We start from the raw sequence: 57,328 nt of genomic DNA on the forward strand, positions 1-57,328 counted from the left end.
ACCCATCCGCAGGCGTTCATCTATGGCTCGAGCTTTGCCCAGCTGCAGCAGACCATTCGTTATGGTCGCCAGGGGCAGATGCCGGCGCAGGCCGATATCCAGGGCAACGACAAGGTGCACCTGCTGGCGGCTTACGTGTATAGCCTGTCGCAAGATAGCGCTGCTGAAACGGTGACCTCCAAGTAGTACCCCGGGGCCGCTTTGCGGCCCATTCGCAGCACAAGGCTGCTCCTACAGGGATCGCGTAACAACTGTAGGAGCAGCCTTGTGCTGCGAATGGGCTGCAAAGCAGCCCCTCTCCCCGCTCTACCCCCTCCTTGCACCCCCTCCGAACACAACTAAGCTTGTTGCCTCAGTGGGCTTCGCTCCGAAAGGACTGAAGCAGACGCGGCGCATAGCCTGTCGCCGCCCCAAAAAAAGCTTGACCGATCGATCAGAAAAAGGTGAAAAACGGTACACATTACAAATATTTATTTGTGTACAATCGTCCAGACCCGATCACTGCGGGACATCAGTGAACGGGCCCGGACACGGGTCGGCGTACCAAAGTTGCGTTGCAGTAGCCTTGCTGGTTATCAATACTGGCGCCGATTTTTCGACCAACAAGAACATTAAAACCGTGGAACCTTAGAATGAGCACAGCAATCAGTCCGACTGCTTATAACTATAAGGTCGTCCGCCAGTTCGCCATCATGACGGTGGTCTGGGGGATCCTTGGCATGGGCCTCGGCGTCTTCATCGCCTCGCAGCTGGTATGGCCGCAACTGAACCTGGACCTGCCCTGGACCAGCTTCGGCCGCCTGCGCCCGCTGCACACCAACCTGGTGATCTTCGCCTTCGGGGGCTGTGCGCTGTTCGGCACCAGCTACTACGTGGTGCAGCGCACCTGCCAGACCCGGCTGATCTCCGACAGCATGGCCGCCTTCACCTTCTGGGGTTGGCAGGCGGTGATCCTCGGCGCGCTGATCACCCTGCCGATGGGCTACACCACCACCAAGGAATACGCCGAGCTCGAATGGCCGCTGGCGATCCTGCTGGCCATCGTCTGGGTCACCTACGGGCTGGTGTTCTTCGGCACCATCGTCAAGCGCAAGACCAAGCACATTTATGTCGGCAACTGGTTCTACGGCGCCTTCATCGTGGTCACCGCGATGCTGCACATCGTCAACCACATCTCGCTGCCGGTGAGCCTGTTCAAGTCGTACTCGGCCTACGCTGGCGCCACCGACGCGATGATCCAGTGGTGGTATGGCCACAACGCCGTGGGCTTCTTCCTCACCACCGGCTTTCTGGGGATGATGTACTACTTCGTGCCCAAGCAGGCCGAGCGGCCGATCTACTCGTATCGCCTGTCCATCGTGCACTTCTGGGCGCTGATCACCCTGTATATCTGGGCTGGCCCGCACCACCTGCACTACACCGCCCTGCCCGACTGGGCGCAATCGCTGGGCATGGTGATGTCGATCATCCTGCTGGCGCCAAGCTGGGGCGGCATGATCAACGGCATGATGACCCTGTCCGGTGCCTGGCACAAACTGCGCACCGACCCGATCCTGCGCTTCTTGGTCGTTTCGCTGGCGTTCTACGGCATGTCCACCTTCGAAGGCCCGATGATGGCCATCAAGACCGTGAACTCCCTGTCGCACTACACCGACTGGACCATCGGCCACGTCCACGCCGGCGCGCTCGGCTGGGTGGCAATGATCTCGATCGGCGCCGTGTACCACATGATCCCGAAACTCTACGGACGCGAGCAGATGCACAGCATCGGCCTGATCAACGCGCACTTCTGGCTGGCCACCATCGGCACCGTGCTGTACATCGCCTCGATGTGGGTCAACGGCATCACCCAAGGCCTGATGTGGCGCGCCATCAACGATGACGGCACCCTCACCTACTCCTTCGTCGAAGCCCTGCAGGCCAGCCACCCTGGCTATATCGTCCGCGCCCTGGGCGGTGCGTTCTTCGCCAGCGGCATGCTGCTGATGGCCTACAACGTGTTCCGTACCGTACGTGCCGCCAACCCGGCACAGGCTGAGGAAGCCGCCAAGATCGTCGTTGTGGGAGCGCACTGATGAAGCATGAAGCCGTCGAGAAGAACATAGGCCTGCTGGCCTTCTTCATGGTCATCGCCGTCAGCGTCGGTGGCCTGACCCAGATCGTCCCGCTGTTTTTCCAGGACGTCACCAACAAGCCGGTCGAAGGCATGAAGCCGCGCACCGCGTTGGAGGTGGAAGGCCGTGATATCTACATCCGCGAGGGCTGCGTAGGCTGCCATTCGCAGATGATCCGCCCGTTCCGCGCCGAAACCGAGCGCTACGGTCACTACTCGGTGGCCGGTGAGAGCGTGTGGGACCACCCGTTCCTGTGGGGCTCCAAGCGTACGGGGCCGGACCTGGCCCGTGTTGGCGGCCGCTACTCGGACGACTGGCACCGCGCGCACCTCTACAACCCGCGCAACGTGGTGCCGGAATCGAAGATGCCGTCCTACCCGTGGCTGGTCGAGAACAAGCTCGATGGCAAGGACACCGCGAAGAAGCTGGAGGTGCTGCGCACACTCGGTACCCCGTACACCGATGCCGACATTGCCGGCGCGAGTGACGCGGTCAAGGGCAAGACCGAAATGGACGCCATCGTCGCGTACCTGCAAGGTCTTGGCACCATCATCAAGAGCAAACGGTGACGCTGATGGATATCGGGATGATTCGCGGCCTGGGCACCGTCGTGGTGATGGTGGCCTTCGTGGGCCTGGCGCTGTGGGTGTTCAACCCACGGCGTAAAAAGGACTTCGACGAAGCGACCCAACTGCCCTTCGCGGATGACCCCGAGGCCACCCGGCACGTCGAGCAAGCAAAAGCTTCTGGGAGCAAAAAACAATGACAACCTTCTGGAGTCTGTACGTTACCGTCCTGACCCTGGGCACCATCTTCTCGTTGACCTGGCTGTTGCTGTCGACCCGCAAGGGCCAGCGCGAAGAGGTCACCGACGAAACCGTCGGGCATGCCTTCGATGGCATCGAGGAATATGACAACCCGCTGCCAAAATGGTGGTTCTGGCTGTTCGTCGGCACCATCATCTTTGCCCTCGGCTACCTGGTGCTGTACCCGGGCCTGGGCAACTGGAAAGGCATCCTGCCGGGCTACTCGTACCTGGATAACGACAAGCAGACCGAGTTTTCCAACGGCCAGCCGGGCTGGACCGGCGTGCACGAGTGGGAAAAGGAAATGGCCAAGGCCGACGCCCGCTTCGGGCCGATCTTCGCCAAGTTCGCCGCCATGCCCATCGAAGAGGTTGCCAAGGACCCGCAGGCACTGAAAATGGGCGCGCGGCTGTTCGCTTCCAACTGCTCGGTATGCCACGGTTCCGACGCCAAGGGCGCCTTCGGCTTCCCCAACCTGACCGACAACGACTGGCGCTGGGGCGGCGAGCCCGAAACCATCAAGACCACCATCATGGGCGGCCGCCACGGCGTGATGCCAGCCTGGGCCGAAGTAATCGGTGATCAGGGCGTGGCCGACGTGGCTGCCTTCGTAGTCAGCAAGCTCGATGGCCGCACCCTGCCTGAGGGCGCGAAGGCCGACGCCGAGAACGGCCAGAAGATCTTCGCCGCCAACTGCGTGGCCTGCCACGGGCCAGAAGGCAAAGGAACCCCAGCCATGGGTGCACCGAACCTGACCCACCCACAGGCGTTCATCTACGGTTCGAGCTTTGCCCAGCTGCAGCAGACCATTCGCTATGGTCGCCAAGGGCAGATGCCGGCGCAAGAACAGCTGCAGGGTAATGACAAAGTGCACTTGCTGGCGGCTTATGTTTACAGCCTGTCGCAACGGGACCAGGCGCAGGCCAAGGCTGAGTAAGCAGGCCTGGCCTCTTCGCGGGCTTGCCCGCTCCCACAGTTGCTCACCATTCTTGAGGTCGGTGCAGTTCCTGTGGGAGCGGGCAAGCCCGCGAAGAGGCCGGTGCAGCCAGTGCATTTCTGGCAGGCTGATGACCTGGATCAATTGACACCCGCCATAACACGATTCATACCACGAACCCAACGCGACTAAAGGTCGCAGTGCGACCCCATGCTGCCATCAGCGGCGTATCATGGACCGCAGAGCGCTAGCAGATTGCGCGAGACTGCGGCCGGCACGCACTGGCCGCGGCGTTTCTCCACTGCCGTGGGACTTGATGATGAGCAAGCAAATTCCGGTACATGATGTGACCCCGCCTGCCAGCAAAGGGAAGGATTCCGTCGACCTCTACGCCTCCCGGGAAAAAATCTACACCCGCGCCTTCACCGGCCTGTTCCGTCGCCTGCGCATGGTCGGCGGTGCGGTGCTGTTTTTGCTGTACTTCGGCACCGTGTGGCTGAACTGGGGCGGCCACCAGGCCGTATGGTGGAACCTGCCCGAGCGCAAGTTCTACATCTTCGGCGCCACCATCTGGCCGCAGGACTTCATCCTGCTGTCGGGCATCCTGATCGTCGCCGCCTTCGGCCTGTTCTTCGTCACCGTGTACGCAGGCCGCGTATGGTGCGGCTACACCTGCCCGCAAAGCGTGTGGACGTGGATTTTCATGTGGTGCGAAAAGGTCACGGAAGGCGACCGCAACCAGCGCATGAAGCTCGACAAAGCCCCCATGAGCGGCAACAAGTTCCTGCGCAAGTTTGCCAAGCACAGCCTGTGGCTGCTGATCGGCTTTGTCACCGGCATGACCTTTGTCGGCTACTTCTCGCCCATCCGCGAGCTGGTCATCGAATTCTTCACCGGTCAGGCCGATGGCTGGGCCTACTTCTGGGTCGGCTTCTTCACCCTCGCCACCTACGGCAACGCCGGCTGGCTGCGCGAGCAGGTGTGCGTGTACATGTGCCCCTATGCACGCTTCCAGAGCGTGATGTTCGACAAGGACACGCTGATCGTGTCCTACGACCCGCGTCGTGGCGAAACCCGCGGGCCACGTAAAAAAGACACCGACTACAAGGCCCAAGGCCTTGGCGACTGCATCGACTGCACAATGTGCGTTCAAGTCTGCCCCACCGGCATCGACATCCGTGACGGCCTGCAGATCGAGTGCATCGGTTGCGCCGCTTGCATCGATGCCTGCGACAGCATCATGGACAAGATGAACTACCCCAAGGGGCTGATCAGCTACACCACCGAACACAACCTGTCCGGGCAGAAAACCCACATGCTGCGCCCACGCCTGATCGGCTATGCCGCAGTGCTGCTGGTGATGATCATTGGCCTTGCGACTGCCTTCGCCACCCGCTCGCTGGTTGGCTTCGACGTGAGCAAAGACCGCGTGCTGTACCGCGAGAACGCCCAGGGCCGGATCGAAAACGTGTACAGCCTGAAAGTGATGAACAAGGACCAGCGCGACCACGTCTACGTACTGGACGCTGCCGGCCTGCCGGACCTCAAGCTTGAAGGCCAGCGCGAGATCCGCGTGGCTGCCGGTGATATCGTCAGCCTGCCGGTGCAGCTGTCGGTCGCGCCTGAGAAACTGCCATCGACCACCAACGAAATCACCTTCACCCTCAAAAGCGCCGACGACAGCGACGCCCAGGTTGAAGCCAAGAGCCGCTTCATCGGCCCACAGATCCGCTGAGAGAGATAACGCACAATGCCTGCCGCCACCGCTGCCAGCCCTTGGTACAAGCACCTCTGGCCCTGGATCATCATCGGCATCCTCACCACCTCGGTGTGCCTGAGCCTGACAATGGTCAGCATTGCCGTGCGCAACCCGGACAACCTGGTGAACGACAACTACTACGAGGCCGGCAAAGGCATCAACCGCTCGCTGGACCGCGAACTGCTGGCGCAGCAACTGAGCCTGAAGGCCGCCGTGCACCTGGACGAGTTGACCGGCGAAGTGGACCTTCGCCTTACTGGCAGCAGTGGCCCGCAAAACCTGGAGCTGAACCTGATTTCGCCCACCCAGCCGGAGAAGGACCGCAAGGTACTGCTCACCAGGGTCGACGCGGGGCGCTATGTGGGGCAGCTGGAGGACAAGGTCGACGGGCGCCGCTTTGTCGAGCTGCTGGGCAGTGAAGGTGGCCAGGTGTGGCGCTTGTTCGAAGAGGAAAAAGTGGAGCATGGTGTGACCTTGCAGCTGGGTGACGAAGCCCTGCAAGGTGCCGAGCACCAACAGTAGCAACATCGCAAATCCCTGTGGGAGCGGGCATGCCCGCGAATGCGGTAGCTCAGGCAAAGGTGTTTTCAGGCCTGACGCTTTCGCGGGCACGCCCGCTCCCACAGGGTTTCATCTCTGCTTGAGCAGTCGTGCTTACCTTATGACCCAGCCCACCCCCTGCTACCACTGCGCCCTGCCCGTCCCCGCCGGCAGCCGCTTCACCGCCGTGGTTCTCGGCCAGCCGCGGCAGTTCTGCTGCCCCGGCTGCCAGGCGGTGGCAGAGTCGATCGTCGCCGGTGGCCTGGAGCACTACTACCAGCACCGCAGTGACAACAGCGCCAACCCCGAGGCCCTGCCCAGGCAGTTGCAAGACGAACTGGCCCTGTACGACCGCAGCGACGTGCAGCAAACCTTCGTCCGCCACCAGGGCGAGCTGGCCGAAACTACCCTGCTGGTCGAAGGCATCAGCTGCGCCGCCTGCGGCTGGCTGATCGAGAAGCACCTGCGCAACCTGCCCGGCGTCGCCGAGGCGCGCCTTAACCTGTCCAACCACCGCCTGCTGCTGAGCTGGGACGACAAGCAACTGCCGCTGTCACACCTGCTCGCCGAGTTGCGCCAGATCGGTTACGCCGCCCACCCCTACCAGCCCGACAAGGCCGCCGAGCAACTGGCCCAAGAGAACCGTAGCGCTTTGCGCCGCCTCGGCGTGGCCGGGCTGCTGTGGTTCCAGGCAATGATGGCGACCATGGCCACCTGGCCGGAATTCAACATCGACCTGTCACCGGAACTGCACACCATCCTGCGCTGGGTGGCCCTGTTCCTGACCATCCCCATCGTCTTCTACAGCTGCGCGCCGTTCTTCAAAGGCGCAGCACGCGACCTGCGCACACGCCACCTGACCATGGACGTTTCGGTGTCACTGGCCATCGCCCTGGCTTTCGGCGCCGGCATCTGGACCGCGATCACCGGCAGCGGTGAGCTGTATTTCGACACCGTGGGCATGTTCGCCCTGTTCCTGCTCACCGGCCGCTACCTGGAGCGCCGTGCCCGCGAACGCACGGCTGCGGCCACCGCGCAGCTGGTCAACCTGCTGCCGGCCTCGTGCCTGCGCCTGGACGCCCTTGGCCGCAGCGAGCGCATTCTGCTCAGCGAGCTGCACTGCGGTGACACGGTGCAGGTGCTGCCCGGCGCGGTTATCCCCGCCGACGGGCGCATCGTCGAAGGCCGCTCCAGCATCGACGAGTCGCTGCTGACCGGCGAATACCTGCCGCAACCGCGCCGCGTGGGCGAGCGGGTCACCGGCGGTACGCTGAATGTCGAAAGCACCCTGAACGTGGAAGTCGAAGCCCTCGGCCACGATTCCAGGCTCTCGGCCATCGTCCGCCTGCTGGAACGCGCCCAGACCGAAAAACCGCGCCTGGCCGAAATCGCCGACCGGGCCTCGCAGTGGTTTCTGCTGTTCTCGCTGGTGGCTGCCATGGCCATCGGCCTGTGGTGGTGGTACCTGGACCCTGCACGGGCGTTCTGGATCGTGCTGGCCATGCTGGTAGCCACCTGCCCCTGCGCGTTGTCCCTGGCCACGCCTACGGCACTGACTGCCGCCACCGGCACCCTGCACAAGCTAGGCCTGCTGATAACCCGCGGCCATGTCCTCGAAGGCCTTAACCAGATCGACACGGTAATCTTCGACAAAACCGGCACACTGACCGAAGGCCGCCTGACTTTGCGCAGCATCCGCCCGCTCGGCAGCGTACCCGCTGACCGCTGCCTGGCCCTGGCCGCCGCCCTGGAAAACCGCTCCGAACACCCCATCGCCCGCGCATTCGGCCGTAACGCGATACCCGCCGACGATGTACAGACCGTGCCAGGCCTGGGCCTGGAAGGACTGGTCGACGGCCAACGCCTGCGTATCGGCCAGGCCACCTTCGTCTGCGCCCTGAGCGGTGCGGAGATCCCCGGCGTGCCGGAGCCCCGCGGCCAGTGGCTGCTACTGGGTGACCGCCAGGGGCCGCTGGCCTGGTTTGGCCTGGACGACCGCCTGCGCGAGGACGCCCCGGCCCTGCTCGCCGCCTGCAAGGCGCGAGGCTGGCGCACGCTGCTGCTGTCGGGCGACAGTTCGCCGATGGTCGCCGAAGTGGCCGCGCAACTGGGCATCGACCAGGCCATTGGTGGCCTGCGCCCGGACGACAAGCTGGACCGGCTGAAGGCGCTGCAGGCGGCCGGGCGCAAGGTGCTGATGCTCGGCGACGGGGTCAACGACGTGCCAGTGCTGGCCGCCGCCGACATCAGCATCGCCATGGGCAGCGCCACCGACCTTGCCAAGACCAGCGCCGACGCCGTGCTGCTGTCCAACCGCCTGCCAGCCCTGGTGCAGGCCTTCGACCTGGCCCGCCGCACCCGCCGCAACATCCTCGAGAACCTGCTGTGGGCCACCTTGTATAATGGCCTGATGTTGCCGTTTGCCGCGCTCGGCTGGATCACCCCGGTGTGGGCCGCCATCGGCATGTCGGTCAGCTCGCTGATCGTGGTGCTCAATGCCCTGCGCCTTACCCGCATGCCGATGGCATCGAGCCTGCCGAAAACCGAAGCACCCCTGCCCGGGAGGAAGTCGCCATGCCCGCCCTCTATGTCATGATCCCCGCAGCCCTGCTGCTGGTCGGCGTGGCCGTGTATATCTTCTTCTGGGCGGTGGACAGCGGCCAGTACGACGACCTCGAAGGCCCCGCCCACAGCATTCTGTTCGACGACCAGGACCCGCGCCACCAGGCTGCGGTGAAGCCTGACGACACCCCGGCCGACGCCGACAAGGAACCACCACCCCGTGCCTGATCTGCTTCCCCTGCTTGGCTCGGCACTGGTCCTTGGCCTGCTTGGCGGCGGCCACTGCCTGGGCATGTGCGGCGGCCTGATGGGCGCGCTGACCCTGGCCATCCCGCCAGAGCAGCGTGGCCGGCGCTTGCGCCTGCTGCTGGCGTACAACCTTGGGCGCATTCTCAGTTATGCCAGCGCCGGCCTGTTGCTGGGCCTGGCCGGCTGGGCCGTGGCCAGCAGCCCGGCAGCATTGGCGCTGCGGGTGGTGGCTGCGCTGCTGTTGATCGCCATGGGGCTGTACCTGGCCGGCTGGTGGAGCGGCCTGATCCGTATCGAAGCCTTGGGGCGCGGGCTGTGGCGGCATATCCAGCCGCTGGCGTCGCGCTTGCTGCCGGTGTCCAGCCTGCCCCGGGCATTGCTGCTGGGCGCCCTGTGGGGCTGGCTGCCCTGCGGGTTGGTGTACAGCACCCTGCTGTGGGCAGCCAGCCAAGGCAACGCCGGGTACAGCGCGGCGTTGATGCTGGCGTTCGGGCTTGGAACCTGGCCGGTGCTGCTGGCCACCGGGCTGGCGGCCGAACGGGTAAACGCCCTGTTGCGGCGACGGAGCGTGCGGGTGGCGGGCGGTGTGCTGGTGATGCTATTCGGTATCTGGACCATGCCGGGCCCACACCAGCACTGGTTGATGGGGCATTGACGGGGGCCTCTCTGCGGCCCCAATGCCCTTGATGCAAATCAACACCCATCCCTACAGACAGCCATAGACTCCGGAACACTGCTGCTCTTTCCGGGGACCGCCCTCATGCTCGACGACCTTCGTTGGGATACCGACCTGATCCGCCGCTACGATCTGGCCGGGCCACGCTACACCTCCTACCCGACCGCCGTGCAACTGCACAGCGAGGTGGGCTCGTTCGACCTGCTCCACGCCCTGCGCGAGAGCCGTCGTGCCGTGCGCCCGCTGTCGTTGTATGTGCACGTGCCGTTTTGCGCCAACATCTGCTACTACTGCGCCTGCAACAAGGTCATCACCAAGGACCGTGCCCGCGCCGCGCCGTACCTGCAGCGCCTGGAGCAGGAAATCCAGCTGATCGCCTGCCACCTGGGGCCCAAGCAACGGGTTGAACAGCTGCATTTCGGCGGCGGCACGCCAACCTTCCTCAGCCATGTGGAACTGCGCCAGCTGATGGCCACCCTGCGCCAGCATTTCCACCTGCTGGACGATGACTCCGGCGACTACGGCATCGAGATCGACCCCCGCGAGGCTGACTGGTCGACCATGGGCCTGCTCCGTGAGCTGGGCTTCAACCGCGTCAGCCTGGGCGTGCAGGACCTCGACCCGGCCGTGCAGCGTGCGGTCAACCGCCTGCAGAGCCTGGAACAGACCCGCACACTGATCGAAGCTGCGCGCACCCTGCAGTTCCGCTCGGTCAACCTGGACCTGATCTACGGCCTGCCCAAGCAAACCCCGGAAGGCTTTGCGCGCACCGTCGAAGAAGTGATCCGCCTGCAGCCCGACCGCCTGTCGGTGTTCAACTACGCCCACCTGCCCGAGCGCTTCATGCCCCAGCGGCGCATCGACGACAACGACCTGCCCAGCCCGGCCGCCAAGCTGGAGATGCTGCACGCTACCATCGACCAGTTGACCGCCGCCGGCTACCGCTACATCGGCATGGACCACTTCGCCCTGCCCGACGACGAACTGGCCGTCGCTCAGGAAGAAGGCACCCTGCAGCGCAACTTCCAGGGCTACACCACGCACGGGCACTGCGACCTGATTGGCCTGGGGGTGTCGGCCATCAGCCAGATCGGTGACCTGTACTGCCAGAACAGCAGCGACCTCAATACCTACCAGGAGAGCCTGTCCAACGCCCAGCTGGCCACCCAGCGCGGCCTGGTGTGCAACCACGACGACCGGATACGCCGCGCGGTGATCCAGCAGCTGATCTGCCATTTCGAGCTGGCATTCGAACCCATCGAACAGGCCCTCACCATCGATTTTCGCGGTTACTTCAACGACCTCTGGCCAGAGCTGCTGACCTTGCAGCGCGACGGCCTGATCAGCCTGGATGCCAAGGGCATCCGCATCCTGCCGGCCGGCCGCCTGCTGGCGCGCTCGGTATGCATGGTGTTCGACGCCTACCTGGCGATGCACAACCGCCAGCGCTTCTCGCGGGTTATCTGAAAACCGAGTCGTTCAACCGCATGGACAAGCTTCCTTGCCAGGCACAGTATGGGCACACAAGGACTCCCGGCAGGAGGTCTGCCGGGGTTTCGCCAGGGCGCACCATCAACGCGCATGCTGGCCTACACCCTGTGTCGTGGGTTACCCTTACGACTTATGTGTGCTTTCCCACAAGGATCGATTCAAATGTCCGAGCCAGTCAAACTGCGCCCACACAACCAGGCCCATTGCAAGGATTGCAGCCTGGCCCCCCTGTGCCTGCCTCTTTCGCTGAACCTGGAAGACATGGATGCACTGGATGAAATCGTCAAGCGTGGCCGGCCGCTGAAAAAAGGCGAGTTCCTGTTCCGCCAAGGTGACAATTTCGGCTCGGTCTACGCCGTACGTTCCGGTGCCCTGAAAACCTTCAGCCTCAGCGACAGCGGCGAAGAGCAGATCACCGGCTTCCACCTGCCCAGCGAGCTGGTCGGCCTGTCGGGCATGGACACAGAAGCTTACCCGGTGTCGGCCCAGGCTCAGGAAACCACGTCGGTGTGCGAAATCCCCTTCGAGCGGCTTGACGAGCTGTCGGTACAACTGCCGCAGCTACGTCGCCAGCTGATGCGGGTGATGAGCCGGGAAATCCGCGACGACCAGCAAATGATGCTGCTGCTGTCGAAGAAGACTGCCGACGAGCGCATTGCCACTTTCCTGGTCAACCTGTCGGCGCGCTTCCGCGCCCGCGGCTATTCGGCCAACCAGTTCCGCCTGAGCATGTCGCGCAACGAAATCGGCAACTACCTGGGCCTGGCAGTGGAAACCGTGTCGCGGGTGTTCACCCGCTTCCAGCAAAACGGCCTGCTGCGCGCCGAAGGCAAGGAAGTGCACATCCTTGACCCTATCCAGCTGTGCGCGCTGGCCGGTGGCGCAATCGAAGCCTGAGGCCTGCGTTTAGCGGGTATACTTGGGCATTCGTTTTCCCAGGATACCCGCACCAATGCACAGCGACGCCTTCGACCTCAAAGCCCTGATCCGCCCGGTAGTGGACTTCCCCAAACCGGGCGTGATCTTCCGCGACATCACCCCGCTGTTCCAATCGCCGCGCGGGCTGCGCTATGTGGCCGACCAGTTCATCGAGCGCTATGTCGAGGCTGAGTTCAGCCACATTGGTGCCATGGACGCGCGGGGCTTTTTGATTGGCTCGATCATCGCCCACCAGCTGAACAAGCCGCTGATCCTGTTCCGCAAGCAGGGCAAGCTGCCGGCTGACGTGCTGAGCGAGGGTTACCAGACCGAGTACGGCGAAGCCTTCCTGGAAGTGCATGCCGACAGCCTGTGCGAAGGCGATTCGGTGCTGATCTTCGATGACCTGATTGCCACGGGCGGTACGCTGCTGGCGGCGGCCAACCTGGTGCGCCGCACCGGGGCGCAGGTGTTCGAGGCGGCGGCTATCATTGATCTGCCGGAACTGGAGGGGTCGCGCCGGCTTCAGGCCGCGGGTGTGCCAACCTTCTGCCTGACCGAGTTTACCCTCAGCGAATACTGAGTTGGCTTTTGGGGCTGCTTTGCAGCCCCCTCAATACCAAGTCAGAGCGAAATTGACCAAGTCAGAGCGAAATTGGCCGGCGCCCTGCAAAGGCATGGGCCAAGGTCCCGCCATCCACCATCTCCAGCTCGCCGCCCAACGGCACGCCATGGGCAATCCGCGACGCCATCAGCCCCTTCTCGCTCAGCAACTGCGCGATGTAATGCGCCGTCGCCTCCCCTTCCACCGTCGGGTTGGTCGCCAGGATCACCTCGGTGAAGGTGCCCTGCTCCTCGATGCGCGCCATCAGCTGCGGAATGCCAATGGCCTCCGGCCCCAGGCCGTCCAGCGGCGACAGGTGCCCCTTGAGCACAAAGTAGCGGCCACGGTAGCCCGTCTGCTCCACCGCATACACATCGGTCGGCCCCTCGACCACGCACAGCTGGGTGTCGTCACGGCGCGTGTCGGCGCATTGCGGGCACAGCTCTTGCTCGGTCAGGGTGCGGCACTGCCGGCAATGGCCCACCCCTTCCATGGCCTGGGTAAGGGCCTGCGCCAGGCGCAAGCCCCCGCTGCGGTCACGCTCGAGCAGTTGCAAGGCCATGCGCTGGGCGGTTTTCTGACCGACACCTGGCAGGATGCGCAGGCCGTCGATCAGTTGGCGGATGAGGGGGCTGAAGCTCATGGGGATGGCCTGACAAATCAATAAGAGGCGGTTTATACCCAGCGTGGGCAGTGGCGTCAAATCACGTCATCCCAAGTCTACGCGGCCTGCAGTTATGTGAGAGCAACTGCCTTGCACAAAACTGGAAAGCTCCCACAGTTATCGTGCAAAATTTCAAAGTTTGAGCAAAACCGTTGCTCCCACATGAAAGCAGACCGCGCCTGGGTTGAAATCTGGGCAAAAAAAACCGCCGCTGATATCAGCGGCGGTTTCCGGTATCGCAATGCCCTTAGAACGGCATCTTGAAGCCCGGTGGCAGTTGCATGCCGGCGGTCATGCCGCCCATCTTGTCCTGGCTGCTCTGCTCGATCTTGCGCACGGCATCGTTCAGCGCGGCGGCAATCAAGTCTTCCAGCACTTCCTTGTCGTCCTCGTCAGTCGACATCAGGCTTTGGTCGATGCTGACGCGCTTGACGTCGTGACGACCGGTCATCACCACGCTCACCAGGCCGCCACCAGACTGGCCGGTGACTTCGGCGTTGGCCAGCTCTTCCTGCATTTTCTGCATTTTTTCCTGCATCTGCTGGGCCTGCTTCATCAGGCCGGCCATGCCACCTTTCATCATGGGGTATACCTCGATTGGGTCATGTGATGCGGCCTGGCGCAGGGCCAACCGCATGGTTATCCGTTACTGGCCCTGTTTGGCCAGGGCCTCTACAGGCTCAATAGTATCCTGCCGCACCTTGGCACCGAACAACTTGATCATCTGCTGGATCAACGGATCCTGCTCGATCGAGGTTACGGCGTCCTGCTGGCGCTCTGCGCGCTTGCGCGACGCTGCCTGGGCCGGGGTTTCCTGCTCGGGCAGGATCAGCTCGATCCGCAGGTTCAGCGTGCGCCCCAGGTGCTGGTTGAGCGCTTCGTTCAGGCGCCGCTGCTGGGTCGTGTTGAACAGCGCGCCCTGGCCAGGGTCCAGGTGCAGCAGCCAATCGTCGCCATCGGCGGCAATCAGCGTACAGTTTGCCGCGATGTTGCCTGTCATCCCGGACACAGGCAACTGTGGGAATAATTCCAGCCATTGCAGGGCCAGCCCGGTGGCCGGCTTGGCCGCCGGCAGCGGTTCGGCCGCAGGCTTGGACACGTCCTCCTGAACATGTTCGGCCAACTCGTCCAGGTAGCTGAAACCGACCGGGTCGCTTTCACCACCGTAATAGTCTTCGTCCAGCGGCGGCTCATCGTCGCGATCCATGCCTACGGCTGCGTAGGCGGAGGGGTCGAAAGGCGGCTCGTCGTGGGTCGGGGTGGCCTGTGGTGCCGGCGCGGGGGCTACAGGCTCGGGCGCTGGTACGGGCACAGGCGCAGGTTCAGCGGCTACCGGTGCGGGTGCAACTGCCGGCTCTTCCCACGGCAGGTCGACCACCTCCGCAACTGGCTCGGGTACGGAAATGGCCTCGATCTCGGCCTGCAGCTCAACGTCTGGCTCGGCCTCCGGCTCATGGTCGGCTGTCGCAGGTGCAGGCACTTCCAGCTGTGGGGCGGCCGCTACAGGCTCTGCCGCGACAGACGATGAGGGCTCAGCCGACGCCGAGGCTGCCACCGGCGCTGCAGGATCAGCTGTGGCTAGGCTGATCCCCACTGGCTTTAGCACCGGTTTCGGCGCATCGTCGGTATCGGCCGGGCGGAACGCCAGCATGCGCAGCAGGACCATCTCGAAGCCACCACGCGGGTCTGGTGCCAACGGCAGGTCTCGGCGACCGATCAGGCCCATCTGGTAATAGAACTGCACGTCTTCGGCCGGCAAGGCCGAAGCCAGCGCCAGCACCCGCTCACGGTCGCCCTGGCCGTTGTCCACCGCTTCAGGCAGCGCCTGGGCAATGGCCACACGGTGCAGCACGTTAAGCATTTCGGCCAGCACCCCAGCCCAGTCCGGGCCCTGCTCGGCCAGGTTGCGCACGGCCTCCAGCAATGCCCGGGCATCGCCTTCGAGCAACGCCTGCAACACGCCATAGACCTGGCCATGATCAAGGCTACCAAGCATGGCCCGCACATCCGCGGCCAGCACCTTGCCTTCGCCAAAGGCGATAGCCTGGTCGGTAAGGCTCATGGCGTCACGCATCGAGCCATCGGCCGCACGGCCCAGCAGCCACAGGGCATCCGGCTCGAACGGCACGTTTTCGGCAGCCAGTACGTGGCTGAGGTGTTCAACCACCCGCTCCGGGCTCATGTTCTTCAGCGAGAACTGCAGGCAACGCGACAGGATGGTGGCCGGCAGCTTCTGCGGGTCGGTGGTGGCGAGGATGAACTTGACGTAGGGCGGCGGCTCTTCCAGCGTCTTGAGCAAGGCGTTGAACGAGTGGGTCGAGAGCATGTGCACTTCGTCGATCAGGTAGACCTTGAAGCGCCCACGGCTCGGGGCGTACTGCACGTTGTCCAGCAGTTCGCGGGTGTCCTCGACCTTGGTGCGGCTGGCGGCGTCGATCTCGATCAGGTCAACGAAGCGGCCTTCGTCGATTTCACGGCACACCGAACAGGTGCCACATGGCGTGGAGGTGATGCCGGTCTCACAGTTCAGGCACTTGGCGATAATACGGGCGATGGTGGTCTTGCCCACGCCCCGGGTACCGGTGAACAGGTAGGCATGGTGCAGGCGCTGATTGTCCAAGGCATTGATCAAGGCCTTCAGCACATGGGCCTGGCCGACCATTTCGCGGAACGAGCGCGGACGCCATTTACGTGCAAGAACCTGATAACTCATCAAAAAACCATCGTAGCCTGATAGAGCGGAAGATCGCTAATGCTAGCGGAGCGGGGGCAAAATTGCACCCTGCGCGCGTCGTCTACGCTTTGAGACAGGCGCGTTGTTCAGGGAGGATACGCCTTTGCCAATTCTGCTGGCGCTTCTGATGCTCTGGTCCGCTTACAGCCTGGCGGAACAGCCGGTGCTGCGTTTCTCGGTGGCAGAGAGCTGGAGCATGCCACTGGTGCGCCTCGAAGGCGACCAGCCAGTGGAGGGGTTGCTTTACGACCTGACACAGGCCGTTGCCAAGGAAGTGGGCGCTCGTCCCAAGTATCACGTCATGGCCCGCCTGCGCCTGGAGGAGGCCATGAGCAGCGGCGACATCGATGTGCGTTGCTACGTCAGCACCCGATGGCTCAATGACCGCCCGGGGAATTTTGTGTGGAGTATCCCGCTGATTCACCAGCGCGACGTGCTGATTGGCCGCGCCAGTGACAGCACCCCGATGCCGCCAGAGCAGCTGCCACCCCAGGCTATCGGCACGGTGCTGGGCTACACCTATTCAACCCTGCAACCGCTGCTGGACAAGGGCCAGCTGCACCGTGAGGACAGCCGCAGCCAGTTGCTGGTGCTGCAAAAGCTTCAGGCCGGGCGGTATCGGCATGCGGTGAGCAACCAGCTGTCTTTGCAGTGGTTCAACCAAGGCTTGCCAGCCGAGCAGCAATTGCAGGCGCTGGCGGTGCTGGAAGAACAGGATTTGGGGTGCATGGTGCGCAACGACCCGGCGATACCGACACAAGCGCTGTTGCGGGCGCTGGTAAAAATGAAGCAGTCGGGGGAGATCGAGCGGATTGTGCAGCGGTATGGGGGAGCGGGCGACCCGGACAACATGTCTGTGGCCCGGCCCTGATCCGGCCCATCTGATGGAAGGCAAAACCCTCGCGAAGCTTGCGCTCCCACAGGGTTACTCGGTATCCCTGCTATCTCTAACTTACTTCAAGGCCAAAATCACTGGGTTCTACGCTCAAACGCCAATGCCACCGCATCCGCCTGCCCCCAGGCAATCTGCATGGCCCGCAACCCATGCTCCAGCAATTGCCTGGTTTCTTCGTCCTGAATGCGCTCAAGCGCCCGACGGCTATCGCTGTAGGCGAACATCAGGTAGTGGGAAACATTCATCAGCGCGAACTCCATCGGCACGATGCCTTCGCTGATGGCGCGGGAAAGGGATTTACCTTGGGGAAGATCGAAGACGTGGGGTGGATCGGGGACCAGCTTTTTCATGACAGCTCCGTGTTGGCTGTGTTGTCCCCTTCTGCTTCCACGCATTAGGGTGGCAACTGTACGCGGGGTGGAAGACCAGGCACACGGTAGACCCGGCAGGTACGAATACCTCCCGCGCACAGCCGCCATAAATGACAACTGTCCCGTGTGCCGCCCAGGCTTCCACACCCGATCGCTGACCTGACAGCGACCGCGAAAGCCTAGTGGGCGAGGTTGACCGGGACAATCAGACGGGAGTCGACGGAGATCGTAGGATAATTCGCTATACCTACCTGACGTGTAGGAGCTTTCTTCGATTGATATCAGATCCGTCTAAAATTACTCCGACGTGACGTGCCTGACGAACTTGATCGCAATTGGACTACAACACTCAATGGAAAACGGCGGTTTCGCGGCCGAACCAAACCACACACAATCAAGCCCGCCCCTGGCACCTTCGCCGCAACAGAATAGACAGCCCGATGCATCAGGATGATCGTGAACATCTCGAACTTGAGAAGTTACAAAATGAAGGCCGCAAGTTAAGGGCCGAGGCACAGAAATTTGTAGCAGAAGCGCGTAAGCTCCGGCTGGAGGCGTTCTGGTACCCAATCGCAACGGGTTCAGCAGTTGTTACAACCATAGTTGGCGTAATGGCAGTGGCCAGCAAGCTCTGAGCTTCGATTAATCCAGCACAAGGAGTAACACATGCACCGCGCCGCCCAGGATCACACCAGAACAGCACTGAATGAAGCAGAAGCGTTCGCCGAAGAAATGCGCAACCTTCGAGCGTCTTCGCCATGGACGGGTGTGCTCCTTTTTTACATCGGCGCAATCTCTACAGGGGTACTGCTCTTAGCAGGCATGCTGATTTTGCGCTCGCTCTGACCCAACTCCCTGCCGTCACACGAAAGCAAGTAAACCCGCACTCAAGAACAACCCCACACCAAACACAAAATGCGTGGCCAGGCTCTTCAGGCAGTTACGCGCAGGTGTCGGCGTTCTGGACGCAAAGAACCCCGCCCCCATCGCCGGCTGCATGAAGCACAGCGGTGCCACGACTGTACCCACACCCACAGCTACTGCTGGCAAAAGAGTAGGTGACCGCAACCAGCTCTCCCCTGCGATCAAAACCAGCAGCAACGCGAAAAGCACGCCAGTGGCGTAATGAATCACCCATCCCCACGCCAACTCATTTCGCACCGGTTCCGCTTTGGCAATCGCTTGGTGCGACACACGCCCGCCTAGCAAATGTCCTGCCCAACGCCCGACCATGGCAAAGTTCAGCGTTGCCACACCCAACCGCCTCAGCAGCAGCCCCCACAGGTCCATCACCACAGTGGCACCGATGCCAATCGGCAAAGCAGCTAGAAACATCGCAGTTAACGTCATTGAACAAGCCCTCGAAGGTTGACGGTCAATACCCATGCCGCGCAGCATAGAAGTTGAAGTCAACTTCAAGTCAAGGACCGGAAATGGACATTGCCGACGTCGCCAAACGCACAGGCGTACCCGCATCGACACTGCGTTACTACGAGAAGAAAGGCTTGCTCAAGTCGCTGGCCGGGCGCGGCCAGCGGCGGCAGTTTGCGGCTGATGTGGCAGACCGGCTGGCACTGATCGCCTTGGGGCAGGCTGCGGGGTTTTCGCTGGATGAAGTGGGGGCGATGCTGGTGGACCTGCAGGTCGACCGGCAGATGCTGATCGCCAAGGCGGACGAACTGGATGCGCGAATCAGGCGGATGCAAGCGATGAGCAAGGGATTGCGGCATGCGGCGCAGTGTCCTGAACAAGATCATCTGGCATGCCCGAAATTCCAGCGGCTGATGAAGCTCTCGGCGGCCGGAGCATTGGGCGAGAAGCAGGCAAGAACGAAGGCGTTCGTTGCAGATTGAGGTTTTCCGACCCCAGAAATGGAGGCGGCCCCACCAGCCACACCCCGGCACTCGATGTTCCCGCTATGGCTGCTCCCTTCCGGGCCTGACCAGGTTAACGGGTAATCAATGCGGGGGGACCGACGGGGCCACCACTACATGCCTCGCTGAGCAGCGAGTGCCGCCATTGTACCGGTCTTGAGGGCAGATACAACCTCTGAGGCAGAAAAAGTCATCATTTCTCAATGACTTGTCAGGCGCATGGTCGCTGAACTGGCGCGCAAACCTGTGGGAGCGGGCGCGCCCGCGAAGAAGGCAGCGCCGTGGATGGCACCGGCTTTGCCGGTGATCGCCGGCAAGCCAGCTCCTACAGGGACCGTACAAGCTTCTGGTTCTTGGTATCGGGCCAGAATGTTGGGGCCGGGGATAGCGCAGGGCTTCAGATAGTAATGCCCTGTTCGGCCAGGAATGTGACGAAGGCATCTTCGTCCAGCACCTTCACGCCCAGCTCAGCGGCCTTGGCAAGCTTGGACCCTGCCCCCGGCCCTGCCACCACGCAGTGGGTCTTGCCAGACACCGAACCGGCCACCTTGGCGCCTAGGCTTTCCAGCTTGTCCTTGGCGATGTCGCGGCTCATGCGTTCCAGGGTGCCGGTCAGCACCCAGGTCTGGCCAGCCAGCGGCAAGCCTTCGGCCACCTTCTTCTCGCTGCTCCAATGCATGCCGAACGCCAGCAACTGGGCTTCGATATCCCGCGCCAGCTTTTGATTCGCTTCATCCTTGAAGAACTCACGCACTGCGTCAGCCTGCTTGGCCGCCAGGGCCTGGCGCAGGTCGATGCCGTCGGCGGCGATGATCTTGTCCAGGCTGTCGAGCTTGGCCACCAGCTTCTCGGCACCGGTCGGGCCGACCGAGGCGATGTCGAGCTTGGCGATCATCCCGGCCAAGGTGGTGCTGGCAGCGAATTCGGCAGCCAGTTCGCCTTCGTCCTGTAATTGCATGCCGCTGGCCAGAAGCTGCTCAATGACCTTCTGGTTATGCTCGTCTTCGAAGAAGTTGTGAATCTCGTAGGCCACTTCCAGGCCGATGTCCGGCAGGTAGGTAAGCACCTGCGGCAGCGCCTGCTGCACGCGCGCCAGGCTACCCAGCGAGCGGGCCAGTACCTTGGCGGTCTCTTCGCCTACGTCCGGAATGCCCAGGGCGTAGATGAAGCGCGCCAGGCTCGGGCGCTTGCTGGCTTCGATGGCATCGAGCAACTTCTTGCTGGACACCTCGGCAAAGCCTTCAAGCCCGACAACCTGCTCGAATTCCAGTTTGTACAGGTCTGCCGGCGAGCCGATCAGGCCTTCATCCACCAACTGCTCGACGCTTTTCTCACCCAGGCCGTCAATGTCCATGGCACGGCGCGACACGTAGTGAATGATCGCCTGCTTGAGCTGGGCACCACAGGCCAGGCGACCGACACAGCGGTACACCGCACCTTCGCTGGTAGTTGCCTTGCCTTTGCTGCGCTTGACCAGCTGGGTGCGTTCGACCTGCGAGCCACACACCGGGCACTCGCTCGGCACTTGTACCGGGCGGGCATCTTCCGGGCGGCGCTCCAGCACGACTTGCATCACCTGCGGGATCACGTCACCGGCACGGCGGATGATCACCGTGTCACCAATGCGCAGGCCCAGGCGGGCGATTTCGTCCATGTTGTGCAACGTGGCGTTGGACACGGTCACACCGGCCACCTTGACCGGCTTCAGGCGCGCCACAGGCGTTACGGCACCTGTGCGGCCAACCTGGAACTCGACGTCCAGCACCTCGGTCAGCTCTTCCATGGCCGGGAACTTGTGGGCAATCGCCCAGCGTGGCTCACGGGCACGGAAACCCAGCTCGCGCTGGGCCGCCAGGCTGTTGACCTTGAACACCACGCCGTCGATTTCGTAAGGCAGGCTGTTGCGCCGCTCGCCAATGTCGCGGTAGTAGGCCAGGCATTCATCGATGCCGGCAGCGTGCCTGAGCTCGCGACTGATCGGCAGGCCCCAGGCCTTGAGCTGCTCGAGGGTGCCGATGTGGCTGTCGCCGATGCTTTCGGACACCTGGCCAACGCCATAGCAGCAGAACTCCAGGGGGCGGCTGGCGGTAATCTTCGAGTCCAGCTGACGCAGGCTGCCGGCGGCCGCGTTGCGCGGGTTGGCGAAGGTCTTGCCGCCGGCTTCGGCCTGGGCCGCATTGAGCCGGTCGAAACCAGCCTTGCTCATGTACACCTCACCGCGTACCTCCAGCACCGCCGGCCAGCCCTGGCCCTGCAGTTTGAGCGGGATGTTGCGCACGGTGCGCACGTTGGCGCTGATATCCTCGCCGGTGGTGCCGTCACCACGGGTGGCGCCCTGCACCAGCTGGCCGTCGCGGTACAGCAGGCTCACCGCCAGGCCGTCGAGCTTGGGCTCGCAGCTGTAGTCGACCGCACCGGGCTGGTCGAGGCCTTCTACCACGCGGCGACCGAACTCACGCAGGTCGGTTTCTTCGAAGGCGTTGCCCAGGCTGAGCATGGGCACTTCGTGGCGCACCTGGCTGAAGGCGGACAAAGCCTGGCCGCCGACGCGCTGGGTTGGCGAATCGGGGGTTACCAGGTGGGGGTTTTCAGCCTCAAGCGCCTTCAGTTCGTTGAACAGGCGGTCGTACTCGGCATCGGGCACGCTGGGTTCGTCGAGCACGTAGTAGCGGTAGTTGTGCTGGTCGAGTTCGGCACGCAGTTCGTGGATACGGGTTTCGGCGGTCATTTTCAGGGTCTCTTGCAAAGCAAAAAGAGCAGCCTGGGGTGGTGTCTGGGGCCTGGATTGGTAATTGCCTGACCCGGCCCTATCGCCGGCAAGCCAGCTCCCACAGGTACACCACGAGCCTGGAAGGCAGTGATACACCTGTGAGAGCTGGCTTGCCGGCGACAGGGCCGGGTCGGGCAGTAACTCCCGAACCGACCAGCACGCCCTCAGGCTGCTCTTTCGTCTGGATCTGTCAGCGCTTCTGGGTCAGCGCACGGCGCTCGAACTCGACGATGCGCTGGCGGTAGTGCTCGATGGTCTGGGCCGTCAGCACGCTGCGCTGGTCGTCCTTGAGCTCGCCGTTGAGTTCGTGGGCCAGTTTGCGCGCCGCGGCGACCATCACGTCGAAGGCCTGCTTCGGATGACGCGGGCCCGGCAGGCCAAGGAAGAAGCTCACCGCACGGGTGCTGAAGTGGTCGATATCGTCCAGGTCGAACACGCCAGGTTTCACCGCGTTGGCCATGGAGAACAGCACTTCGCCGTGGCCGGCCATGCTCTCGTGGCGGTGGAAGATGTCCATTTCGCCGAAGCGCAGGCCGCTTTCCAGAATGTTCTGCAGCAGTGCCGGGCCTTTGAAGCCGCCTTCGTCACGGGAGATCACGCTGATCACCAGCACTTCCTCGGCCGGTGGCAGCTCCTTGAGGCTGGTGGCAGGCGCCGGGCTGCTGCTGCGGGTGTTGTCGGCGGCAAAGTCGTCATCGCTGTCGGCAAACAGGTCCGGCTCGCGCGTGTCGGCACTCAGGTTCAGGTCACCCTGCTGCACATCCGCCGCTGCGGTGGCGCGCTTGTTGCGCTTGCTGGCCTTGGCCGGCTTGGGCTCGCGTTCGCGATCACGCGAAGAAGCGCTGAGCGACGGCAGGTCGCTTTCGTCCAGCTCAGGCTCCTTGTGGGTGTCCAGCACACGCGACGGGCCGAGCACTTCGGCGCTGCCACCCTCTTCGTCCGGCTGGTTGGAATAACTGCGATCCAGACGGAATTTCAACTTGCCTTTTCCGCCGCGCATGCGGCGCCAGCCGTCGAAAAGAATCCCGGCAATGACAATGATGCCGATGACGATCAGCCACTCGCGCAGACCGATTTCCATGTAATCCCGTGCCTCTATAAAAATATGCTTGAAAACAAAGGGTTCAAAGCCCTTTAACACGTGGCGCCAACTCTATGTTCTGACAGGCGTTTTACCCACGCAAAAAACGAGTGACATTAAGCTAGCACGACCAAAGACAACTTTACACCGTCTGTCGCACATGACGGGGGCATTTCGTTCCAGAATGTGCCCCCATCGTCGCACATCAAGCGTCGACCATGGCCATGGCCGCCTCCACATCAACTGCAACAAGACGTGAACAACCTGGTTCATGCATGGTCACCCCCATCAATTGGTCCGCCATCTCCATGGCAATCTTGTTATGCGTGATGTAGATGAACTGCACGCTTTCACTCATTTCCTTGACCAGGCGCGCATAGCGCCCGACGTTGGCATCGTCCAGCGGTGCGTCGACCTCGTCGAGCATGCAGAACGGTGCGGGGTTCAACTTGAAGATGGCAAACACCAGCGCCAAAGCGGTCAGTGCCTTCTCGCCACCGGACAGCAGATGGATGGTGCTGTTCTTCTTGCCCGGTGGTCGCGCCATGATCGTCACCCCTGTATCGAGTAGATCTTCGCCCGTCAGTTCCAGATAAGCGCTGCCACCACCGAAAACTTTTGGGAAAAGTGCCTGTAATCCGGCATTTATCTGATCAAAGGTATCCTTGAAGCGGTTGCGCGTTTCCTTGTCGATCTTGCGGATGACGTTTTCCAGGGTCTCCAGGGCTTCGACCAGGTCGGCGTCCTGCGCGTCCAGGTAGCGCTTGCGCTCGGACTGCTGTTCATATTCCTCGATGGCGGCCAGGTTGATCGCGCCCAGGCGCTGGATGCGTGCTTCAAGCTGCTCCAGTTCCTGTTCGGTGCCCTGCTCGCTGGCCTCGGCCTCCAGGGTGGCGAGCACGCCTTGCAGGTCGTAGCCATCGGCCAGCAACTGCTCCTGCAGGGTCTTGCGTCGTACATCCAGGCCCTGGCACTCCAGGCGCAGTGTTTCCAGCTGGCCGCGCAGCAGTTGGGCTTGCTGCTCGGCCTGGGTGCGGCGTTTTTCGGCATCACGCAGTTCGCGGTCGGCTTCGTCCATGTGCAGGCGGGCCTTGCGCATTTCCTCGTCAACGCTCATGCGCCGCTCCAGCAGCTCTTCGAGCTTCAGGCGCAGTTCTTCCTGGGGGGCCTCGCCCTCTTCCAGGTTCAGGCTCAGTTGCTCCTGGCGCTCGGTAAGGCGCGCAGCCTGCTGCTCCAGGCGCTCCAGAGCCTGACGGGTGGAGTCGTGCTGGGCACGCAACGAGCCTAGGCGCACGGCCAACTGGTGGGCGTGGTCCTTGTGCTGGCGAGCCTCCTGGCGCACCCGGTCGAGGCCTTCGCGCAGGGTGTCGCGGCGGGCCATCAACTGCTCACGCTGCTCAGTATCCTGGGCCATCAGCTCCAGGGCTTCCTGCAGCAGCAAGCGCGCTTCACCTAGCTGCTCATGCTCCAGGGCGCGCTGCTCTTCGAGCTCGGCCAGTTCTTCAAGCAGCCGTCGACGGCGCAACTCGACCTGCTCGGCGCGGGCACGGCTGGCCGACAGGCTGGCGTTCAGTTCGCCATGCAGACGGTTTTCTTCCTGGGTGCGGCGGCGCAGCTGTTCGCGCTGCTCTTCCTGGTCCAGCTGCTGCTCGCGCAGGGCCTGCAGTTGTTGCTCCAACTGCTCCAGTGCCGCTTCCTGCTCATGTTGCTCCAGGCCCAGGCGCTCAATCTCCTGGCCGCGCGCCAGCACGCCGCCTTCAGCTTCACCCCCACGGCGCACCCGCAGGAAGTGCCGGCCTACCCAGTAGCCATCGCGGCTGACCAGGCTCTGCCCTTCGCCAAGCGACGCGCGCTGCGCCAGCGCCTGGGCCAGGTCTTCCACAGGTTTGACCTGGCCCAGCCAGGGCGCCAGGTCGATACGGCCCTCGACCTTTTCCAGCAGGCTGCCGGGCAACGACGCACACTTGCCGCTGGCCTGCAGCAAGCGCAGTTCACCTTGCTCAAGGCCTGTGAAATCGAGCGTATCGAAATCATCCACCAGCACGGCCTGCAGATCGGCGCCAAGCACCGTTTCTACTGCCAACTCCCAACCCGGCTCTACCCGCAAGCCTTCAGCCAGGCGTGGCTGTTGTTCCAGGCCTTGGCCTAGCAGCCAGTCTGCAGCACCTGCGCCCGGTTCCAGGGCGGCCTGCTGCAAGGCTTCAAGCGAGGCCAGTCGACCACCCAGGCGCTGCAGGTCGCCCTGCGCCTGCTGCTGGGCCTGGGTGGTCTGTTGCAGTTGCTCGCGCGCGCCTTCCAGGCGCTCCACTACCTGCTCTTCGGACAGCTGCAGTTCTTCCAGCAGCATTTCACTGCTGGCCAGTTGCTCGGCCAATTCGAGCATGGCCGCGTCCTGCGGGTCGCTACCCAGCTGCTCGCGCTCCTCGCCCAGCTTGCGCTGGCGCTCGGCCAAACGCTCCAGGCTGGCTTCCAGCTGTTGCAGGCGCGCCTGCTGTACTTCGGCCTGGCGGCGTGGCTCGGCGGAGCGGCTGTTGAAGCTGTCCCACTGCTCCTGCCAGCCGTGCATGCCCGACTCGGCTTCTTCAAGGGCCGCAGCGGCCTCTTCAGCGGCAGCCAGGGTCATTTCCTGCTCAGGTTCGAGCATGGCCAGCTCTTCGCCCAGGGTGGCCAGCAAGGTGCGGTCGTGGCCCAGGTGCGATTCGGTCTCCAGGCGTGTGCGCTCGGCTTCCTTGAAGTCGTCCTGCAACTGGCGCAGGCGCTGCTGGCCGTGCTGGATACTCTGTTCGACCCGGGCAATGTCACCGGCTACCGAGTAGAAGCGGCCCTGCACCTGGTTGAAGCGTTCGGACAATTCATGGTGGCCATCGCGCAGGCGCTCGATGCTGGCATCGGCGTTGCGCTGCTCGGCCACCAACGCCTCATGAGAGACATCCTGGTCGCCAATCACCGACTCGCGCTGGCGCACCTGCTCGTCCAGGCCGCGCCAGCGCAAGGCCGACAGGCGTGCCTTCGACTGGCGCTCCTGGGCCTTGTACTCGCGGTACTTCTCCGCCGCCTGGGCCTGGCGGTGCAGGCGCTCCAGCTGGCGTTCCAGCTCTTCGCGCAGGTCGGTCAGGCGTGCCAGGTTTTCCTGGGTGCGGCGGATGCGGTTCTCGGTTTCGCGGCGGCGCTCCTTGTACTTGGAGATGCCAGCGGCTTCCTCGATAAAGTTGCGCAGCTCCTCGGGCTTGGCCTCGATCAGCTTGGAGATCATCCCCTGCTCGATGATCGAATAGCTGCGCGGCCCCAGGCCGGTACCGAGGAAAATATCAGTGATGTCGCGTCGACGGCACTTGGTGCCGTTGAGGTAATAGCTGTTCTGCCCGTCGCGCGTGACCTTGCGGCGGATCGAAATTTCGGCGTAAGCGGCGTACTCGCCTACCAGGGTGGTTTCGCTGTTGTCGAACACCAGCTCGATGCTGGCCTGGCTGACCGGCTTGCGGCCGCTGGAGCCGTTGAAGATGACATCGGTCATCGACTCGCCGCGCAGGTTTTTTGCCGAGCTCTCGCCCATCACCCAGCGCACCGCGTCGATGATGTTGGACTTGCCGCAGCCATTGGGGCCGACCACGGCCGCCATGTTGCTGGGGAAATTGACCGTGGTCGGGTCGACGAACGACTTGAAGCCGGCCAGGCGAATGCACTTCAGGCGCATCGGTCAGCCTCGGGCCAGCGCCGCCAGCACCAGTTCGCAGCTGCGCTGGCCATAGGCGGTAAGCACCTCGCGAATGCGCGGCAGGTCGCGTGCGACAACGGCGTCGAGCAGGCGGGCGAACAGGTCGAGGTAGTCGATCATGTTGGCCTGGCGCTGGTCCAGCGACAGGTAGTAGGCACGGCTCATGGCCGGCTGCAGGTTTTCCACGGTTTCCTGCAGGAACGGGTTGTCGGCGAACGGATAGGCTGCGCGCATCACCGCGAAGCTATCGGCGACAAACGTCTTGATGTCGAGCTGGTCATGGGCACGCTGCAGGCGCTGCTGAATATCCAGAAACGGGCGCAGGTCGGCGTCGGTGCGCCATTTTTGCGCAACCGCATTGCCCAGCAGGATGTAGAACTCGCCCATCAAGGAACAGAGGCTGCGCACGCTGCGCTCGTCCAGCACGGTCACGTGGGCACCCCGACGCGGCAAGATCGCCACCAAGTGCCGGCGCTCGAGGATCAACAACGCTTCGCGCACCGAGCCACGGCTGACATTCAGGGCCAGGGTCACCTTCTGCTCCTGGATACGCTCGCCTGGCGCCAGCTCGCCGCGGATGATGCGTTCGGCCAGGTAATCGGCAATCTGCTCGGAGAGGCTGTCCGGGGCCTTGAACGTCATGGTTTTCCTTCAAAATCATTGAACTGGGCACAAGGGGCGGATTGTAGCGTATTTGGGCGGTAATCGCGCAGAGGGGCCTGGCGGTTTATTTGACCAGCCAGACAGCCGTGCGCCCGGCGCGATCTATGCTTGTTGTATGGGCAATGTATTCGGCCGGGCGGTGGCATGAGCAATTTCTTGACCTTTGAGTCAGAAAAATATTGACCTGCTGGACAGGTGTTGCTTAGAGTCCGCCCAACAACAATAAAACCATTGCGAGGCCATCCCCGTGATCCAGTTTCTCGTCAACCAGGAGCTGCGTAGTGAGCACGCCCTGGACCCGAACATGACGGTGCTGCAGTACCTGCGCGAGCACTTGGGCAAACCCGGCACCAAGGAGGGCTGCGCCAGTGGTGACTGCGGCGCCTGCACCGTGGTCGTCGGCGAATTGACCCAGGACGAACAAGGCAACGACAGCCTGCGCTACCGCAGCCTCAACTCGTGCCTCACCTTTGTCTCGTCGCTGCACGGCAAGCAACTGATCAGCGTCGAAGGCCTCAAGCATCAGGGCCAACTGCACAGCGTGCAACAGGCCATGGCCGATTGCCATGGCTCGCAATGCGGCTTCTGCACCCCAGGCTTTGTCATGTCGCTGTTCGCCCTGCAAAAGAACAGCAGCGGCCCTGACCTGCACCAGGCCCAGGAAGCCCTGGCCGGCAACCTGTGCCGCTGCACCGGTTATCGCCCGATCCTCGACGCCGCCGAGCAGAGCTGCCGCCAGCCCTGCCGCGACCAGTTCGATGCCCAGCAGGCGCACACCATCAGCCGCCTCAAGGCCATTACGCCGACCCAGACGGGCGAGCTGAACAGCGGCGACAAGCGTTGCCTGGTGCCGCTGACCGTGGCCGACCTGGCCGACCTGTACAGCTCACACCCCGAAGCCCGCCTGCTGGCCGGCGGTACCGACCTGGCCCTGGAAGTGACCCAGTTCCACAAGACCTTGCCGGTGATGATTTATGTCGGCCACGTGGCCGAGCTCAAGCGCATCGAAAAAACCCCCAGCCACCTGGAAATCGGCGCGGCCACCCCGCTTACCGACTGCTACGGCGCACTCCACGAGGAGTACCCGGACTTCGGCGACCTGCTGCACCGCTTCGCCTCGCTGCAGATTCGCAACCAGGGCACCCTGGGCGGCAATATCGGCAACGCCTCGCCCATCGGCGACTCGCCTCCCTTGCTGATTGCCCTGGACGCGCAGATCGTCCTGCGCCAAGGCGAGCGCCAGCGCACCATGGCACTGGAAGACTACTTCATCGACTACCGCATCACTGCCCGCCAGGACAGCGAGTTCATCGAGAAGATCATCGTGCCTCGCGCCACCAGCGACTGGGCGTTCCGCGCCTACAAAGTGTCCAAGCGCCTGGACGACGACATTTCTGCCGTATGCGCGGCCTTCAACCTGAGTATCGAAAACGGCGCGGTCAGTGGTGTGCGCATCGCCTTCGGCGGCATGGCGGCCATCCCTAAACGGGCCCGCGCCTGCGAAGCCGCATTGCGCGGCAAGCCGTGGAACCAGGCCGCCATCGAGCGTGCCTGCCAGGCCCTTGCCGAGGACTTCACACCGCTCAGCGACTTCCGCGCCAGCAAGGAATACCGCCTGCTGACCGCGCAGAACCTGCTGCGCAAGTACTTCATCGAACAGCAAACGCCGCACATCGAAACCCGGGTGACCGCTTATGTCTAACCATCACGTAGCCAAGAGCCAGGCCGAGATGGCCGAGCTGTTCAGCCAGGACCTGACCACCGGGGTGGGCCGCAGCGTCAAGCACGACAGCGCCGACAAGCATGTATCCGGCGAGGCGCTGTACATCGACGACCGCCTGGAATTCCCCAACCAGCTGCACGTCTATGCGCGCACCGCCGACCGCGCCCATGCGCGCATCCTGCGCATCGACACCACGCCGTGCTATGCCTTCGAGGGTGTGCGCATCGCCATCACCCACGAAGACATCCCCGGCCTGAAAGACATCGGCCCAGTGGTGGCCGGCGACCCGCTGCTGGCCATCGACAAGGTCGAGTTCTTCGGCCAGCCGGTGCTTGCCGTTGCCGCCCGCGACCTTGAAACCGCACGCCGCGCGGCCATGGCCGCGATCGTCGAATACGAAGACCTGGAGCCGGTGCTGGATGTGGTCGAGGCGCTGCGCAAGAAGCACTTCGTGCTTGACAGCCACACCCACCAGCGCGGCGATTCCGCTACCGCCCTGGCCAGCGCCCCACACCGCATTCAGGGCACGCTGCACATTGGCGGCCAAGAACACTTCTACCTGGAAACGCAGATTTCCTCGGTAATGCCCACCGAAGACGGCGGCATGATCGTCTACTGCTCCACGCAAAACCCCACCGAAGTGCAGAAACTGGTCGCCGAAGTGCTCGACGTGCCGATGAACAAGGTGGTGCTGGACATGCGCCGCATGGGAGGCGGCTTTGGCGGCAAGGAAACCCAGGCCGCCAGCCCGGCGTGCCTGTGCGCGGTAATTGCGCGCCTGACCGGCCAGCCCACCAAGATGCGCCTGCCGCGGGTCGAAGACATGACCATGACCGGCAAGCGCCACCCGTTCTACGTCGAGTACGACGTGGGCTTTGACGACACCGGCCGGCTGCACGGCATCAATTTCGACCTGGCCGGCAACTGCGGCTACTCGCCCGACCTGTCCGGTTCCATCGTTGACCGCGCCATGTTCCACTCCGACAACGCCTACTACCTGGGCGATGCCACCGTGCACGGCCACCGCTGCAAGACCAACACCGCCTCCAACACCGCCTACCGCGGCTTTGGCGGCCCGCAGGGCATGGTCGCCATCGAGCAGGTGATGGACCATATCGCCCGCCACCTGGGCCGCGACCCGCTGGCCGTGCGCAAGGCCAACTACTACGGCAAGACCGAACGCAACGTTACCCACTACTACCAGACCGTCGAGCACAACATGCTCGAAGAGATGACCGCCGACCTGGAAGCCAGCAGCGACTACGCCGAGCGCCGCGAGTCGATCCGCCGCTTCAACGCCAACAGCCCGGTGCTGAAGAAGGGCCTGGCGTTGACGCCTGTCAAGTTCGGCATTTCGTTCACCGCCACCTTCCTCAACCAGGCCGGTGCGCTGATCCACATCTACACCGATGGCAGCATTCACCTGAACCACGGCGGCACTGAGATGGGCCAGGGCCTGAACACCAAGGTGGCCCAGGTAGTGGCGCAGATCTTCCAGGTGGACTTCAGCCGCATACAGATCACCGCCACCAACACCGACAAGGTACCCAACACCTCGCCGACCGCAGCCTCCAGTGGCGCCGACCTGAATGGCAAGGCAGCGCAGAACGCTGCCGAAATCCTCAAGCGGCGCCTGACCGAGTTTGCCGCACGGCACTATCAGGTGACCGAGGAAGACGTCGAGTTCCGCAACGGCCATGTGCGCATGCGCGACCAGATCGTCAGCTTCGAGCAACTGGTGCAGCAGGCCTACTTCGCGCAGGTGTCGCTGTCCAGCACCGGGTTCTATCGCACGCCGAAAATCTTCTACGACCGCAGCCAGGCACGCGGCCGGCCGTTCTACTACTACGCCTTCGGCGCTGCCTGCGTGGAGGTGATCGTGGATACCCTGACCGGCGAATACAAGATGCTGCGCGCCGACATCCTGCACGACGTGGGTGACTCGCTTAACCCGGCCATCGACATTGGCCAGGTGGAGGGCGGCTTCATCCAGGGCATGGGCTGGCTGACCACCGAAGAACTGGTGTGGAACGCCAAGGGCAAACTGATGACCAACGGCCCGGCCAGCTACAAGATCCCGGCCGTCGCCGACATGCCGCTGGACCTGCGGGTGAAGCTGGTGGAAAACCGCAAGAACCCGGAAGACACCGTGTTCCATTCCAAGGCCGTGGGCGAGCCGCCGTTCATGCTCGGCATTGCGGCCTGGTGTGCGATCAAGGATGCCGTGGCCAGCCTGGCCGACTACCGCGTGCAGCCGAACATTGACGCGCCGGCGACACCGGAGCGGGTGCTGTGGGGTTGTGAGCAGATGCGCAAGGCGGTGGCTGCAGCGCAACCTGAAGCCCCAGAGTTGGAAACTGTGACTCAGTAACGCCGCGGTCCTTGTAGGAGCGGCCTTGTGCCGCGAAAGGGGCGCGCAGAGGCCCCAGGATCGGCACAGGAATGAAGATTTTGGGGGCTGCCATGCAGCCCTTTCGCGGCACAAGGCCGCTCCTACACAAAGCCGACCGCGTTGCACTGAAGAGGATTTGCATCATGCACCAATGGATCAACGCCCTCGCCGACCACCAGTCCCGTGGCGAAGCCTGCGTGCTGGTGACCATCATCGAGGAGCGCGGCTCGACCCCGCGCAACGCTGGCTCGAAGATGGTGGTCAGCGCCGGTGGCCTGTTCGACACCATCGGCGGCGGCCACCTGGAATACAAGGCCCTGCACATCGCCCGGCAAATGCTTGAAGAGCAGCGCACCACCCCGCACCTGGAGCGCTTCAGCCTCGGCGCCAGCCTTGGCCAGTGCTGTGGCGGCGTCACCGTGCTGCTGTTCGAGCCAATGGCCGCCGTGCAGGCGCAGATCGCCGTGTTCGGCGCGGGCCATGTCGGCCGGGCTCTGGTACCCTTGCTCGCCGCGCTGCCCTGCCGGGTGCGCTGGATCGATTCGCGTGAACAGGAATTCCCCGAGCTCATCCCCAACGGGGTGACCAAGGTCGTCAGTGAGGAACCGGTCGACGAAGTCGCGGGCCTGCCGCCAGGCTGCTACTGCATCGTCATGACCCACAACCACCAGCTCGACCTGGAGCTGACCGCTGCCATTCTCAAGCGCAACGATTTCACCTGGTTCGGCCTGATCGGCTCGAAGACCAAACGGGTCAAGTTCGAGCACCGCTTGCGCGAGCGCGGCTATGACGAGGCCGTAATGGCCCGCATGCGCTGCCCCATGGGCCTGGCCGAGGTCAAGGGCAAGCTGCCCATCGAGATCGCCGTGTCCATCGCCGGCGAGATCATCGCCACCTACAACGCCTGCTTCGGCCAGCACGACGCTGCGGCCAATGCCGGCCCCATTGCCCAGTTGCTGCCGCCCTCCCGGCGCAGCCAAGCTATTTGACGAGTGTGTTATGACCGTTACCCGTAAAGCCTACCGTGCCGCCATCCTGCACAGCATCGCCGACCCGGCCGAGGTGGGCCTGGAGGCTTCCCATGAGTACTTCGAAGACGGCCTGCTGGTGGTCGACGATGGCCGCATCAGCGCCATTGGCCACGCCAGCGAACTGCTGCCGACCCTGGACGCAGGCATCCCGGTGGAGCACTACCAGGACGCGCTGATCACCCCGGGTTTTATCGACACCCACATCCATTTCCCGCAAACCGGCATGATCGGCTCTTACGGCGAGCAACTGCTGGACTGGCTGAACACCTACACCTTCCCCTGCGAAAAGCAGTTCGCCGACAAAGCGCACGCCGACCAGGTGGCGAAAATCTTCCTCAAGGAACTGCTGCGCAACGGCACCACCACCGCGCTGGTATTCGGTAGCGTGCACCCGGAATCGGTCAACGCCCTGTTCGAAGAGGCCGAGCGCCTGGACCTGCGCCTGATCGCCGGCAAGGTGATGATGGACCGCAACGCCCCGGACTACCTGACCGACACTGCCGAATCCGGCTATGCCGAGAGCAAGGCGCTGATCGAGCGCTGGCATGGCAAGGGCCGCCTGCATTACGCAGTTACCCCGCGCTTCGCCCCGACCAGCACACCCGAACAGCTGACCCTGGCCGGCCAGTTACTCAAGGAACACCCGGGCGTGTACATGCACACGCACCTGTCGGAAAACCTCAAGGAAATCGACTGGGTCAAGTCGCTGTTCCCTGAGCAGAAGGGTTACCTGGACGTGTACGACCACTTCGAGCTGTTGGGCGAGCGCTCAGTGTTTGCCCACGGCGTGCACCTGTGCGACGACGAATGCCAGCGCCTGGCCGAAACCGGCTCGGCCGTGGCCTTCTGCCCCACCTCCAACCTGTTCCTCGGCAGCGGCCTGTTCAACCTGCCCCAGGCTGAGCGCTTCAAGGTCAACGTAGGCCTGGGTACCGACGTCGGCGCCGGCACCAGCTTCTCGCTGCTCAACACCCTGAACGAAGCGTACAAGGTGATGCAGCTGCAAGGCGCGCGCCTGCACCCGTACAAGTCGCTGTACCTGGCCACCCTCGGCGGCGCCCGCGCGCTACGCCTGGACGAGCGCATCGGCAGCCTGCGCCCGGGCAACGATGCCGACTTCGTGGTGCTGGACTACAAGGCCACGCCGCTGCTGGACTACCGTATTCAGCAGTCCAACAGCATCGAAGAGACCCTGTTCGTGCTCACCACCCTGGGCGATGACCGCACTGTGCGCGAAACCTACGCTGCCGGGCGTTGCGTGCACCAGCGCTAAGGCTCTTTTGCAAGGCCCCGGTACAGCGCGCCGCCGATTGCAGCGCCGATCAGCGGCGCCACCCAGAACAGCCACAGTTGCTGCAGGGCCCAGCCCCCGACGAACAAGGCCGGCCCCGTGCTACGCGCGGGGTTGACCGAGGTGTTGGTGATCGGGATCGATATCAGGTGGATCAGGGTCAGGGCCAGGCCGATGGCTATCGGCGCAAAACCTGCCGGCGCCCGGGAATCGGTCGCCCCCATGATCACCACCAGGAACATCGCCGTCATCACCACTTCACTGATGAAACCCGCACCCAGCGTATAACCACCGGGCGAGTGGTCGGCATAGCCGTTTGAAGCCAATCCCGACGACAACTCGAAACCGGCCTTGCCGCTGGCGATGAGGTAGATCACACCCGCTGCCAGGATGGCGCCAATCACTTGTGCGATCACGTAGGGCAACAGCTCTTTGGCCGGAAACCGCCCGCCCACCACTAGCCCGAACGACACGGCGGGGTTCAAATGGCAACCCGAGATATGGCCGATGGCGAACGCCATGGTCAGTACGGTGAGGCCGAAGGCGAAAGCGACACCGAGCACACCGATGCCGAGAGGGGAACTGGCTGCGAGTACTGCACTGCCACAGCCGCCAAGGACCAGCCAGAAGGTGCCGATCAGTTCGGCACCCATGCGTTTACCGAGGGACATGCTCATGAATCCATTCCTCAAGAAGTTGAACGCAGCGAATGCGCAAGCCCAACTGCTTGATGAAGGTTTGCTCACAAGAATTTAGCAGACGTTTGGCTTAGGGCCAGAAATGACTGGGGGGCGCTCGCGACCCATTCGCAGCACAAGGCTGCTCCTACAGGGATCGCGTAACGCCTGTAGGAGCAGCCTCGTGCTGCGAATGGGCTGCAAAGCAGCCCCCTTCAATCACCTTGGCAAACGATCAACCCTTGGCAGAAACCTTGGGCTTTTTCAGCAAATGCGAGAACACCGCATGCAGATCGTCCGAGGCGCTCTCCTCGTCCAGGTTCAGCTTGCTGTCGATGTGGTCCATGTGGTGCATCATCAGGCTCACAGCCTGCTCGGCGTCACGCGCCTCGATGGCATCGATCAGCTGCATGTGCTCGTCATACGAGCAATGCGAGCGGTTGCCGCTTTCGTACTGGGCAATGATCAGCGAAGTCTGCGACACCAGGCTGCGCTGGAAGCTCACCAGCGGCGCATTGCCCGCGGCTTCCGCAAGCTTGAGGTGGAACTCGCCGGAAAGACGAATGCCGGCACCGCGATCACCGCGAGAGAAGCTGTCGCGCTCTTCGCGCACCATCTGGCGCAGTTCGTTGAGCTGATCCAGGGTGGCATGCTGCACGGCCAGTTCGGTAATGGCCCGCTCCACCATGCGCCGCGAGAAGAACACCTGGCGCGCCTCTTCTACCGTGGGGCTGGCCACCACTGCACCGCGGTTCGGCCGCAGCAGCACCACGCTTTCGTGGGCCAGGCGCGACAGGGCGCGGCGGATGATGGTGCGGCTGACGCCGAAGATTTCGCCCAGCGCTTCCTCGCTCAACTTGGTGCCCGGCGCCAGGCGCTGCTCGAGGATCGCCTCGAAAATGTGCGCGTAGACGATGTCGTCCTGGGTACCACTGCGGCCGGCCTTGCCGACACGTGCAGGTTTCTTCAGAGGTTGCAGCTGTTCGTTCATGGGCTCTCGAGGCACGAAGAGAAAGTATGGCGCCATTGTACACAGGCTGAGGCGATTCCGCAGGTGGCGTTTTACCTATATAGCCGTTGTACGACGCATTGCGCACACAAAACATAAAACATTATTTGCATTCTTTGTACACAAAAGCATAATCCACCGAGCAACTTCTTGACCCGCGAGTCAATAAAACGGTCAGACGTCTGCCTTCCCTCGCGGAGCCGCCAAGTGCCTTGCGCAGGAAACTGGCTCCATAACAACAAGAAAGACTTGAGGAGTACTCGCTGTGGAAAGCCGCAAATCCGAAGCCCCTACGCTGGATCTCGCCCCACCGCTCGAAACAAGCTGGCTGGAGCGGATTTTCAAACTCAAGCAACATGGCAGCACCGTCAAAACCGAAATGATCGCCGGGGTGACCACCTTCATCACCATGGCCTACATCATCTTCGTCAACCCCAACATCATGGCCGACGCCGGCATCGACCATGGTGCCGCTTTCGTCGCCACCTGCATCGCCGCCGCGCTGGGCTGCCTGCTGATGGGCCTGTACGCCAACTGGCCGGTGGGCCTGGCGCCGGGCATGGGGCTTAACGCCTTCTTCACCTACACCGTGGTCGGCACCATGGGCTACAACTGGGAAACGGCACTGGGGGCGGTGTTCGTCTCGGGCGTGCTGTTCATGTTCCTGACCTTGTCGAAAGTGCGCGAATGGTTGCTCAACAGCATCCCGGTCAGCCTGCGCCATGCCATGGGGGCCGGCGTCGGATTGTTTCTCGGGCTGATCGGCCTGAAAACGGCAGGCATCATCGTCGACAGCCCCGCCACCCTGATCAAGCTGGGCTCGCTGCATGAGCCGGGGCCGCTGCTGGCGGCCGTGTGCTTCCTGCTGATTGCCATCCTCAGCTACAAGCGGGTGTTTGGCGCGATCCTGATCAGCATCATTGGCGTCACCCTGGCGGGTTGGGGCCTGGGCCTGGTCAAGTTTGGCGGGGTGATGTCGATGCCGCCAAGCCTGGCACCGACCTGGATGGCCATGGACGTGGCCGGGGTGTTCAACGTCAGCATGATCAGCGTGGTACTGGCGTTCCTGTTCGTGCACATGTTCGACACCGCTGGCACGCTGATGGGGGTTGCCCAGCGAGCGAACCTGGTAGCGCCGGACGGGCGTATCGAAGGCCTGTCACGCGCATTGAAGGCCGACAGTGCTTCCAGCGTATTCGGTGCTGTGGTCGGCGTGCCTCCAGTGACCAGTTATGTGGAGAGTGCCGCAGGTGTGGCCGCAGGTGGTCGTACCGGCCTCACTGCGGTGGTGGTTGGCCTGCTGTTCATCGCCGCGATGTTCTTCGCCCCACTGGCCGGGATGATTCCGGCCTACGCAACGGCGGGTGCGTTGATCTACGTGGCAATGCTGATGATGGGCAGCATGGCGCACATCCATTGGGACGAAGCCACCGACAGCATTCCGGCGATTGTCACGGTCATCATGATGCCGCTGACCTTCTCCGTTGCCGATGGTATCGCGCTGGGTTTCATCACCTACGTCGCGTTGAAGGCAGGCACCGGCAAGTACAAGGAAATCTCGGCCAGCCTGTGGGTGCTGTGCGCCATCTTCATTGCCAAGTTCGTGTTCCTCTAAGCACCGGTAGCCTGGCTATAGAGTTTTAGTGTCTTCGAGATCGAGCGCCGCGCGAGCGGCGCTCGATTTCATTCCGGCTATATAACCCACGCCGAACACCCCGCATCACCCACCACTTTCCTGCAGACGAAAAAAAGCCCGCCAGTGTGAGAGCGGGCCAAAGGACCTACGAAGATTCTTCTAGCGACCAACTAGCTTCCACGATAGGTCGAATAGCTGTACGGCGAGATCAGCAGCGGCACGTGGTAGTGCTCCTGCGACTCGTCGATGCCAAAGCGCAGCACAACAACATCCAGAAACGCCTGGGCCGGCAACTGCACGCCACGGGCGCGGTAGTAATCGCCAGCGCTGAACTGCAACTGGTAAACACCGGTGCGGTAGTCGTCACCCTGCAGCAGCGGCGCGTCGACGCGGCCATCGCTGTTGGTCAGGGCGGTGTTCACCAGCTCCAGCTGCTGGCCTTCGACGCGGTACAGCTCGACCTTAATCGAGCTGCCCGGACAGCCATGCGCGGCATCCAGTACGTGTGTGGTCAAACGTCCCATTGCGTGTCGCCTCTTGTTCAATCTGTGGGCAAAAAATACTCAGCCATCGCACCAGCATAGCGCCTGCGGCAGGCGGGAATGACGCCATTAAGACATTCCATCGCCGGATTGTACACAATTTTTTAAACCCATCTGTCGCACCCGGCATTTCCTGCCCCTAAACGACCCATCGGTCGCAAATACAGGCAGCATAACGAGGCAAACGTCATTAGCTGACCAATCAGGCAGGTTTCTTGCACTGTATTTCCAGGTCGCCGCGCGGCGACAAAAGGGAAGAAATGCGGAAAAACAGGCTTACAAAAGATTTCAGAAGTTGTATACAATCAGCCCATCCGGTGGTGCGACATACCGACGCGGCCCGCCCACCACCCGCACTAACGCACAAGAAGGAAGACTGCAGTGAGCGCTGACTACCCTCGCGACCTGATCGGTTACGGCAACAACCCTCCTCACCCGCAATGGCCGGGCAACGCTCGCATCGCGCTGTCTTTCGTCCTCAATTACGAGGAAGGCGGCGAACGCAACATCCTGCACGGTGACAAAGAGTCCGAAGCCTTCCTGTCCGAGATGGTCGCTGCCCAGCCGCTGCAGGGCCAGCGCAACATGAGCATGGAGTCGCTGTACGAATACGGCAGCCGTGCTGGCGTGTGGCGCCTGCTGAAGCTGTTCAAGGACAGCGGCGTGCCATTGACCGTCTTCGCCGTGGCTATGGCCGCCCAGCGCCACCCCGACGTGATCCGCGCCATGGCCGAAGCCGGCCACGAGATTTGCAGCCACGGCTACCGCTGGATCGACTACCAGAACATGGACGAGGCCCAGGAGCGCGAGCACATGCTCGAAGCCATCCGCATCCTCACCGAACTCACCGGCGAGCGCCCGGTGGGCTGGTACACCGGCCGCACCGGCCCGAACACCCGCCGCCTGGTGATGGAAGAAGGCGGGTTCCTGTACGACAGCGACACCTACGACGACGACCTGCCCTACTGGGAGCCGAACAACCCCACCGGCAAGCCGCACCTGGTGATCCCCTACACCCTGGACACCAACGACATGCGTTTCACCCAGGTACAGGGTTTCAACTGCGGCGAGCAGTTCTTCCAGTACCTGAAAGACGCCTTTGATGTGCTGTACGCCGAAGGCGCCGAAGCGCCGAAAATGCTCTCCATCGGCCTGCACTGCCGCCTGGTCGGCCGCCCGGCACGGCTGGCTGCACTCAAGCGCTTCGTCGATTACGCAAAAAGCCATGACCAGGTCTGGTTCGCCCGTCGCGTGGATATCGCCCGCCACTGGCACGCCACCCACCCGTACAAGAAAGAGAACGCCTGATGACCGCCTTCAACACCCTCAAGCCCTCCGCCCTGAGCCGTGACGCCTTCGTCGAGGCCTTCGCCGACATCTACGAGCACTCGCCGTGGGTTGCCGAAAAAGCCTACGACCTGGGCCAGTTGGGCGAGCTGGACGAGATCGAGGCGCTGCACCAGCGCATGAGCGACATCCTGCTCAGCGCCAACCACGCCGACCAGCTGGCGCTGATCAATGCTCACCCGGACCTGGCCGGCAAGGCCGCCATCCAGGGCGAGCTGACCGAATCGAGCACCAACGAACAAGCCGGCGCCGGTATCCACCAGTGCACCGCCGAAGAGTTCGCCCGCTTCACCGAGCTGAACGACGCCTACAAAGCCAAGTTCCAGTTCCCGTTCATCATGGCGGTCAAGGGCAGCAACCGGCACCAGATCCTCGCCGCCTTTGAAAAGCGCATCCACAACGATGCAGATGCCGAATTCAAGGAAGCCCTGGCGCAGATCAACCTGATCGCCCTGTTCCGCCTGCTGCAGTTGTAAGCGACAGCCGAACCTTTTTCAGTACAACGAACATATAAGAGAGACCCGCATGCGCACCCTGATGATCGAGCCCCTGACCAAAGAAGCCTTCGCCCAGTTCGGAGACGTGATCGAAACCGACGGCAGCGACCACTTCATGATCAACAACGGCTCGACCATGCGCTTCCACAAGCTCGCCACGGTCGAGACCGCCGAGCCCGAAGACAAGGCGATCATCAGCATCTTCCGCGCCGACGCGCTGGACATGCCGCTGACCGTACGCATGCTGGAACGCCATCCGCTGGGCAGCCAGGCTTTCATCCCGCTGCTCGGCAACCCCTTTCTGATCGTGGTCGCGCCCGTTGGCGATGCACCTGTATCAGGCTTGGTCCGCGCCTTCCGCAGTAATGGCAGGCAGGGCATCAATTACCATCGCGGCGTTTGGCACCACCCGGTGCTCACGATCGAAAAGCGGGATGATTTCCTGGTGGTTGATCGCAGTGGTTCTGGCAACAACTGCGATGAGCATTACTTCACCGAGGAACAGATGCTGATCCTCAATCCCCACCAATAAGAAAAGGTCGATCATCATCAGGTGATCGGCAGAGGTACATACTGTGGAAGCACACCTTCACGAATGGCTGAACCTGAGCATTCGCTGGGTTCACATGATCACCGGTGTCGCCTGGATCGGTGCATCGTTCTACTTCGTCTGGCTGGAGAACCACCTGAACCGAAGCAACCCGCGCGATGGGTTGTCGGGTGATCTCTGGGCAATTCACGGCGGTGGTATCTACCACCTGGAGAAATACAAGCTCGCACCCCCGAAAATGCCCGAGAACCTGCACTGGTTCAAATGGGAAGCCTACTTCACCTGGATGTCCGGTATCGCCCTGCTGTGCGTGGTGTTCTACTGGAACCCGGCCCTTTACCTGCTGGCCCCTGGCAGCAGCCTGAGCGGTGCCGAAGGCGTGGCCATCGGTATCGGCTCGCTGATCGCTGGCTGGTTCATCTACGACTTCCTGTGCGACTCGCCCCTGGGCAAGAAGCCAGCGCTGCTCGGCGGTGTACTGTTCGTGCTGATCATCGCCGCCTGCTGGGGCTTCAGCCTGGTGTTCAGCGGCCGTGGTGCATACCTGCACACCGGCGCGATCATCGGCACCATCATGGTCGGTAACGTGTTCCGCATCATCATGCCGGCCCAGCGCCAGCTGGTGGCGGCGATCGAGAACAACCAGACGCCCGACCCGGTGCTGCCGGCCAAGGGCCTGCTGCGCTCGCGCCACAACAACTACTTCACCCTGCCGGTGCTGTTCATCATGATCAGCAACCATTTCCCGAGCACCTACGGTAGCCAGTACAACTGGCTGATCCTGGCCGGTATCGCAGTAGCCGCGGTTCTGATCCGCCACTACTTCAACACCCGCCACGACAGCAACAAGTACGCCTGGACCCTGCCGGTCGGCGCCTTGGCGATGATCTGCCTGGCCTACGTCACCGGTCCGAAACCGATGGCCGTAAGCCCTGAGCAAGCGGCAGCGAAGGTCGAGTACCAGCCGCTGCCTGCGACTGCCGTCGGTGGCAAGACCGCTGCCGAGCAGCGCGCCGAGGACGCCGCCAAGGCTGCCGAAGCGCCGGCTGCACCCGCGCAAGCACCGGCCCAGGCCGCTGCCCAGGCCGGCGGTGGCGACTTCGACAAGATCCACAATGTCATCCAGGAACGCTGCACCGTGTGCCACTCGTCCAAGCCGACCAGCCCACTGTTCAGCGCCGCCCCTGCCGGCGTGATGTTCGACACCCCGCAGCAGATCCAGGCCCAGGCCGCGCGCATCCAGGCGCAAGCGGTCGCCAGCCAGATCATGCCGCTGGGCAACATCACCCAGATGACCACCGAAGAACGCAAGCTCGTCGGCGACTGGATCGCCAAAGGTGCCCAGGTCAATTGAAACACCCTCCTACAAGGCGACTGAGTCCCCTGTAGGAGCGGCCTTGCGCCGCGAAGAGGCCGGTTAACCCGGCCTCAAACTTGAAGATTCACGCAACAAGCAAGCATCGAGCGTTCAACTGCAAGCGGGAACCCCGGTCTCTCTTCACCGAGAAACTGCCGCTTGGAGCTTGCCGCTTGGATCCGAGAATAAAAACAAAACTCGAGGTGCTGCATGTCCGAGTCACGCAAGGCGTATATCCCCATTGCGCCGCCGCGCGAACCCTTGCCCTTGTTCCAACTGATCCTGGTTGGCCTGCAACACGTTCTGCTGATGTACGGTGGCGCGATTGCCGTGCCGTTGATCATCGGCCAGGCCGCTGGGTTGTCCCGTGAAGAAGTCGCTTTCCTGATCAACGCCGACCTGCTGGTCGCTGGCGTCGCAACCATCATCCAGTCGTTCGGTATCGGCCCGGTGGGCATCCGCATGCCGGTGATGATGGGTGCCAGTTTCGCTGCCGTCGGCAGCATGGTGGCCATGGCCGGCATGCCCGGCGTGGGCCTGCAGGGGATCTTCGGGGCGACCATCGCCGCCGGGTTCTTCGGCATGCTGATCGCGCCGTTCATGTCCAAGGTCGTACGTTTCTTCCCGCCGCTGGTCACCGGTACGGTGATCACCTCGATTGGCCTGTCGCTGTTCCCGGTGGCGGTCAACTGGGCCGGTGGCGGCCATGAAGCTGAAACCTTCGGCTCGCCGATCTACCTGCTGGTGGCCGGCCTGGTGCTGGCGGTCATCCTGCTGATCAACCGCTTCATGCGTGGCTTCTGGGTCAACGTATCGGTGCTGGTGGGCATGGGCCTTGGCTACATCCTGGCCGGCTCCATCGGCATGGTCGACCTGTCTGGCCTGAAAGACGCGCCGTGGTTGCAGGTGGTAACCCCACTGCACTTCGGCATGCCGACCTTCAGCCTGGCGCCGATCCTGTCCATGTGCCTGGTGGTGGTGATCATCTTCGTCGAGTCCACCGGCATGTTCCTGGCCCTGGGCAAGGTGACTGATCGCGAAGTTACGCCAGGGATGCTGCGTCGCGGCCTGCTGTGCGATGCCGGTGCATCGTTCATTGCCGGCTTCTTCAACACCTTTACCCACTCCTCGTTCGCCCAGAACATCGGCCTGGTGCAGATGACCGGGGTGCGCTGCCGCTTTGTCACCATCGTGGCCGGTGCACTGCTGATCCTGCTGAGCCTGCTGCCCAAGGCGGCCTTCCTGATTGCCTCGATCCCGCCTGCAGTACTGGGCGGCGCGTCCATTGCCATGTTCGGCATGGTCACCGCCACCGGGATCAAGATTCTTCAGGAGGCGGACATCGGCGACCGCCGCAACCAGCTGCTGGTGGCGGTGAGCGTCGGCTTCGGGTTGATCCCCGTGGTGCGTCCGGAGTTCTTTGCCCAGATGCCGCAGTGGATGGAACCCATCACCCACAGTGGTATCGCCATGGCCACGGTCAGTGCCCTGGTGTTGAACGTGCTGTTCAACATCCTTGGTGGCGCCGACCGCGCGGTGCACAACGACGCGTGTCACCAGCATTGAGCCAAACGGGGCGGCGCATTGCCGCCCCTTACTCACATCTGCAGTAACCGCTACGCCGTCGACCCGCCGGAATGGGTCGCCCGGGGCGCCTGCGCGCCAAAAAAACCGCCAACAAAAACAATAAGTCCGGGAATCACAACATGAAGCGCATCACCACGTCCCTGTTGTTGGGCAGCAGCCTGCTGGCCACCCTACCCTCGCATGCAGGCGAATGGCTGCAATGGCATGGCGAAAGCCTGACCTACCTGTATGGCAAGGACTTCAAGGTCAACCCTGATATCCAGCAGACCATCACGTTCGAGCACGCCAACAAATGGAAGTACGGCGACACCTTCATGTTCGTCGACAAGATCTTCTACAACGGCAAGGCCGACGCCAGCAAAGGCGTGACCACCTACTACGGCGAGTTCAGCCCGCGCCTGTCGTTCGGCAAGATCTTCGACCAGAAGCTTGCCTTCGGCCCTATCAAGGACGTGCTGCTGGCGATGACCTACGAGCGCGGCGAAGGCGACAACGAAGCCTACCTGATCGGCCCCGGCTTTGACCTGAACATCCCCGGCTTCAACTATTTCACCCTCAACTTCTACGTGCGCAACACCGAGGGCAGCCGCCCCGGTGACAACGTCTGGCAGATCACCCCTGGCTGGTCGTACACCATCCCCGTGGGCAGGTCTGACATTCTGATCGACGGTTACATGGACTGGGTCCCCGACAACGACCAGACCCGCCGTGGCACCTATCACGCCAACCTGCACTTCAACCCGCAGGTCAAATACGACTTGGGCAAGGCGCTGAACCTGGGCGCCAAGCAGCTCTACGTGGGCTTTGAGTACAGCTACTGGAAGGACAAATACGGCATCGACAGCCGCGGCAACCTGGAAAGCAACCAGAGCGTCGCCAGTGCCCTGATCAAAGTGCATTTCTAAGAAACTGACCAAACGCACAAGTTTGAACCACCCCGCTCCAGGACGGAGCACTTGAGGCGCGGCGCGCAAGCCAGTAATCTGCGCGCCCCCTCGATCAGGGCAGAACGGATTCTGCCTGCGTTTACTGACCGCTCAGTCAATGAATACGGGCGGTTGGCCAACGTGTTGCCAGCCTGAAAGACCCTTTTCATCCGTTCAGAACGAAGTCGAGCAGGAAGGTTTTGCCAACCCGGAAAAGTTGGCTCAACCCTTGCCAAACAGCTGTGGCCTATCGAAAAAAGCTGACTCGCAAGACAACAAAAAAGCGCCAATACCGAGCGCTGACAACAGATCAATCAAGGGAGCGACACTCGCAATGCGTACCATCAACAGCCTGATCCTCGCCGGCGGCCTGCTGGCCTGTGGCACGACCTACGCCGACGACCTGCTGCAATGGCAGAACAACAGCCTGACCTACCTGTGGGGCAAGAACTTCAAGGTCAACCCGGCGATTCAGCAAACCGTCACGTTTGAACACGCCGATGGCTGGAAGTACGGCGACAACTTCGTCTTCGTCGACAAGATCTTCTACCAAGGCCAGAAAGACGCCGGCAATGGCCCGAATACCTATTACGGTGAAATCAGCCCACGCCTGTCGTTCAACAAGATCTTCGATCAGAAGGTGGAGTTCGGCCCGGTCAAGGACGTGCTGCTGGCGATGACCTACGAGTTTGGCGAGGGTGACACCGAGTCGTACCTGATCGGCCCAGGGTTCGACCTGGCCATTCCCGGCTTCGACTACTTCCAGCTGAACTTCTACAACCGCACCACCGACGGCAGCCGCGCCGGCGACAACGTATGGCAGATCACCCCGGTATGGTCGTACACCATCCCGGTGGGCGATTCCGACGTGCTGATCGACGGCTTCATGGACTGGGTGGTGGACAACGACGAGAACCGCCGCGGCACCTACCACGCCAACCTGCACTTCAACCCGCAGATCAAGTATGACCTGGGCAAGGCATTGCACCTGGGCGAGAAGCAGCTGTATGTGGGTGTGGAGTACGACTACTGGAAGAACAAGTACGGCATCAAGGACAGCGATGCCTTTACGACTGACCAGAACACCATGAGTTTCCTGGTCAAGGTTCACTTCTGACCTAAGCAGGCCCCGTGGGAGCGGGCTTGTCCCGCGAACACCGGCGCAGCCGGTGCCATGCACCGCGAGGCCCCCTTCGCGGGACAAGCCCGCTCCCACAATGATCACCGTTTCCTACGCAAACCGGGGCAAAGCCCCGGCCATGCAACCTTATGTGGCAGGCCGGATCGCCCGCCACAATTTGCCGGCAACCGCCACCACCGCCAGCACCACGCCACCGGCCAGCACCCCGGCTACGCCATTGAGCAGTGCCCCGGTCAACGCCCCGCCACGCCCCTCGCTGAACGCCTCGATGGCATGATGCAGCGGCTCGATGCCATGCACCAGAATGCCGCCACCGACCAGAAACATCGCCGCCGTGCCGATCACCGACAGGCTCTTCATCATGTAGGGCGCAGCCCGCAGGATGCCGTTGCCGACGGCCTGGGTCAGGCTCGATGCCTTTTGGGTCATCCACAACCCCAGATCATCGAGCTTGACGATGCCCGCCACCAGCCCGTAAACGCCGATGGTCATGACGATGGCGATGCCCGACAGCACGATGATCTGCTGGCTCAGCGGCGCATCGGCCACGGTACCCAAGGTGATGGCGATGATTTCCGCTGACAGGATGAAGTCGGTGCGCACCGCGCCCTTGATCTTGGTTTTCTCGAACGCCACCAGGTCGACATTGGCGTCAGCCACGGCTTCCTTACGGGCATTGTGCTGCGCGTCGTCCTCTTCCTTGCTGTGCAGGAACTTGTGCGCCAGCTTCTCGAAGCCTTCGAAACACAGGTAGGCGCCACCGATCATCAACAATGGCGTAACCGCCCACGGAATGAACGCACTGATCAGCAGCGCTGCCGGCACCAGGATTGCCTTGTTGACGAACGACCCCTTGGCCACCGCCCACACCACCGGTATTTCGCGCTCGGCACGCACACCGGTAACCTGCTGGGCGTTCAGCGCCAGGTCATCGCCCAGCACACCTGCTGTTTTTTTTGCCGCGACCTTGGTCATTAGCGAGACGTCATCAAGCACCGTGGCGATGTCGTCGATCAGTACCAGTAGACTGCTTCCTGCCATGTTTGCCTGTATCCAGATAGGTGTGTGCCACGGATTCTAGCCCAAAGCCGCTGCCTTGAGCGCCCGTCGAGCGCGGTGCTACCATGCCCGATCCCTCTTAGAGGTGGCCAGACACGAGGAAGATCCCTGACCATGAGCACCATTCGCGAGCGCAACAAGGAATTGATCCTGCGCGCGGCCAGCGAGGAATTCGCCGACAAGGGCTTCGCCGCCACCAAGACCAGCGATATCGCGGCCAAGGCCGGCCTGCCCAAGCCGAACGTGTATTACTACTTCAAGTCCAAGGACAACCTCTACCGCGAAGTCCTGGAAAGCATCATCGCGCCAATCATGCAGGCGTCGACGCCATTCAATGCCGACGGCGACCCCAAGGAAGTGCTGAGTGCGTACATTCGTTCGAAGATCCGCATTTCGCGCGACCTGCCGCACGCCTCCAAGGTGTTTGCCAGCGAGATCATGCACGGCGCCCCGCACCTGTCGCCCAACCAGGTGGAGCAGCTGAACGAGCAGGCCCGGCACAACATCGAATGCATCCAGCGCTGGATCGACCGCGGGCAGATTGCCCATGTGGACGCGCATCACCTGATGTTCAGCATCTGGGCGGCGACCCAGACGTATGCCGACTTTGACTGGCAGATTTCTGCGGTGACCGGCAAGGCCAAGCTGGCCGACAGCGATTATGACGCGGCGGCCGAGACCATCATTCGCATGGTCTTGAAAGGCTGTGAGCCTGAAGCAGCCTGACAGGGCCAGTGGGGCTGCTTCGCAGCCCATTCGCGGCACAAGGCCGCTCCTACAGGACATCGCGATCGCAGGTCAAACGCGATCCCCTGTAGGAGCGGCCTTGTGCCGCGAATGGGCCGCAAAGCGGCCCCGGCTATCTTGAGCGTTACGCCGCTACCCCGGCATCCGCCTTCAACCCCACCTCCTCGATCGCACTGATCGCACACTGCTCGTCGATATCCGACGTATCGCCGCTGATCCCCACCGCACCCAGCACCTTGCCGTCCTGATCACGGATCAGCACACCACCCGGTGCCGGCACCACCGGCCGTTCACCCATCCCGTTCAACGCGGCAAAAAACGCCGGACGCTGCTGCGCGTCCAGCGCCAGCAGCCGCGATCCCTTGCCCAGGGCAATCGCGCCCCAGGCTTTGCCAGTGGCAACCTCAGGGCGGATAAGGCTTGCGCCATCCTCACGCTGTAGCGCCAGCAGATGCCCGCCGGCATCCAGCACCGCCACGGTCAGTGGCGCGGCATTGATGTTGCGGCCCGCCGCCAGTGCGGCATTTACCAGGCTGACAGCGACTTTCAGGTTCAAGACGTTCATGGAAAGGTCCTCTTCTTGTTGTGAGAAGCCCTGAGGGCAGTTGAAAACTGATAGAGCAAATAGAACACAACGAAAGGCACTTTTGTATACAATATTTTGAAACGATCGTATGCGATGGCGCAAATAGCCGTTTTCACGGCCGCTTTGACGAAACCCGGCCTACCCGATGAAAACCCATTGACCTGAGCCGCCAGCCGTGAATACACTCTGTCGCAAAGCAAGTTGTATACAATTACAAAATCGATGAGGCACAACCCATGAGCAAAATGAGAGCAATCGATGCAGCCGTTCTGGTCATGCGCCGTGAAGGTGTAGATACCGCGTTCGGCATCCCAGGGGCTGCCATCAACCCGTTGTACTCGGCCCTGAAGAAAGTCGGTGGCATCGATCACGTCCTCGCTCGCCACGTCGAAGGTGCCTCGCACATGGCCGAGGGCTACACCCGTGCCAACCCGGGCAACATCGGCGTGTGCATCGGCACTTCCGGCCCAGCCGGCACCGACATGGTCACCGGCCTGTACAGCGCCTCGGCCGACTCCATCCCGATCCTCTGCATCACCGGCCAGGCCCCGCGTGCACGCCTGCACAAAGAAGACTTCCAGGCCGTCGACATCACTAGCATCGTCAAGCCGGTGACCAAGTGGGCGACCACCGTTCTGGAGCCAGGCCAGGTGCCTTACGCCTTCCAGAAGGCCTTCTATGAAATGCGCACCGGCCGCCCAGGCCCGGTACTGATCGACCTGCCGTTCGACGTACAGATGGCCGAAATCGAATTCGACATCGACGCCTACGAGCCGCTGGCCGTCAACAAGCCGTCCGCCACTCGCGTACAGGCTGAAAAAGCCCTGGCCCTGCTCAACGACGCCGAGCGCCCGCTGCTGGTCGCCGGTGGCGGCATCATCAACGCCGATGCCAGCGACAAGCTGGTCGAGTTCGCCGAACTGACCGGCGTGCCGGTAATCCCGACCCTGATGGGCTGGGGCACCATCCCGGACGACCACGCCCAAATGGTCGGCATGGTCGGCCTGCAGACTTCGCACCGCTACGGCAACGCCACCCTGCTGAAATCCGACCTGGTGTTCGGTATCGGTAACCGCTGGGCCAACCGCCACACCGGCTCCGTCGATGTCTACACCGAAGGCCGCAAGTTCGTGCACGTCGACATCGAACCGACCCAGATCGGCCGCGTATTCACCCCGGACCTGGGTATCGTTTCAGACGCCGGCAAGGCACTGGACGTGTTCCTGGAAGTGGCCCGCGAGTGGAAAGCCGCTGGCAAGCTGAAAGACCGTGCTGCCTGGCTGGAAGATTGCCAACAGCGCAAAGCCACCCTGCAGCGCAAGACCCACTTCGACAACGTGCCGGTCAAGCCGCAGCGCGTATACGAAGAAATGAACCAGGTATTCGGCAAGGACACCACCTACGTCAGCACCATCGGCCTGTCGCAGATTGCCGGCGCGCAGTTCCTGCACGTGTACAAGCCACGCCACTGGATCAACTGTGGCCAGGCCGGCCCGCTGGGCTGGACCATCCCTGCCGCACTGGGTGTTGTCAAAGCAGACCCTAAACGCAAGGTTGTGGCGCTGTCGGGTGACTACGACTTCCAGTTCATGATTGAAGAACTGGCAGTGGGTGCGCAGTTCAACCTGCCGTACGTCCACGTGCTGGTGAACAACGCCTACCTGGGCCTGATCCGTCAGGCGCAGCGTGGCTTCGACATGGATTACTGTGTACAACTGGCGTTCGAGAACATCAACTCGACCGACGCCGCCACCTACGGTGTCGACCACGTTGCAGTGGTCGAAGGCCTGGGCTGCAAAGCCATTCGCGTGTTCGAACCGGCCGAGATCGCCCCAGCCCTGCTCAAGGCGCAGAAGATGGCCGAAGAGTTCCGCGTGCCGGTGGTGGTCGAAGTGATTCTCGAGCGTGTGACCAACATTTCCATGGGCACCGAGATCAACGCGGTCAACGAGTTCGAAGACCTGGCGCTGGTCGGCAACGACGCGCCAACCGCCATCTCGATGCTGGACTGATCGCCTGACGCCCCCAGGCACGCCCTGGGGGCCTTCATCGCAAGGAGACAACTCATGCCTCGCTTCGCTGCCAACCTGTCCATGCTGTTCACCGAACAGGACTTCCTGGCCCGCTTCAAGGCTGCCGCCGACGCCGGTTTCAGTGGCGTCGAATACCTGTTCCCCTACGACTTCAGCGCTGCAGAAATCAAGCAGCAGCTGGAAGCCAACGGCCTGACCCAGGTGCTGTTCAACCTGCCTGCCGGCGACTGGGCCAAAGGTGAGCGCGGTATCACCTGCCACCCCGACCGTATCGAAGAATTCCGCGCCGGTGTCGACAAGGCCATCGAGTACGCCAAGGTGCTGGGCAACACCCAGGTCAACGCCCTGGCCGGCATTCGCCCACAAGGCCCGGACTGCGCCACCGTGCGCAAGACCTTCGTGGAGAACCTTCGCTACGCCGCCGACAAGCTCAAGGCCGCCGGTATCCGCCTGGTCATGGAAATGATCAACACCCGCGACATCCCGGGCTTTTACCTGAACACCACCCAGCAGGCCCTGGAAATCCAGGCCGAAGTGGGCAGTGACAACCTGTTCCTGCAGTACGACATCTACCACATGCAGATCATGGAAGGTGACCTGGCTCGCACCATGGAAACCAACCTGCAGCTGATCAACCACATCCAGCTGGCCGACAACCCCGGCCGTAACGAGCCTGGTACTGGCGAGATCAACTACCGCTTCCTGTTCGAGCACCTGGACCGCATTGGCTACCAAGGCTGGGTGGGCGCGGAGTACAAGCCCAAGACCACCACCGAGGCGGGCCTGGGCTGGCTGAAAACCCACAACGCAATCTGAGGAACAACTCGGGACCCTGTGGGAGCGGGCATGCCCGCGAACACCGGCATAGCCGGTGCCATCCACCGAGTCGCCTGTTTCGCGGGCATGCCCGCTCCCACAGGGGCCGCGGCTTGCTTGAGACATCACAAATACAAAGAGGCACATTCTCATGGCTAAAATCGGTTTCATCGGCACCGGCATCATGGGCAAGCCCATGGCCCAAAACCTGCAAAAAGCAGGTCACAGCCTGTTCGTTTCCACCCACCACGACGCCGCGCCAGCTGACCTGATCGCCGCCGGTGCAGTGGCCCTGGCCAACCCGAAAGAGGTTGCCCAGGAAGCCGAATTCATCATCGTCATGGTGCCGGACACCCCGCAGGTGGAAGCCGTACTGTTCGGTGAAAACGGCGTGGCTGAGGGCGTAGGCCCGAACAAGATCGTGATCGACATGAGTTCGATCTCCCCTACCGCCACCAAAGCGTTCGCTGAAAAAATCAAGGCAACCGGCGCAGCCTACCTGGACGCCCCGGTGTCCGGTGGTGAAGTCGGCGCCAAGGCCGCGACCCTGAGCATCATGGTCGGTGGCTGCCCTAAAGCCTTCGAGCGCACCCTGCCGCTGTTCGAAGCCATGGGCAAGAACATCACCCGCGTGGGTGGCAACGGTGACGGCCAGACCGCCAAGGTCGCCAACCAGATCATCGTCGCCCTGAACATCCAGGCCGTCAGCGAAGCACTGCTGTTCGCCGCCAAGAACGGCGCCGACCCGGCCAAGGTGCGTGAAGCACTGATGGGCGGCTTTGCTTCGTCGAAAATCCTCGAAGTACACGCCGAGCGCATGATCAAGGGCACCTTCGACCCAGGCTTCCGCATCAACCTGCACCAGAAAGACCTGAACCTGGCCCTGCAAGGCGCCAAGGAACTGGGCATCAACCTGCCCAACACCTCCAATGCCCAGCAAGTGTTCAACACCTGCCAGGCCCTGGGTGGCGGCAACTGGGACCACTCGGCGCTGATCAAAGGCCTGGAACACATGGCCAACTTCTCGATCCGCGGCGACAAGTAAGTTGTAGACCTTACCGGCCTCTTCGCGGCGGTTCGGCGCGAAGAAGCCAACACTGCTGAACCTGCGACCACAGGTTCAGCGGTAGCACCGAGCAACACCCGCCCCTGGTTCGGCCTGCACGGAGGCAGTTCCAGGGGCGTTTTGATTCTGCAGAACAACAATAATTGGGAGCCTGCCATGTCGGTCGATCCGCAAAAAATTCTCCGCGAGCTGTTCGACACAGCCATCGCTGCCGCCCACCCCCGCCAAGTCCTCGAACCCTACCTGCCCGCCGACCGTAGCGGCCGGGTCATCGTCATCGGCGCCGGCAAGGCCGCAGCCGCCATGGCCGAAGTGGTCGAAAAAAGCTGGCAGGGCGAAGTTTCCGGCCTGGTCGTGACCCGTTACGGCCACGGCGCCAACTGCCAGAAGATCGAAGTGGTCGAAGCCGCCCACCCGGTACCGGATGCCGCCGGCCTGGCCGTGGCCAAGCGCGTGCTGGAACTGGTCAGCAACCTCAATGAAGACGACCGCGTCATCTTCCTGCTGTCTGGCGGTGGTTCCGCCCTGCTGGCATTGCCGGCCGAAGGCCTGACCCTGGACGACAAGCAGCAGATCAACAAGGCACTGCTCAAATCCGGTGCCACCATCGGCGAGATGAACTGCGTGCGCAAGCACCTCTCGGCGATCAAGGGCGGCCGCCTGGCCAAAGCCTGCTGGCCGGCCACGGTCTACACCTATGCCATTTCCGATGTACCGGGCGACCTCGCCACCGTGATCGCCTCCGGCCCCACCGTGGCCGACCCGAGCACGTCGGCTGATGCCCTGGCCATTCTGAAACGCTACAACATCGAAGCGCCCAAAGCAGTCATCGACTGGCTGAACAACCCGGCCTCGGAAACCGTCAAGGCCGATGACCCGGCCCTGGGCCGCAGCCACTTCCAGCTGATCGCCAAACCCCAGCAGTCGCTCGAGGCCGCCGCAGTCAAAGCCCGACAGGCTGGTTTCAGCCCGCTGATTCTCGGCGACCTGGAAGGCGAGTCGCGCGAAGTGGCCAAGGTACACGCCGGTATTGCCCGGCAGATCGTCCAGCACGGCCAGCCATTGAAGGCACCCTGCGTGATCCTGTCCGGCGGCGAAACCACCGTGACCGTACGCGGCAATGGCCGTGGCGGGCGCAACGCCGAGTTCCTGCTCAGCCTCACTGAAAGCCTGAAAGGCCTGCCGGGCGTATACGCGCTGGCCGGCGACACCGACGGCATCGACGGCTCGGAAGAAAACGCCGGTGCCTTCATGACCCCGGGCAGCTACGCCCGTGCCGAGGCCCTGGGCCTGTCGGCCAGCGACGAGCTGGACAACAACAACGGCTATGGCTATTTCGCCGCGCTGGATGCGCTGATCGTCACCGAGCCGACCCGCACAAACGTCAACGACTTCCGCGCCATCCTGATCCTCGAGACTGCCCAACCATGACGCCTGATAAAAAAGTAAAGATCCTCGCCACCCTCGGCCCTGCGATCAACGGCATCGACGACATCCGCCAGCTGGTCGAAGCCGGGGTGAACATCTTCCGCCTCAACTTCAGCCACGGCGAACACGCTGACCACGCCCTGCGCTACCAGTGGATCCGCGAAGTGGAGCAGCAACTGAACTACCCGCTGGGCATCCTCATGGACCTGCAAGGGCCGAAGCTGCGCGTGGGCCGCTTTGCCGAAGGCAAGGTGCAGTTGCAACGCGGCCAGGCGCTGCGCCTGGACCTGGACAAGACCCCGGGCGACAGCCGCCGGATCAACCTGCCACACCCTGAAATCATCGCAGCCCTCGAGCCCGGCATGGACCTGCTGCTGGACGATGGCAAGCTGCGCCTGCGCGTCACCGCCAAGCACAACGACGCCATCGACACAGAAGTGCTGAACGGTGGCGAGCTTTCCGACCGCAAGGGTGTCAACGTACCGCAAGCAGTACTCGACCTCTCCCCACTCACCGAAAAAGACCGCCGCGACCTGGCCTTTGGCCTGGAACTGGGCGTGGACTGGGTGGCCCTGTCGTTCGTACAGCGCCCGGAGGACATCGTCGAAGCGCGCCAGCTGATTGGCGATCGCGCCTACCTGATGGCCAAGATCGAGAAACCCTCGGCGGTCGAACAACTGCAAGCCATTGCCGAACTGGCAGACGCGATCATGGTGGCGCGTGGTGACCTGGGCGTGGAAGTGCCGGCCGAAAGCGTGCCGCAAATCCAGAAGCGCATCATCAACACCTGCCGCCAGCTGGGCAAACCGGTGGTGGTTGCCACGCAGATGCTCGAGTCGATGCGCTTCTCGCCGGCGCCGACCCGTGCCGAAGTCACCGACGTGGCCAACGCCGTGGCCGAAGGTGCCGACGCGGTCATGTTGTCGGCCGAGACTGCCTCGGGTGACTACCCGCTGGAAGCCGTGCAGATGATGAGCAAGATCATCCGCCAGGTGGAAAACGGCCCTGACTACCAGGCCCAGCTCGACGTTGGCCGGCCGAAGGCCGAGGCCACCGTGTCGGACGCCATCAGCTGCGCCATCCGCCGCATCAGCGGCATCCTGCCGGTGGCGGTGCTGGTCAACTACAGCGAGTCGGGCGCCTCGACCCTGCGCGCTGCACGCGAGCGGCCACGGGCACCGATCCTCAACCTGACGCCGAACCTGAACACCGCGCGCCGCCTGAGCGTGGCCTGGGGCGTGCATTCGGTGGTCAACGACCGCCTGCGCCAGGTGGACGAGGTGGTTTCCACCGCCCTGGAGATTGCCCAGGCGCAAGGCATGGCCAGCCGTGGCGACACGCTGCTGATCACCGCCGGTGTGCCTTTCGGCAAACCGGGGTCGACTAACACGCTGCGGATCGAGACTTTGATATGAGATTGCCGGGGGCGCTTTGCGCCCCATTCGCAGCACAAGGCTGCTCCTACAGAGACCGCGTAGCCTGAGAAGCTCGCGATTCCTTTGTAGGAGCAGCCTTGTGCTGCGAATGGAGGGCGCAGCCCTCCCCGTACACCGATCTACCTGAACTGCGGAAAACCGAGGCCCAAAGAGGCCCACCGCTCCCCCATCAACCTCACTGACTGCCCCATGTACACCAAAAATTTCGTCAACCCGTGCCCTGACTGGGCCACGGCGTTACTCAACGGCTTCAGCCAGGTGCTGCTGCTGCGCAACCCCCTGTGCGGCCTGTGCTGCCTGCTGGCCATTCTGCTGACCGCGCCCAACCTGGTCGGCGGCGCCCTGCTCGGCGCCCTGGCCGGCCTGCTCACCGCCCAGGCCCGTGGCTACGACCGCACCGACCGCCAAGCCGGGCTGTACTGCTACAACGGCGTGCTGATCGGCATCCTGATCAGCGCCGTGCTGCCCTGGTCGGTCATATTGCCCCCCCTGATCATCGCCGCCGGCGGCCTGTCCAGCATCATCACCCACCAGTGGCGCAAGCGCGGCGGCAAGTTGCTGGTCGCCTACACCGCGCCATTCGTGCTGCTGGGCTGGGGCACCCTGCTAGTCGTCAGCCCCTCGCCCAGCGGCTTCGTCGAAGCCGACCCGCTGTACGCATTGGCCCGAGGCGTGGGCCAGATCTTCCTGCTCGACCAGCCTCTGGCCGGCTTGCTGATCATCCTCGGCATGTTCATCGCCAACCCCTATGCCGCTATGTGGGCGGTGATCGGCTCGGCCATCGGTGGAGGCGTGGCGTTGATTGCCGACCAGGCGCAGGCAGCATGGCTGGGTTTGTATGGTTTCAACGCCGCGCTGGCGGCAGTGGCCTTCAGCAGGCAAGGTGAAAAACCCTGGGTGACGCTGCTGGCCATCGCCCTGGCCCTGTTGCTGCAACCGCTGTTCAAGCTGCTGCCCGTGCCGGGCCTGACCGCGCCCTTCGTCGCCGCCTGCTGGCTGATGCACCTGGGCAGCCACCTGGCTCAGCCCAGGCAGCGCAACGCCAGCCGCTTGCACAGCTGAAATGCAACCCCTAGGCTCAGCCCATCGCTTTTTTGGAATGAGCCAATGAATAATCCTGCGAGCCTGCGCGAGCGGCTCTTCGTCATCGTCTTCCAGTCCGATACCGTGGCAGGAAGACGCTTCGACAAAATCCTCCTGCTGATAATCCTGGCCAGCTTGGTCACCGTCATCCTCGACAGCATCGACGAAGTGCACCAAGGCTACGCCGGCCTGCTGGCCGGCATCGAGTGGGGCTTTACCGCGATATTCCTGGCCGAGTACATCACCCGCCTGTACTGCTCGCCGAAGCCCTTGCGCTACGCCTTCAGCTTCTACGGCCTGGTCGACTTGCTGGCGATTGTGCCGGGGATCATCGCCCTGTACTACAGCGACGCCCAGTACCTGCTGATCATCCGGGTGATACGGATGCTGCGGATCTTCCGCGTGCTCAAGCTCAGCCCGTACCTCAAGCAGGCCAACTACCTGATGGAGGCGCTGCGCGGTAGCAAGCAGAAGATCATCGTGTTCCTGGTCAGCGTATCGACCCTGGTAACGGTGTTCGGCACACTGATGTACGTGATCGAAGGCCCGGAACATGGCTTTACCAGCATCCCCAAAGGTATTTATTGGGCCATCGTTACCCTGACCACGGTGGGCTTTGGCGACATCGTGCCAAAGACGCCGCTTGGGCAGGTGCTGTCGTCGCTGGTGATGATTACCGGTTACTCGATCATTGCCGTGCCGACCGGCATCTTTACCGCCGAACTGGCCAATGCCATGCGCGGGGAGCAGTTGCAGCATGATTGCCCGACGTGTCAAAAAAAGACGCATGAGCATGGGGCGGCGTTCTGTTCCCGGTGTGGGAATGGGCTTTTTCCCAAACAATGATGCTGCCTGTATTAGCCCTTTCGCGGGCACGCCCGCTCCGACAGGTACCGTGCAATTTTCAGCTTTGTGGTGATCCTGTGGGAGCGGGCGTGCCCGCGAAGAGGCCGGGACTGGCAACGGCATAACCAAAGTGTTTTTTGTTCTTTAACCCGCTTCAAGCCACCCGCTATAGTCGCTGGCAATCTGCCCCAAAACCCTTCAAGAACAAGGAAGCAAAGTGAAAAAACTCTTCACCGCCTCGCTGCTCGCCGCAGGCCTGGCCCTGGGCAACCTCGCCCAGGCCGCCCCCACCCTGCTGAACGTTTCCTACGACGTGATGCGCGACTTCTACAAGGACTACAACCCGGCCTTCCAGAAGCACTGGGAAGCCGAGCACAAAGAGAAGGTCAACGTGCAGATGTCCTTCGGCGGTTCGAGCAAACAGGCGCGTGCAGTGATCGATGGCCTGCCGGCCGATGTCATCACCATGAACATGGCCACCGACATCAACGCCCTGGTCGACAATGGCAAGCTGGTGCCGGACAACTGGGTAACCCGCCTGCCGAACAACAGCGCGCCGTTCACCTCGGCCACTGTGTTCATCGTGCGCAAGGGCAACCCGAAAGCCCTGAAAGACTGGCCCGACCTGCTCAAGGACGGCGTGCAAGTGATCGTGCCCAACCCGAAAACGTCGGGTAACGGGCGCTACACGTACCTGTCGGCCTGGGGCTATGTGCTCAAGCAAGGCGGTGACGAGAGCAAGGCCCGCGATTTCGTCGGCAAGCTGTTCAAGCAGGCCCCGGTGCTGGACACCGGTGGCCGTGCCGCCACCACCACCTTCATGACCAACCAGATTGGTGATGTGCTGGTCACCTTCGAGAACGAAGCCGAGATGATCGCCCGCGAGTTCGGCCGCGACCAGTTCGAAGTGGTTTACCCAAGCGTGTCTGCCGAAGCCGAGCCCCCTGTCAGCGTGGTCGACAAGGTCGTGCTGAAGAAAGGTACCCAGGCTGTGGCCGAGGAATACCTGAAGTACCTGTGGTCCCCAGAAGCCCAGGAGATCGCCGCCAACAACTACCTGCGCCCGCGTGATGCCACGGTGCTGGCCAAATACACCGAC

General features: G+C 62.7%; 52 protein-coding genes and 1 other RNA gene (2 of these 53 running past the window's edge). 38 read left to right on the forward strand and 15 right to left on the reverse strand.

Annotation, left to right across the window (positions count from 1 at the left end):
- From ccoP (MRBLPB4O_RS19850) to MRBLPB4O_RS19910, 13 genes are all read left to right on the forward strand, one after another.
- On the forward strand, positions 1-186 hold the 3' portion of the coding sequence (gene ccoP / locus MRBLPB4O_RS19850; RefSeq protein ID WP_341796373.1) for a cytochrome-c oxidase, cbb3-type subunit III. The gene continues 756 nt to the left of window position 1, outside the view; the window shows 186 of its 942 coding nt (coding positions 757-942); its start codon lies beyond the left edge, outside the window; the stop codon is at positions 184-186.
- A 446-nt stretch (positions 187-632) separates the two neighbouring features.
- Positions 633-2,075, forward strand: a complete 1,443-nt coding sequence (ccoN, locus tag MRBLPB4O_RS19855; RefSeq protein ID WP_016498645.1) for a cytochrome-c oxidase, cbb3-type subunit I — start codon at positions 633-635, stop codon at positions 2,073-2,075.
- Positions 2,075-2,683 carry a cytochrome-c oxidase, cbb3-type subunit II gene (ccoO, locus tag MRBLPB4O_RS19860; RefSeq protein ID WP_341796374.1) on the forward strand — a complete coding sequence of 203 codons (609 nt, stop codon included), beginning with the start codon at positions 2,075-2,077 and terminating at the stop codon, positions 2,681-2,683. Before ccoN ends, ccoO begins: the two co-directional genes overlap by 1 nt.
- Before the next feature lie 5 nt (positions 2,684-2,688).
- A complete protein-coding gene (locus MRBLPB4O_RS19865) occupies positions 2,689-2,880 on the forward strand; it encodes a CcoQ/FixQ family Cbb3-type cytochrome c oxidase assembly chaperone (protein ID WP_024718181.1) in 192 nt (63 codons plus the stop codon).
- Positions 2,877-3,857, forward strand: a complete 981-nt coding sequence (ccoP, locus tag MRBLPB4O_RS19870) for a cytochrome-c oxidase, cbb3-type subunit III (protein WP_016498644.1) — start codon at positions 2,877-2,879, stop codon at positions 3,855-3,857. Before MRBLPB4O_RS19865 ends, ccoP (MRBLPB4O_RS19870) begins: the two co-directional genes overlap by 4 nt.
- A 319-nt stretch (positions 3,858-4,176) precedes the next feature.
- Positions 4,177-5,592 (forward strand): cytochrome c oxidase accessory protein CcoG, encoded by a 1,416-nt coding sequence (gene ccoG, locus MRBLPB4O_RS19875; protein ID WP_063423132.1) that lies wholly within the window; start codon positions 4,177-4,179, stop codon positions 5,590-5,592.
- Positions 5,593-5,607: 15 nt separating this feature from the next.
- Positions 5,608-6,138 carry a FixH family protein gene (locus MRBLPB4O_RS19880; protein WP_341796375.1) on the forward strand — a complete coding sequence of 177 codons (531 nt, stop codon included), beginning with the start codon at positions 5,608-5,610 and terminating at the stop codon, positions 6,136-6,138.
- Positions 6,139-6,277: 139 nt separating this feature from the next.
- Positions 6,278-8,752 (forward strand): heavy metal translocating P-type ATPase, encoded by a 2,475-nt coding sequence (locus tag MRBLPB4O_RS19885; RefSeq protein ID WP_341796376.1) that lies wholly within the window; start codon positions 6,278-6,280, stop codon positions 8,750-8,752.
- A complete protein-coding gene (ccoS, locus tag MRBLPB4O_RS19890) occupies positions 8,731-8,946 on the forward strand; it encodes a cbb3-type cytochrome oxidase assembly protein CcoS (protein WP_016498640.1) in 216 nt (71 codons plus the stop codon). Before MRBLPB4O_RS19885 ends, ccoS begins: the two co-directional genes overlap by 22 nt.
- Positions 8,939-9,622: a sulfite exporter TauE/SafE family protein gene (locus MRBLPB4O_RS19895; protein WP_341796377.1), complete on the forward strand. Its 684-nt coding sequence runs from the start codon at positions 8,939-8,941 to the stop codon at positions 9,620-9,622. Before ccoS ends, MRBLPB4O_RS19895 begins: the two co-directional genes overlap by 8 nt.
- 105 nt (positions 9,623-9,727) lie before the next feature.
- The gene (gene hemN / locus MRBLPB4O_RS19900; RefSeq protein ID WP_341796378.1) at positions 9,728-11,110 is read left to right on the forward strand and encodes an oxygen-independent coproporphyrinogen III oxidase; all 1,383 of its coding nucleotides are present in this window, start codon (positions 9,728-9,730) and stop codon (positions 11,108-11,110) included.
- Positions 11,111-11,296: 186 nt separating this feature from the next.
- Positions 11,297-12,031 (forward strand): Crp/Fnr family transcriptional regulator FnrA, encoded by a 735-nt coding sequence (gene fnrA / locus MRBLPB4O_RS19905; RefSeq protein WP_012273416.1) that lies wholly within the window; start codon positions 11,297-11,299, stop codon positions 12,029-12,031.
- A 55-nt stretch (positions 12,032-12,086) separates the two neighbouring features.
- Positions 12,087-12,635, forward strand: a complete 549-nt coding sequence (locus MRBLPB4O_RS19910; protein WP_019473383.1) for an adenine phosphoribosyltransferase — start codon at positions 12,087-12,089, stop codon at positions 12,633-12,635.
- A 61-nt stretch (positions 12,636-12,696) separates the two neighbouring features.
- Here MRBLPB4O_RS19910 and recR read toward each other — a convergent pair whose 3' ends face one another.
- The 3 genes from recR to dnaX form a co-directional block, all read right to left on the reverse strand.
- Positions 12,697-13,299: a recombination mediator RecR gene (gene recR / locus MRBLPB4O_RS19915; RefSeq protein ID WP_016498636.1), complete on the reverse strand. Its 603-nt coding sequence runs from the start codon at positions 13,297-13,299 to the stop codon at positions 12,697-12,699.
- Positions 13,300-13,567: 268 nt separating this feature from the next.
- On the reverse strand, positions 13,568-13,903 hold the full coding sequence (locus MRBLPB4O_RS19920) for a YbaB/EbfC family nucleoid-associated protein (protein ID WP_041167979.1): 336 nt from the start codon (positions 13,901-13,903) through the stop codon (positions 13,568-13,570).
- A gap of 63 nt (positions 13,904-13,966) precedes the next feature.
- A complete protein-coding gene (dnaX, locus tag MRBLPB4O_RS19925) occupies positions 13,967-16,033 on the reverse strand; it encodes a DNA polymerase III subunit gamma/tau (RefSeq protein WP_341796379.1) in 2,067 nt (688 codons plus the stop codon).
- Between the two features lie 124 nt (positions 16,034-16,157).
- Here dnaX and MRBLPB4O_RS19930 point away from each other — a divergent pair, with 124 nt between their 5' ends.
- Positions 16,158-16,925, forward strand: coding sequence for an ABC transporter substrate-binding protein (locus tag MRBLPB4O_RS19930; RefSeq protein ID WP_341796380.1), 768 nt, complete (start codon positions 16,158-16,160; stop codon positions 16,923-16,925).
- 98 nt (positions 16,926-17,023) lie between these two features.
- Here MRBLPB4O_RS19930 and MRBLPB4O_RS19935 read toward each other — a convergent pair whose 3' ends face one another.
- Positions 17,024-17,299 (reverse strand): hypothetical protein, encoded by a 276-nt coding sequence (locus tag MRBLPB4O_RS19935; protein ID WP_341796381.1) that lies wholly within the window; start codon positions 17,297-17,299, stop codon positions 17,024-17,026.
- A 461-nt stretch (positions 17,300-17,760) separates the two neighbouring features.
- Between MRBLPB4O_RS19935 and MRBLPB4O_RS19940 the strand changes: the two genes are divergently transcribed.
- Both MRBLPB4O_RS19940 and MRBLPB4O_RS19945 read left to right on the forward strand, forming a co-directional pair.
- Positions 17,761-17,955, forward strand: coding sequence for a hypothetical protein (locus tag MRBLPB4O_RS19940; protein WP_341798914.1), 195 nt, complete (start codon positions 17,761-17,763; stop codon positions 17,953-17,955).
- 31 nt (positions 17,956-17,986) lie between these two features.
- On the forward strand, positions 17,987-18,166 hold the full coding sequence (locus MRBLPB4O_RS19945) for a hypothetical protein (RefSeq protein WP_010955016.1): 180 nt from the start codon (positions 17,987-17,989) through the stop codon (positions 18,164-18,166).
- Positions 18,167-18,181: 15 nt separating this feature from the next.
- Here MRBLPB4O_RS19945 and MRBLPB4O_RS19950 read toward each other — a convergent pair whose 3' ends face one another.
- A complete protein-coding gene (locus MRBLPB4O_RS19950; RefSeq protein ID WP_341798915.1) occupies positions 18,182-18,670 on the reverse strand; it encodes a DUF2938 domain-containing protein in 489 nt (162 codons plus the stop codon).
- Between the two features lie 83 nt (positions 18,671-18,753).
- On the opposite strand from MRBLPB4O_RS19950, the gene MRBLPB4O_RS19955 reads away from it, so the two are divergent.
- Positions 18,754-19,173, forward strand: coding sequence for a helix-turn-helix domain-containing protein (locus MRBLPB4O_RS19955; protein WP_341796382.1), 420 nt, complete (start codon positions 18,754-18,756; stop codon positions 19,171-19,173).
- 28 nt (positions 19,174-19,201) lie between these two features.
- Here the strand turns inward: MRBLPB4O_RS19955 and ffs are convergent.
- From ffs to MRBLPB4O_RS19980, 5 genes are all read right to left on the reverse strand, one after another.
- An RNA gene (ffs, locus tag MRBLPB4O_RS19960) (signal recognition particle sRNA small type) lies at positions 19,202-19,298 on the reverse strand.
- A gap of 293 nt (positions 19,299-19,591) precedes the next feature.
- The gene (ligA, locus tag MRBLPB4O_RS19965; protein WP_341796383.1) at positions 19,592-21,922 is read right to left on the reverse strand and encodes an NAD-dependent DNA ligase LigA; all 2,331 of its coding nucleotides are present in this window, start codon (positions 21,920-21,922) and stop codon (positions 19,592-19,594) included.
- Between the two features lie 232 nt (positions 21,923-22,154).
- Complete coding sequence (gene zipA / locus MRBLPB4O_RS19970; protein WP_049272885.1) at positions 22,155-23,045, reverse strand: cell division protein ZipA; 891 nt, start codon at positions 23,043-23,045, stop codon at positions 22,155-22,157.
- Between the two features lie 205 nt (positions 23,046-23,250).
- Positions 23,251-26,739 (reverse strand): chromosome segregation protein SMC, encoded by a 3,489-nt coding sequence (gene smc, locus MRBLPB4O_RS19975; RefSeq protein WP_341796384.1) that lies wholly within the window; start codon positions 26,737-26,739, stop codon positions 23,251-23,253.
- A gap of 3 nt (positions 26,740-26,742) precedes the next feature.
- Entirely contained in the window at positions 26,743-27,402 is a 660-nt protein-coding gene (locus MRBLPB4O_RS19980; RefSeq protein ID WP_016498621.1) for a GntR family transcriptional regulator, read from the reverse strand.
- A gap of 268 nt (positions 27,403-27,670) precedes the next feature.
- On the opposite strand from MRBLPB4O_RS19980, the gene xdhA reads away from it, so the two are divergent.
- The 4 genes from xdhA (at position 27,671) to guaD (ending at position 33,842) form a co-directional block, all read left to right on the forward strand.
- Positions 27,671-29,125, forward strand: coding sequence for a xanthine dehydrogenase small subunit (xdhA, locus tag MRBLPB4O_RS19985; RefSeq protein WP_341796385.1), 1,455 nt, complete (start codon positions 27,671-27,673; stop codon positions 29,123-29,125).
- A complete protein-coding gene (xdhB, locus tag MRBLPB4O_RS19990; RefSeq protein ID WP_341796386.1) occupies positions 29,118-31,517 on the forward strand; it encodes a xanthine dehydrogenase molybdopterin binding subunit in 2,400 nt (799 codons plus the stop codon). Before xdhA ends, xdhB begins: the two co-directional genes overlap by 8 nt.
- A gap of 164 nt (positions 31,518-31,681) precedes the next feature.
- Positions 31,682-32,527: a xanthine dehydrogenase accessory protein XdhC gene (xdhC, locus tag MRBLPB4O_RS19995; RefSeq protein WP_341796387.1), complete on the forward strand. Its 846-nt coding sequence runs from the start codon at positions 31,682-31,684 to the stop codon at positions 32,525-32,527.
- Positions 32,528-32,537: 10 nt separating this feature from the next.
- Positions 32,538-33,842, forward strand: a complete 1,305-nt coding sequence (guaD, locus tag MRBLPB4O_RS20000) for a guanine deaminase (RefSeq protein ID WP_174370607.1) — start codon at positions 32,538-32,540, stop codon at positions 33,840-33,842.
- Here guaD and aqpZ read toward each other — a convergent pair.
- Positions 33,839-34,537, reverse strand: coding sequence for an aquaporin Z (gene aqpZ, locus MRBLPB4O_RS20005; protein ID WP_059395748.1), 699 nt, complete (start codon positions 34,535-34,537; stop codon positions 33,839-33,841). The genes guaD and aqpZ overlap by 4 nt on opposite strands.
- 235 nt (positions 34,538-34,772) lie before the next feature.
- Entirely contained in the window at positions 34,773-35,528 is a 756-nt protein-coding gene (locus MRBLPB4O_RS20010; RefSeq protein ID WP_012273431.1) for a GntR family transcriptional regulator, read from the reverse strand.
- Between the two features lie 313 nt (positions 35,529-35,841).
- On the opposite strand from MRBLPB4O_RS20010, the gene MRBLPB4O_RS20015 reads away from it, so the two are divergent.
- Positions 35,842-37,161 (forward strand): NCS2 family permease, encoded by a 1,320-nt coding sequence (locus MRBLPB4O_RS20015; RefSeq protein WP_341798916.1) that lies wholly within the window; start codon positions 35,842-35,844, stop codon positions 37,159-37,161.
- A 191-nt stretch (positions 37,162-37,352) separates the two neighbouring features.
- Here the strand turns inward: MRBLPB4O_RS20015 and uraH are convergent, their stop codons facing one another.
- Complete coding sequence (gene uraH, locus MRBLPB4O_RS20020; RefSeq protein ID WP_003254328.1) at positions 37,353-37,706, reverse strand: hydroxyisourate hydrolase; 354 nt, start codon at positions 37,704-37,706, stop codon at positions 37,353-37,355.
- Between the two features lie 399 nt (positions 37,707-38,105).
- On the opposite strand from uraH, the gene puuE reads away from it, so the two are divergent.
- From puuE to MRBLPB4O_RS20055, 7 genes are all read left to right on the forward strand, one after another.
- Complete coding sequence (gene puuE / locus MRBLPB4O_RS20025) at positions 38,106-39,032, forward strand: allantoinase PuuE (RefSeq protein ID WP_016488363.1); 927 nt, start codon at positions 38,106-38,108, stop codon at positions 39,030-39,032.
- Positions 39,032-39,547 carry a 2-oxo-4-hydroxy-4-carboxy-5-ureidoimidazoline decarboxylase gene (gene uraD, locus MRBLPB4O_RS20030; RefSeq protein WP_016498613.1) on the forward strand — a complete coding sequence of 172 codons (516 nt, stop codon included), beginning with the start codon at positions 39,032-39,034 and terminating at the stop codon, positions 39,545-39,547. The genes puuE and uraD overlap by 1 nt, the downstream gene beginning before the upstream one ends.
- 49 nt (positions 39,548-39,596) lie before the next feature.
- Positions 39,597-40,100: an ureidoglycolate lyase gene (locus MRBLPB4O_RS20035; RefSeq protein ID WP_016488365.1), complete on the forward strand. Its 504-nt coding sequence runs from the start codon at positions 39,597-39,599 to the stop codon at positions 40,098-40,100.
- A 43-nt stretch (positions 40,101-40,143) separates the two neighbouring features.
- Entirely contained in the window at positions 40,144-41,472 is a 1,329-nt protein-coding gene (locus MRBLPB4O_RS20040; protein ID WP_341796388.1) for a urate hydroxylase PuuD, read from the forward strand.
- Positions 41,473-41,685: 213 nt separating this feature from the next.
- A complete protein-coding gene (locus tag MRBLPB4O_RS20045; protein ID WP_012273436.1) occupies positions 41,686-43,041 on the forward strand; it encodes a nucleobase:cation symporter-2 family protein in 1,356 nt (451 codons plus the stop codon).
- 140 nt (positions 43,042-43,181) lie between these two features.
- Complete coding sequence (locus tag MRBLPB4O_RS20050) at positions 43,182-43,967, forward strand: outer membrane protein OmpK (RefSeq protein ID WP_023047851.1); 786 nt, start codon at positions 43,182-43,184, stop codon at positions 43,965-43,967.
- A 355-nt stretch (positions 43,968-44,322) separates the two neighbouring features.
- Positions 44,323-45,105, forward strand: a complete 783-nt coding sequence (locus MRBLPB4O_RS20055) for an outer membrane protein OmpK (RefSeq protein ID WP_341796389.1) — start codon at positions 44,323-44,325, stop codon at positions 45,103-45,105.
- A 150-nt stretch (positions 45,106-45,255) separates the two neighbouring features.
- Here the strand turns inward: MRBLPB4O_RS20055 and MRBLPB4O_RS20060 are convergent, their stop codons facing one another.
- Positions 45,256-46,170: a DUF808 domain-containing protein gene (locus MRBLPB4O_RS20060; RefSeq protein WP_341796390.1), complete on the reverse strand. Its 915-nt coding sequence runs from the start codon at positions 46,168-46,170 to the stop codon at positions 45,256-45,258.
- A 132-nt stretch (positions 46,171-46,302) separates the two neighbouring features.
- On the opposite strand from MRBLPB4O_RS20060, the gene MRBLPB4O_RS20065 reads away from it, so the two are divergent.
- Complete coding sequence (locus tag MRBLPB4O_RS20065; RefSeq protein ID WP_010955036.1) at positions 46,303-46,914, forward strand: TetR/AcrR family transcriptional regulator; 612 nt, start codon at positions 46,303-46,305, stop codon at positions 46,912-46,914.
- A gap of 145 nt (positions 46,915-47,059) precedes the next feature.
- Here MRBLPB4O_RS20065 and MRBLPB4O_RS20070 read toward each other — a convergent pair whose 3' ends face one another.
- Entirely contained in the window at positions 47,060-47,500 is a 441-nt protein-coding gene (locus MRBLPB4O_RS20070; RefSeq protein WP_063423152.1) for a heme-binding protein, read from the reverse strand.
- A 257-nt stretch (positions 47,501-47,757) separates the two neighbouring features.
- On the opposite strand from MRBLPB4O_RS20070, the gene gcl reads away from it, so the two are divergent.
- The 8 genes from gcl to MRBLPB4O_RS20110 form a co-directional block, all read left to right on the forward strand.
- Complete coding sequence (gcl, locus tag MRBLPB4O_RS20075; RefSeq protein ID WP_016498605.1) at positions 47,758-49,533, forward strand: glyoxylate carboligase; 1,776 nt, start codon at positions 47,758-47,760, stop codon at positions 49,531-49,533.
- A 54-nt stretch (positions 49,534-49,587) separates the two neighbouring features.
- Positions 49,588-50,370 carry a hydroxypyruvate isomerase gene (gene hyi / locus MRBLPB4O_RS20080; RefSeq protein WP_049273327.1) on the forward strand — a complete coding sequence of 261 codons (783 nt, stop codon included), beginning with the start codon at positions 49,588-49,590 and terminating at the stop codon, positions 50,368-50,370.
- A gap of 151 nt (positions 50,371-50,521) precedes the next feature.
- A complete protein-coding gene (locus MRBLPB4O_RS20085) occupies positions 50,522-51,415 on the forward strand; it encodes a 2-hydroxy-3-oxopropionate reductase (protein ID WP_016498603.1) in 894 nt (297 codons plus the stop codon).
- 177 nt (positions 51,416-51,592) lie between these two features.
- Positions 51,593-52,867: a glycerate kinase gene (locus MRBLPB4O_RS20090; RefSeq protein ID WP_341796391.1), complete on the forward strand. Its 1,275-nt coding sequence runs from the start codon at positions 51,593-51,595 to the stop codon at positions 52,865-52,867.
- The gene (pyk, locus tag MRBLPB4O_RS20095; protein ID WP_341796392.1) at positions 52,864-54,279 is read left to right on the forward strand and encodes a pyruvate kinase; all 1,416 of its coding nucleotides are present in this window, start codon (positions 52,864-52,866) and stop codon (positions 54,277-54,279) included. The genes MRBLPB4O_RS20090 and pyk overlap by 4 nt, the downstream gene beginning before the upstream one ends.
- A gap of 210 nt (positions 54,280-54,489) precedes the next feature.
- Positions 54,490-55,362 carry an urea transporter gene (locus MRBLPB4O_RS20100; protein WP_341796393.1) on the forward strand — a complete coding sequence of 291 codons (873 nt, stop codon included), beginning with the start codon at positions 54,490-54,492 and terminating at the stop codon, positions 55,360-55,362.
- A gap of 45 nt (positions 55,363-55,407) precedes the next feature.
- On the forward strand, positions 55,408-56,229 hold the full coding sequence (locus MRBLPB4O_RS20105; RefSeq protein WP_341796394.1) for an ion transporter: 822 nt from the start codon (positions 55,408-55,410) through the stop codon (positions 56,227-56,229).
- A 217-nt stretch (positions 56,230-56,446) separates the two neighbouring features.
- On the forward strand, positions 56,447-57,328 hold the 5' portion of the coding sequence (locus tag MRBLPB4O_RS20110) for a sulfate ABC transporter substrate-binding protein (protein WP_341796395.1). Its footprint extends 117 nt past the window's final position; 882 of the gene's 999 nt are visible here — the first part of the coding sequence; the start codon lies at positions 56,447-56,449; the stop codon falls past the right edge of the window.

The sequence above is a fragment of the Pseudomonas sp. LPB4.O genome, from assembly GCF_038383825.1.
In the GTDB taxonomy this organism is placed as follows: domain Bacteria; phylum Pseudomonadota; class Gammaproteobacteria; order Pseudomonadales; family Pseudomonadaceae; genus Aquipseudomonas; species Aquipseudomonas putida.

Coding starts and splice junctions, on each gene's coding strand:
- recR (WP_016498636.1), bottom strand. CDS start 13,299: ATGAGCTTCAGCCCCCTCATCCGCCAACTGATCGACGGCCTGCGCATC.
- MRBLPB4O_RS19920 (WP_041167979.1), bottom strand. CDS start 13,903: ATGATGAAAGGTGGCATGGCCGGCCTGATGAAGCAGGCCCAGCAGATG.
- MRBLPB4O_RS20035 (WP_016488365.1), top strand. CDS start 39,597: ATGCGCACCCTGATGATCGAGCCCCTGACCAAAGAAGCCTTCGCCCAG.
- MRBLPB4O_RS19885 (WP_341796376.1), top strand. CDS start 6,278: ATGACCCAGCCCACCCCCTGCTACCACTGCGCCCTGCCCGTCCCCGCC.
- ccoO (WP_341796374.1), top strand. CDS start 2,075: ATGAAGCATGAAGCCGTCGAGAAGAACATAGGCCTGCTGGCCTTCTTC.
- MRBLPB4O_RS19950 (WP_341798915.1), bottom strand. CDS start 18,670: ATGACGTTAACTGCGATGTTTCTAGCTGCTTTGCCGATTGGCATCGGT.
- MRBLPB4O_RS20010 (WP_012273431.1), bottom strand. CDS start 35,528: ATGAACGAACAGCTGCAACCTCTGAAGAAACCTGCACGTGTCGGCAAG.
- MRBLPB4O_RS20060 (WP_341796390.1), bottom strand. CDS start 46,170: ATGGCAGGAAGCAGTCTACTGGTACTGATCGACGACATCGCCACGGTG.
- MRBLPB4O_RS20085 (WP_016498603.1), top strand. CDS start 50,522: ATGGCTAAAATCGGTTTCATCGGCACCGGCATCATGGGCAAGCCCATG.
- uraD (WP_016498613.1), top strand. CDS start 39,032: ATGACCGCCTTCAACACCCTCAAGCCCTCCGCCCTGAGCCGTGACGCC.
- aqpZ (WP_059395748.1), bottom strand. CDS start 34,537: ATGAGCATGTCCCTCGGTAAACGCATGGGTGCCGAACTGATCGGCACC.
- xdhB (WP_341796386.1), top strand. CDS start 29,118: ATGTCTAACCATCACGTAGCCAAGAGCCAGGCCGAGATGGCCGAGCTG.
- MRBLPB4O_RS19910 (WP_019473383.1), top strand. CDS start 12,087: ATGCACAGCGACGCCTTCGACCTCAAAGCCCTGATCCGCCCGGTAGTG.
- hyi (WP_049273327.1), top strand. CDS start 49,588: ATGCCTCGCTTCGCTGCCAACCTGTCCATGCTGTTCACCGAACAGGAC.
- smc (WP_341796384.1), bottom strand. CDS start 26,739: ATGCGCCTGAAGTGCATTCGCCTGGCCGGCTTCAAGTCGTTCGTCGAC.
- uraH (WP_003254328.1), bottom strand. CDS start 37,706: ATGGGACGTTTGACCACACACGTACTGGATGCCGCGCATGGCTGTCCG.
- MRBLPB4O_RS20045 (WP_012273436.1), top strand. CDS start 41,686: ATGTCCGAGTCACGCAAGGCGTATATCCCCATTGCGCCGCCGCGCGAA.
- MRBLPB4O_RS19955 (WP_341796382.1), top strand. CDS start 18,754: ATGGACATTGCCGACGTCGCCAAACGCACAGGCGTACCCGCATCGACA.
- MRBLPB4O_RS20105 (WP_341796394.1), top strand. CDS start 55,408: ATGAATAATCCTGCGAGCCTGCGCGAGCGGCTCTTCGTCATCGTCTTC.
- xdhC (WP_341796387.1), top strand. CDS start 31,682: ATGCACCAATGGATCAACGCCCTCGCCGACCACCAGTCCCGTGGCGAA.
- MRBLPB4O_RS20065 (WP_010955036.1), top strand. CDS start 46,303: ATGAGCACCATTCGCGAGCGCAACAAGGAATTGATCCTGCGCGCGGCC.
- fnrA (WP_012273416.1), top strand. CDS start 11,297: ATGTCCGAGCCAGTCAAACTGCGCCCACACAACCAGGCCCATTGCAAG.
- ccoG (WP_063423132.1), top strand. CDS start 4,177: ATGAGCAAGCAAATTCCGGTACATGATGTGACCCCGCCTGCCAGCAAA.
- zipA (WP_049272885.1), bottom strand. CDS start 23,045: ATGGAAATCGGTCTGCGCGAGTGGCTGATCGTCATCGGCATCATTGTC.
- MRBLPB4O_RS20100 (WP_341796393.1), top strand. CDS start 54,490: ATGTACACCAAAAATTTCGTCAACCCGTGCCCTGACTGGGCCACGGCG.
- MRBLPB4O_RS19980 (WP_016498621.1), bottom strand. CDS start 27,402: ATGACGTTCAAGGCCCCGGACAGCCTCTCCGAGCAGATTGCCGATTAC.
- ccoS (WP_016498640.1), top strand. CDS start 8,731: ATGCCCGCCCTCTATGTCATGATCCCCGCAGCCCTGCTGCTGGTCGGC.
- MRBLPB4O_RS20070 (WP_063423152.1), bottom strand. CDS start 47,500: ATGAACGTCTTGAACCTGAAAGTCGCTGTCAGCCTGGTAAATGCCGCA.
- ccoN (WP_016498645.1), top strand. CDS start 633: ATGAGCACAGCAATCAGTCCGACTGCTTATAACTATAAGGTCGTCCGC.
- gcl (WP_016498605.1), top strand. CDS start 47,758: ATGAGCAAAATGAGAGCAATCGATGCAGCCGTTCTGGTCATGCGCCGT.
- MRBLPB4O_RS20055 (WP_341796389.1), top strand. CDS start 44,323: ATGCGTACCATCAACAGCCTGATCCTCGCCGGCGGCCTGCTGGCCTGT.
- ccoP (WP_016498644.1), top strand. CDS start 2,877: ATGACAACCTTCTGGAGTCTGTACGTTACCGTCCTGACCCTGGGCACC.
- pyk (WP_341796392.1), top strand. CDS start 52,864: ATGACGCCTGATAAAAAAGTAAAGATCCTCGCCACCCTCGGCCCTGCG.
- MRBLPB4O_RS19865 (WP_024718181.1), top strand. CDS start 2,689: ATGGATATCGGGATGATTCGCGGCCTGGGCACCGTCGTGGTGATGGTG.
- MRBLPB4O_RS19880 (WP_341796375.1), top strand. CDS start 5,608: ATGCCTGCCGCCACCGCTGCCAGCCCTTGGTACAAGCACCTCTGGCCC.
- MRBLPB4O_RS19935 (WP_341796381.1), bottom strand. CDS start 17,299: ATGAAAAAGCTGGTCCCCGATCCACCCCACGTCTTCGATCTTCCCCAA.
- MRBLPB4O_RS20090 (WP_341796391.1), top strand. CDS start 51,593: ATGTCGGTCGATCCGCAAAAAATTCTCCGCGAGCTGTTCGACACAGCC.
- MRBLPB4O_RS19940 (WP_341798914.1), top strand. CDS start 17,761: ATGCATCAGGATGATCGTGAACATCTCGAACTTGAGAAGTTACAAAAT.
- MRBLPB4O_RS19945 (WP_010955016.1), top strand. CDS start 17,987: ATGCACCGCGCCGCCCAGGATCACACCAGAACAGCACTGAATGAAGCA.
- guaD (WP_174370607.1), top strand. CDS start 32,538: ATGACCGTTACCCGTAAAGCCTACCGTGCCGCCATCCTGCACAGCATC.
- hemN (WP_341796378.1), top strand. CDS start 9,728: ATGCTCGACGACCTTCGTTGGGATACCGACCTGATCCGCCGCTACGAT.
- dnaX (WP_341796379.1), bottom strand. CDS start 16,033: ATGAGTTATCAGGTTCTTGCACGTAAATGGCGTCCGCGCTCGTTCCGC.
- ligA (WP_341796383.1), bottom strand. CDS start 21,922: ATGACCGCCGAAACCCGTATCCACGAACTGCGTGCCGAACTCGACCAG.
- MRBLPB4O_RS20050 (WP_023047851.1), top strand. CDS start 43,182: ATGAAGCGCATCACCACGTCCCTGTTGTTGGGCAGCAGCCTGCTGGCC.